The sequence below is a fragment of the Thermoflexus sp. genome (assembly GCF_040289485.1).
In the GTDB taxonomy this organism is placed as follows: Bacteria; Chloroflexota; Anaerolineae; order Thermoflexales; family Thermoflexaceae; genus Thermoflexus.
The window spans coordinates 1-51,067 of record NZ_PSLG01000011.1 but is presented as its reverse complement, the minus strand read 5'-3'; the positions used below and the strand labels follow the sequence as shown (position 1 = coordinate 51,067).

The 51,067-nt window shown below is 69.7% G+C and carries 50 protein-coding genes, 2 tRNA genes and 2 riboswitches; of the genes, 39 read left to right on the top strand and 13 right to left on the bottom strand.

Annotated elements, in window-relative coordinates:
- The coding region (locus C4313_RS03485; RefSeq protein WP_352428485.1) for a DUF5666 domain-containing protein at positions 1 to 321 on the top strand (321 nt) is incomplete at its 5' end.
- Between the two features lie 61 nt (positions 322 to 382).
- Here the strand turns inward: C4313_RS03485 and C4313_RS03480 are convergent.
- Complete coding sequence (locus C4313_RS03480; RefSeq protein ID WP_352428484.1) at positions 383 to 2,065, bottom strand: glycoside hydrolase family 57 protein; 1,683 nt, start codon at positions 2,063 to 2,065, stop codon at positions 383 to 385.
- 131 nt (positions 2,066 to 2,196) lie between these two features.
- On the opposite strand from C4313_RS03480, the gene C4313_RS03475 reads away from it, so the two are divergent.
- Together C4313_RS03475 and C4313_RS03470 are read left to right on the top strand one after the other, a co-directional pair.
- On the top strand, positions 2,197 to 2,901 hold the full coding sequence (locus tag C4313_RS03475; RefSeq protein WP_352428483.1) for a c-type cytochrome: 705 nt from the start codon (positions 2,197 to 2,199) through the stop codon (positions 2,899 to 2,901).
- Between the two features lie 57 nt (positions 2,902 to 2,958).
- Positions 2,959 to 3,477 (top strand): hypothetical protein, encoded by a 519-nt coding sequence (locus tag C4313_RS03470; protein ID WP_352428482.1) that lies wholly within the window; start codon positions 2,959 to 2,961, stop codon positions 3,475 to 3,477.
- A 256-nt stretch (positions 3,478 to 3,733) separates the two neighbouring features.
- Here the strand turns inward: C4313_RS03470 and C4313_RS03465 are convergent.
- A tRNA-Asp gene (locus C4313_RS03465) sits at positions 3,734 to 3,809 on the bottom strand.
- A gap of 351 nt (positions 3,810 to 4,160) precedes the next feature.
- Between C4313_RS03465 and C4313_RS03460 the strand changes: the two genes are divergently transcribed.
- Positions 4,161 to 5,552 (top strand): aspartate kinase, encoded by a 1,392-nt coding sequence (locus tag C4313_RS03460; RefSeq protein WP_352428481.1) that lies wholly within the window; start codon positions 4,161 to 4,163, stop codon positions 5,550 to 5,552.
- Between the two features lie 28 nt (positions 5,553 to 5,580).
- Here C4313_RS03460 and C4313_RS03455 read toward each other — a convergent pair whose 3' ends face one another.
- The 7 genes from C4313_RS03455 to C4313_RS03425 form a co-directional block, all read right to left on the bottom strand.
- Positions 5,581 to 6,039, bottom strand: a complete 459-nt coding sequence (locus C4313_RS03455) for a KTSC domain-containing protein (protein WP_352428480.1) — start codon at positions 6,037 to 6,039, stop codon at positions 5,581 to 5,583.
- Positions 6,040 to 6,061: 22 nt separating this feature from the next.
- Entirely contained in the window at positions 6,062 to 7,216 is a 1,155-nt protein-coding gene (locus C4313_RS03450) for a glycosyltransferase family 4 protein (protein ID WP_352428479.1), read from the bottom strand.
- A gap of 10 nt (positions 7,217 to 7,226) precedes the next feature.
- A complete protein-coding gene (locus C4313_RS03445; protein WP_352428478.1) occupies positions 7,227 to 8,111 on the bottom strand; it encodes a lysophospholipid acyltransferase family protein in 885 nt (294 codons plus the stop codon).
- Positions 8,092 to 9,174 (bottom strand): inositol-3-phosphate synthase, encoded by a 1,083-nt coding sequence (locus tag C4313_RS03440; RefSeq protein WP_352428477.1) that lies wholly within the window; start codon positions 9,172 to 9,174, stop codon positions 8,092 to 8,094. The genes C4313_RS03445 and C4313_RS03440 overlap by 20 nt, the downstream gene beginning before the upstream one ends.
- An 87-nt stretch (positions 9,175 to 9,261) precedes the next feature.
- Complete coding sequence (gene murJ, locus C4313_RS03435) at positions 9,262 to 10,800, bottom strand: murein biosynthesis integral membrane protein MurJ (protein ID WP_352428476.1); 1,539 nt, start codon at positions 10,798 to 10,800, stop codon at positions 9,262 to 9,264.
- Positions 10,797 to 11,234, bottom strand: coding sequence for a D-aminoacyl-tRNA deacylase (gene dtd / locus C4313_RS03430; RefSeq protein ID WP_352428475.1), 438 nt, complete (start codon positions 11,232 to 11,234; stop codon positions 10,797 to 10,799). Before dtd ends, murJ begins: the two co-directional genes overlap by 4 nt.
- A gap of 27 nt (positions 11,235 to 11,261) precedes the next feature.
- Entirely contained in the window at positions 11,262 to 11,675 is a 414-nt protein-coding gene (locus C4313_RS03425; protein WP_352428474.1) for a hypothetical protein, read from the bottom strand.
- 102 nt (positions 11,676 to 11,777) lie between these two features.
- Here C4313_RS03425 and C4313_RS03420 point away from each other — a divergent pair, with 102 nt between their 5' ends.
- The gene (locus C4313_RS03420) at positions 11,778 to 12,158 is read left to right on the top strand and encodes a hypothetical protein (protein ID WP_352428473.1); all 381 of its coding nucleotides are present in this window, start codon (positions 11,778 to 11,780) and stop codon (positions 12,156 to 12,158) included.
- 48 nt (positions 12,159 to 12,206) lie between these two features.
- Here C4313_RS03420 and C4313_RS03415 read toward each other — a convergent pair whose 3' ends face one another.
- A complete protein-coding gene (locus C4313_RS03415) occupies positions 12,207 to 12,554 on the bottom strand; it encodes a hypothetical protein (RefSeq protein ID WP_352428472.1) in 348 nt (115 codons plus the stop codon).
- A gap of 132 nt (positions 12,555 to 12,686) precedes the next feature.
- On the opposite strand from C4313_RS03415, the gene C4313_RS03410 reads away from it, so the two are divergent.
- The 20 genes from C4313_RS03410 to pyrG all read left to right on the top strand — a co-directional run bounded on the left by C4313_RS03410 (position 12,687) and on the right by pyrG (position 35,905).
- Positions 12,687 to 12,759 (top strand) — tRNA-Thr (locus C4313_RS03410).
- A 170-nt stretch (positions 12,760 to 12,929) separates the two neighbouring features.
- A complete protein-coding gene (locus C4313_RS03405) occupies positions 12,930 to 13,835 on the top strand; it encodes a hypothetical protein (RefSeq protein ID WP_352428471.1) in 906 nt (301 codons plus the stop codon).
- Positions 13,836 to 13,927: 92 nt separating this feature from the next.
- Positions 13,928 to 15,184 (top strand): beta-ketoacyl-ACP synthase II, encoded by a 1,257-nt coding sequence (gene fabF, locus C4313_RS03400; protein ID WP_352428470.1) that lies wholly within the window; start codon positions 13,928 to 13,930, stop codon positions 15,182 to 15,184.
- A gap of 12 nt (positions 15,185 to 15,196) precedes the next feature.
- Positions 15,197 to 16,330 (top strand): beta-ketoacyl-ACP synthase III, encoded by a 1,134-nt coding sequence (locus tag C4313_RS03395; RefSeq protein ID WP_352428469.1) that lies wholly within the window; start codon positions 15,197 to 15,199, stop codon positions 16,328 to 16,330.
- A gap of 37 nt (positions 16,331 to 16,367) precedes the next feature.
- Positions 16,368 to 17,813: a pyruvate kinase gene (gene pyk, locus C4313_RS03390; protein WP_352428468.1), complete on the top strand. Its 1,446-nt coding sequence runs from the start codon at positions 16,368 to 16,370 to the stop codon at positions 17,811 to 17,813.
- Between the two features lie 184 nt (positions 17,814 to 17,997).
- On the top strand, positions 17,998 to 18,441 hold the full coding sequence (locus C4313_RS03385; protein WP_352428467.1) for an SRPBCC family protein: 444 nt from the start codon (positions 17,998 to 18,000) through the stop codon (positions 18,439 to 18,441).
- A 66-nt stretch (positions 18,442 to 18,507) separates the two neighbouring features.
- Positions 18,508 to 18,984 carry a (2Fe-2S)-binding protein gene (locus C4313_RS03380; RefSeq protein ID WP_352428466.1) on the top strand — a complete coding sequence of 159 codons (477 nt, stop codon included), beginning with the start codon at positions 18,508 to 18,510 and terminating at the stop codon, positions 18,982 to 18,984.
- Positions 18,985 to 19,021: 37 nt separating this feature from the next.
- Positions 19,022 to 21,376, top strand: a complete 2,355-nt coding sequence (locus tag C4313_RS03375) for a xanthine dehydrogenase family protein molybdopterin-binding subunit (protein ID WP_352428465.1) — start codon at positions 19,022 to 19,024, stop codon at positions 21,374 to 21,376.
- A 48-nt stretch (positions 21,377 to 21,424) separates the two neighbouring features.
- Positions 21,425 to 22,285: an FAD binding domain-containing protein gene (locus tag C4313_RS03370; RefSeq protein ID WP_352428464.1), complete on the top strand. Its 861-nt coding sequence runs from the start codon at positions 21,425 to 21,427 to the stop codon at positions 22,283 to 22,285.
- A gap of 228 nt (positions 22,286 to 22,513) precedes the next feature.
- Positions 22,514 to 23,431, top strand: coding sequence for an AAA family ATPase (locus C4313_RS03365; protein WP_352428463.1), 918 nt, complete (start codon positions 22,514 to 22,516; stop codon positions 23,429 to 23,431).
- Positions 23,432 to 23,465: 34 nt separating this feature from the next.
- Positions 23,466 to 24,668: a vWA domain-containing protein gene (locus tag C4313_RS03360; RefSeq protein ID WP_352428462.1), complete on the top strand. Its 1,203-nt coding sequence runs from the start codon at positions 23,466 to 23,468 to the stop codon at positions 24,666 to 24,668.
- Between the two features lie 49 nt (positions 24,669 to 24,717).
- Positions 24,718 to 25,029, top strand: coding sequence for an XdhC family protein (locus C4313_RS03355; RefSeq protein WP_352428461.1), 312 nt, complete (start codon positions 24,718 to 24,720; stop codon positions 25,027 to 25,029).
- Positions 25,030 to 25,042: 13 nt separating this feature from the next.
- Positions 25,043 to 25,807, top strand: coding sequence for an XdhC family protein (locus tag C4313_RS03350; RefSeq protein WP_352428460.1), 765 nt, complete (start codon positions 25,043 to 25,045; stop codon positions 25,805 to 25,807).
- Entirely contained in the window at positions 25,804 to 26,823 is a 1,020-nt protein-coding gene (locus C4313_RS03345; RefSeq protein ID WP_352428459.1) for a molybdopterin-binding protein, read from the top strand. The genes C4313_RS03350 and C4313_RS03345 overlap by 4 nt, the downstream gene beginning before the upstream one ends.
- 44 nt (positions 26,824 to 26,867) lie before the next feature.
- On the top strand, positions 26,868 to 28,067 hold the full coding sequence (locus tag C4313_RS03340) for a cyclase family protein (protein ID WP_352428458.1): 1,200 nt from the start codon (positions 26,868 to 26,870) through the stop codon (positions 28,065 to 28,067).
- 38 nt (positions 28,068 to 28,105) lie between these two features.
- A complete protein-coding gene (acs, locus tag C4313_RS03335; protein WP_352428457.1) occupies positions 28,106 to 30,019 on the top strand; it encodes an acetate--CoA ligase in 1,914 nt (637 codons plus the stop codon).
- A 111-nt stretch (positions 30,020 to 30,130) separates the two neighbouring features.
- Positions 30,131 to 30,667: a thiol peroxidase gene (tpx, locus tag C4313_RS03330; protein WP_352428456.1), complete on the top strand. Its 537-nt coding sequence runs from the start codon at positions 30,131 to 30,133 to the stop codon at positions 30,665 to 30,667.
- Positions 30,668 to 30,859: 192 nt separating this feature from the next.
- Positions 30,860 to 33,757, top strand: coding sequence for an excinuclease ABC subunit UvrA (gene uvrA, locus C4313_RS03325; RefSeq protein ID WP_352428455.1), 2,898 nt, complete (start codon positions 30,860 to 30,862; stop codon positions 33,755 to 33,757).
- A 75-nt stretch (positions 33,758 to 33,832) separates the two neighbouring features.
- Positions 33,833 to 34,207, top strand: a complete 375-nt coding sequence (locus C4313_RS03320) for a roadblock/LC7 domain-containing protein (protein ID WP_352428454.1) — start codon at positions 33,833 to 33,835, stop codon at positions 34,205 to 34,207.
- Positions 34,208 to 34,300: 93 nt separating this feature from the next.
- The gene (gene pyrG, locus C4313_RS03315) at positions 34,301 to 35,905 is read left to right on the top strand and encodes a CTP synthase (protein WP_352428453.1); all 1,605 of its coding nucleotides are present in this window, start codon (positions 34,301 to 34,303) and stop codon (positions 35,903 to 35,905) included.
- 41 nt (positions 35,906 to 35,946) lie between these two features.
- Here pyrG and C4313_RS03310 read toward each other — a convergent pair whose 3' ends face one another.
- The 3 genes from C4313_RS03310 to C4313_RS03300 are packed head-to-tail and all read right to left on the bottom strand — an operon-like array spanning position 35,947 to position 37,598.
- A complete protein-coding gene (locus tag C4313_RS03310; RefSeq protein ID WP_352428452.1) occupies positions 35,947 to 36,432 on the bottom strand; it encodes a HEAT repeat domain-containing protein in 486 nt (161 codons plus the stop codon).
- A gap of 13 nt (positions 36,433 to 36,445) precedes the next feature.
- Positions 36,446 to 36,859 carry a hypothetical protein gene (locus C4313_RS03305; RefSeq protein WP_352428451.1) on the bottom strand — a complete coding sequence of 138 codons (414 nt, stop codon included), beginning with the start codon at positions 36,857 to 36,859 and terminating at the stop codon, positions 36,446 to 36,448.
- A complete protein-coding gene (locus tag C4313_RS03300) occupies positions 36,831 to 37,598 on the bottom strand; it encodes a DUF6062 family protein (RefSeq protein WP_352428450.1) in 768 nt (255 codons plus the stop codon). Before C4313_RS03300 ends, C4313_RS03305 begins: the two co-directional genes overlap by 29 nt.
- A gap of 38 nt (positions 37,599 to 37,636) precedes the next feature.
- Positions 37,637 to 37,721, bottom strand: a riboswitch (Fluoride riboswitch).
- 464 nt (positions 37,722 to 38,185) lie between these two features.
- On the opposite strand from C4313_RS03300, the gene C4313_RS03295 reads away from it, so the two are divergent.
- From C4313_RS03295 to C4313_RS03230, 14 genes are all read left to right on the top strand, one after another.
- Positions 38,186 to 39,676 carry an anthranilate synthase component I family protein gene (locus C4313_RS03295; protein WP_352428449.1) on the top strand — a complete coding sequence of 497 codons (1,491 nt, stop codon included), beginning with the start codon at positions 38,186 to 38,188 and terminating at the stop codon, positions 39,674 to 39,676.
- Positions 39,657 to 40,274 carry an anthranilate synthase component II gene (locus tag C4313_RS03290; protein ID WP_352428448.1) on the top strand — a complete coding sequence of 206 codons (618 nt, stop codon included), beginning with the start codon at positions 39,657 to 39,659 and terminating at the stop codon, positions 40,272 to 40,274. The genes C4313_RS03295 and C4313_RS03290 overlap by 20 nt, the downstream gene beginning before the upstream one ends.
- Positions 40,271 to 41,299, top strand: coding sequence for an anthranilate phosphoribosyltransferase (gene trpD, locus C4313_RS03285; protein ID WP_352428447.1), 1,029 nt, complete (start codon positions 40,271 to 40,273; stop codon positions 41,297 to 41,299). Before C4313_RS03290 ends, trpD begins: the two co-directional genes overlap by 4 nt.
- A gap of 26 nt (positions 41,300 to 41,325) precedes the next feature.
- Entirely contained in the window at positions 41,326 to 42,183 is an 858-nt protein-coding gene (trpC, locus tag C4313_RS03280; protein ID WP_352428446.1) for an indole-3-glycerol phosphate synthase TrpC, read from the top strand.
- The gene (locus C4313_RS03275) at positions 42,156 to 42,854 is read left to right on the top strand and encodes a phosphoribosylanthranilate isomerase (protein ID WP_503012444.1); all 699 of its coding nucleotides are present in this window, start codon (positions 42,156 to 42,158) and stop codon (positions 42,852 to 42,854) included. Before trpC ends, C4313_RS03275 begins: the two co-directional genes overlap by 28 nt.
- A complete protein-coding gene (trpB, locus tag C4313_RS03270; protein WP_352428445.1) occupies positions 42,842 to 44,053 on the top strand; it encodes a tryptophan synthase subunit beta in 1,212 nt (403 codons plus the stop codon). Before C4313_RS03275 ends, trpB begins: the two co-directional genes overlap by 13 nt.
- Positions 44,050 to 44,907 (top strand): tryptophan synthase subunit alpha, encoded by an 858-nt coding sequence (gene trpA / locus C4313_RS03265; RefSeq protein ID WP_352428444.1) that lies wholly within the window; start codon positions 44,050 to 44,052, stop codon positions 44,905 to 44,907. The genes trpB and trpA overlap by 4 nt, the downstream gene beginning before the upstream one ends.
- A gap of 38 nt (positions 44,908 to 44,945) precedes the next feature.
- Positions 44,946 to 45,059: riboswitch (TPP riboswitch) on the top strand.
- Positions 45,060 to 45,170: 111 nt separating this feature from the next.
- Positions 45,171 to 46,337 (top strand): glycine oxidase ThiO, encoded by a 1,167-nt coding sequence (thiO, locus tag C4313_RS03260; protein WP_352428443.1) that lies wholly within the window; start codon positions 45,171 to 45,173, stop codon positions 46,335 to 46,337.
- A gap of 12 nt (positions 46,338 to 46,349) precedes the next feature.
- Positions 46,350 to 46,577: a sulfur carrier protein ThiS gene (gene thiS, locus C4313_RS03255; RefSeq protein WP_352428442.1), complete on the top strand. Its 228-nt coding sequence runs from the start codon at positions 46,350 to 46,352 to the stop codon at positions 46,575 to 46,577.
- 32 nt (positions 46,578 to 46,609) lie between these two features.
- Entirely contained in the window at positions 46,610 to 47,380 is a 771-nt protein-coding gene (locus C4313_RS03250; protein WP_503012443.1) for a thiazole synthase, read from the top strand.
- Positions 47,381 to 47,404: 24 nt separating this feature from the next.
- Complete coding sequence (locus C4313_RS03245; RefSeq protein ID WP_352428440.1) at positions 47,405 to 48,037, top strand: thiamine phosphate synthase; 633 nt, start codon at positions 47,405 to 47,407, stop codon at positions 48,035 to 48,037.
- 76 nt (positions 48,038 to 48,113) lie between these two features.
- Complete coding sequence (locus C4313_RS03240; protein WP_352428439.1) at positions 48,114 to 48,587, top strand: zinc ribbon domain-containing protein; 474 nt, start codon at positions 48,114 to 48,116, stop codon at positions 48,585 to 48,587.
- A 67-nt stretch (positions 48,588 to 48,654) separates the two neighbouring features.
- Positions 48,655 to 49,644 carry an agmatinase gene (gene speB, locus C4313_RS03235; RefSeq protein ID WP_352428438.1) on the top strand — a complete coding sequence of 330 codons (990 nt, stop codon included), beginning with the start codon at positions 48,655 to 48,657 and terminating at the stop codon, positions 49,642 to 49,644.
- A gap of 107 nt (positions 49,645 to 49,751) precedes the next feature.
- Entirely contained in the window at positions 49,752 to 50,978 is a 1,227-nt protein-coding gene (locus tag C4313_RS03230; protein WP_352428437.1) for an ATP-binding cassette domain-containing protein, read from the top strand.
- Positions 50,979 to 51,067 lie beyond the last annotated feature (89 nt).

Here is a 51,067-nt window from a genome sequence, read left to right as displayed (position 1 = left end):
CCACGGCCGAGCCCGACCCCGGCGCCCACGGAGACCCCGGCCCCGACGGCCTCGCCCCCGCCAGTGCCAACGCGGGAGCCCACGCCGACGCTGCGGCCCACCCGCACGCCCACGTCGACTCCTGGGGAGGAGGAAGGGGAGTGGAAGGGGACCCTTCAGGCCATCGCCGGCACCACCTGGGTCATCGACGGCCGTGCGGTGGAAGTCACGGCTGAGACAGAGATCCGGGGGAACCCGCAGGTCGGGGATCGGGTGGAGGTGAAGGCCAGGCGGCGCGCAGACGGGGTGTGGATCGCCTTGCAGATCAAACGGGAGGATTGAGGGGGGAGGGCCGCTCCTCGAATCTGGCGCTGCGCCTTCTCCCCCCTCCCGGCTGGGGCCCTCAGGGTTCCTCCACCGCCCACCACCGGTGGTCCAGATCGGGGAACACCCGGTCCAGTTCCCAGTATTCCTCGGCCAGGTCGACGTCCGGACGTCCTTCCTCAACGGAGCGGCAGAGGGCTTCGAAGCGCTCCAGATGGCCCATGAAGCGCTCGATGGCATAGGCCCGAGCCTGCCCTGTGGTGACCAGGAAGGGCCAGTCGCTGGACTGCAGGAGGAGCAGTTCGCGGGCCGCCTGGTTGAGGACGCGGCGGGTGGCCTCGTCGGCCTCCCGATGGCGCGCGGCCAGCCGCTCCATGCGGGCCTCCGCCTCGTGGATCGGCCCCCACATCCAGTGGGCCTCCGGGTTGTCCCACGTCCAGTGGCCGCCCCCCAGCCCCCAACTGGACTCCGGGAGCACCAGGACCTCGTCGGGCGGCTCGGCCTCCACATAGGCACGGGCGGTGGTGAGCCAGACCTCGTCGCTGGCCGCCAGCCGCCGCAACACTGCCCGGATCCAGTCCACCCCCTCAAACCACCAGTGGCCGAACAGTTCCGCGTCGTAGTTGGCGGCAATCAGGCCGAGACGCCCGCTGGCCCGGTGGAACTCCCGCAAGAGGTCGTGGACCAGGTCGACGAAATGCTGGGCGTGTTGCTCCACCTTGGCGGCCGCCCACTCCGGATGGTAGACGTCTTTCTCCCCGAGATCGACCTTGCCGGTCACCCGCCAGTATTGCAGCCCTGACCGCCCGTCCTTCTTGTGGAACTCCCGGTAATCAAAGTCGCCCGGGTATCCCCAATCGGCGGACCACACCTGCATCCCCGTGCGGTTGTTGCGGGCCACCACGGCCACGCCCGAGTGCTCCCCGGCGGAGAGGTCGGTGCGCGCCACGTAATAGGGCCGATAGGTGGTCCCCCGGGCCTGAGCCACGGTCTCGAAGGGGATCACGTAGTGGCGGGCGATCTGCCCGTAAGGGCCGATGGCGTCCCCTGCTGCCTTCCCCACCGGCCGCCCGCCCTCCACCGCGTGGGTCTCGGCGAAGAACAGGCGCAGCCCCTCCTGGGCGAGGAACCACTCCAGGCCCGGGCGGATGGTCCCATCGGACAGACGATAGGCGGGCCGGTAGGCGCATTCCGGGAGCCAGATGGAGAAGGGATGCCGTCCGAAGAACCGCCGGTAGGTCTGCACCCCGACCCGCAACTGCCCCCGGATCGAGGAATCCCGGGAGAGAAGGGGGAGGTAGCCGTGGGTGGCGGCGCTGGTCACCAGTTCCAGGACCCCTGCCTCCTGCAGGCGCCGGAAGGCTCCCAGGAGATCCCGGCCGTAGCGCTCGACGAAGTGTCGATGCCGACGCTCGTAGAGGGCGACATAGAAGAGGGCCAGGCCCTTGAGGTGGGGATTCCCTTCCGCCTCGAAGCGGGCCACGTCCTGCTCCGCCCGCTGGCGCCGGTCCATCACGTATTCAACGAAATGGTCGTGGATCAGGGGGTCGGCCAGTTGCTCAGCCAGCACTGGGGTGAGGCTGAGGGTCAGGCGGGCGGGGATTCCTTCCTCGTGAAGGTCGTAAAGGGCGTCGAGGAGGGGAAGGTAGGTCTCGGCGATGGCCTCGTGCAGCCACTCCTCGCCGTGGGGCCAGCGCCCGGCCCGCCGGCAGTAGGGGATGTGGGCGTGCAGCACGAAGGTGAAGGCCCCGATCCGCGGCATCGTCCGGCTCCTGGGTGAAGATCGCCTTCTATGATAGCGAAAAAGCCCCGCGGGCGGTGCCGCCGGCTCCGGTGAACCGCTGGCCAACCTGCCGCGTATCAACGTGTGGATCTCGACCGCTGGCCGAACGAATGGGCCGCCGACGCTTTCGCCGGGGAGAAGGCCGATGGGCCCGCTGGGCCCTGCTGGGGATCCTCGGGGCGCTGGGATGCCGGGGCGCTTCGCTTTCCCCGGCGCCCTCCCCTTCGCCATCGATCCCCACGCCGGCGCCCGCCCCGACGCCGACGGCGACCTCCCGGCCGGAGACCGGGCCGGCCCTCTTTGCGGCCTTCTGCGAAGCCTGTCATCCGCAGGGGGGAACTGCCCCGGGGGTCGGTCCCTCGTTGCGGGGCGTGGCCGAGCGGCATTCGCTGGATTTCCTCCGGCGGCAGATCGAGGAGGGCCGCGGGGATATGCCCGGCTTCCAGGACCGTCTGACGGGGGATGAGGTGGCGCGCCTGCTGGACTACCTCCGGACGCTGAAAGGACCGCCGGCCTTCCAGCGAACCCCCGCGCCGCCGGAGCCCGTGGCGGTGGCCCGGGGGGCGGCCCTCTTTCGGGAGCGATGCGCCTCGTGCCATCTGGAGGGCGGGCGCCAGCCGGGGGTGGGCCTGGGGTTCGACCCACCGCCCCCCTCGCTGGTGGACGTGCTCCGCCGGCACACGCCGGCCTTCATCGCCCGACAGATCCGGGAAGGAGGCGGGCAGATGCCGGCCGTCGGGGCCGATCTCTCGGAGGCGCAGATCGCTGACCTGCTGGCCTACCTGGCTGCTCTGGCCCAGGAGGCGGCCCCGTGATCCGACGGATCCGCCGGCGCCGGCCGGCGATCCCGAATCTTCACTCAGGAGGGAGCCATGGGACGGTGGTTCTATGGGGGGCTTGTGTTGCTTGGGGTGGTGGCGGTGGCCGCGGCGCCGGCCCCGCAAACCGTGACCATCCCCCTCAAGGAGCAAGGGGGGTCCGGCCAATCCGGGACCGCCACCCTGCGGGCGATGGGGGATCAGACCGAGGTGACCATCACCATCACCCCCGGCCCGGCGGGGGTCGACCAACCCGCCCACATCCATGAGGGCACCTGCGCCAACCTGAACCCCAAGCCCGCCTTTCCGTTGACGCCGGTCCGGGACGGCCGGTCGACCACCACGGTCAACGTGCGGCTCACGGATCTGCTGGCCAAGCCCTTCGCCATCAACGTCCACAAATCGGCGCAGGAGATCGCAGTCTACGTGGCCTGCGGCGAGATCGTGGCGGCCCTCCCGCGGACGGGCGGGGAAGGCGGCGGGGTTCCGGCCGGGGCGTGGGGGCTCCTGGCGGGGCTGGGGGGTGCCCTGTTGATCGGGGCCGGCTACGCCCTGCGCCGGCGTTTGGCGTGAGCGGATTTTCGGGGTGCAGAGAGGGGGAAGGGGTGGGCGCCGCGGCCGCGGCGCCCACCTTCTGATTCCAACGGCACCTGCGGAAACAGGGGAGGCCGTTCAGCAGGGGGATACGGTTTTGATGACCGGAGGGCTGGAGGATGGGTGCTCTGCTGAAACCCGCATCGGATGCCGTGGGGCCGCGGAAGCGACAGGCGGAGGGGGATAGCAAAAGGGCCATCCCTTGTTCGGGATGGCCCTTGAGGGAAGGCCCGTACGGGCCCGACGGGATTCGAACCCGCGATCTCCGCCTTGACAGGGCGGCGTGTTGGACCGGGCTACACCACGGGCCCTGCTCTCTTTCAGAATATACCATCCCCACGGCCCGGCGTCAAGACAAGGGCGCGGAGGTTCGAGGGAGGCGCCGCACGGTGCGCCCGACAAAACCCTGCCGGCGGTTGACAGATCCGGTCGGATGGATACAATAAAAAACAGCCTGAAAAGGAGCGATCGCGTCGGATGGGCCTCCTTCCCGCGCGGATGACCACCACTGGGACGATGACCACCGGGCCGTCCGTCGGCCGGGAGGGTGGCCCTTTGTTGGTCGTGTGAGATCCCACACCATCCGCGAAAACGGCGACCCCCCGGCCGAAGGAACGGCCGGGGGGTCGCTCTTTGGGAAGAACCCGCCCGGGGAGGGTGCCATGCTGGTGATGAAGTTCGGGGGGACTTCGGTGGGCGACGCCACCCGTTTTCAGCACGTGGCGGATCTCATCGAGCGGGTCCGGGCGCGCCATCCGCGGCTGGCGGTGGTGGTCTCCGCCATAGCCGGCGTGACCGACGCCCTGATCCGCCTGGGGCACCAGGCCGCCCGGGGGGATCCGGGCTGGGCCGCCACCCTGGAGGCGCTGGCGGCGCAGCATCGGCGCACCGTCGACGCCCTGGCCCTGCCCCCGGCCGAGGCGGCCGCCCTGGAGGAGGCCCTTCGGGCTGGGTTTGGGCAGGCGGAGGCAGTGGCCCGGGCGGTGGCCGCCCTGGGGGAGCTTTCCCCATCCGCCCTGGATCGGCTGGCCGGGTTCGGGGAGCGCTGGAGCGCCCGCATCCTGGCGGCCGTCCTGCGCGCGCGGGGGGTGTCCGCCGAGGCCGTGGACGCCGACGCCTTCGTGGTCACCGATGACCGCTTCGGGGAGGCCTCACCAGACCTGGAGCGGACGCGGGAGCGGGCCCGGGCCCATCTCCTTCCCCTGCTCGAACGCGGCGTCCTCCCCGTGGTCACCGGCTTCATCGGGGCTACCCCCGAGGGCCGGCCCACCACCTTGGGCCGGGGCGGCTCCGACTTCTCCGCCACGCTGCTGGGATACGCTCTGGACGCGGAGGCGGTGTGGATCTGGACCGATGTGGATGGGGTGATGAGCGCGGATCCCCGCATCGTCCCCGAGGCCCGCACCATCCCCGAACTCTCTTACATCGAGGCCGCCGAGATGGCCTACTTTGGGGCCAAGGTGCTGCATCCCCGCACCCTGCTGCCCTGCATCGACCGTCGCATCCCGGTGCGCATCCGAAACACCTTCAACCCCCAGCACCCCGGCACGTGGATCGTCCCGGAACCCCGTGGGAACGGGCAGGTCAAGGCGGTCACCCTGATCAAGGGCATGAGCCTGATCACCGTTGAAGGGCGCGGAATGCTGGGGGTGCCCGGGGTCGCCGCGCGGACCTTCGCCACGGTCGCCGGGTTGGGGGTCAACATCCTGATGATCTCCCAATCCTCCTCGGAACAGAACATCTGCTTCGTGATCCCCGCCGCCGCCGCCCCCCGCGTGGTGCAGGCCCTGCGAGCAGCCTTCGAGCGGGAGATCGCCCGGCGGGACATCGAGGACATCTGGGCGATGGATCGGGTGGCCATCATCGCGGTGGTGGGGGCTGGCCTGCGGGCCACCCCGGGGATCGCCGCCCGCGTCTTCAATGCCCTGGGGGCCTGCCGGATCAACGTGCTCTCCATCGCCCAGGGCTCCTCGGAATACAACCTCTCCCTGGTGGTGGCCGAGAGCGAGGCCGAGGAGGCGGTTCGCCGTATCCACGCGGCCTTCTACGGTTGAGGCCCCGCCGTTGGGTTCCCCCGGGCCCTCAGAGCCCGGGAGCCATGGCCGGGCCGCCGCGCCGCCGCTCGTCTTTGCGGATCCAGGGGTAGCTGTCGATGATCCGGTCCCGCATGTAGCGCCCTTTGGAGTCCGCCTGAAGGAGGCCCTCGAAGACCTCGGGGGGGACCTCGTAGTAAACATAGACGCCCTTGTTGAAGGCCACCTCCAGGACGCGACGCTCGGGGTCATAGCGGACGGCGCGGATCATGCTCGAGGAGACGTCCACCCATCCGCCGGCCTCCGTCGCCAGCGCCCGCAGCGTCGGGACCGCCGCCAGCAGCCGCCGCCATCCCTCCCGGAACGGCCGGACGAATAGGTAGCGTTCCCCATCGATCTCCTCGAGGCGGAAAGAGACGCCGCCGGCCCGCCACCCGCTTCCCGGTTCTTCCGCGGGCTCCAGCCGCAGCCGCAGCGTGTCCGTCTTTGGATCGTAGGCCACATCCATCGTTCAGTCCTCCTTCCGCACACTACACGCCTCTGGCGCCCCGGCGCACCCGCTCCCGCACCTCCTCGTAGAAGGCCTCGACCCGGCGGGCGATCTCGCTCCAGTCGTAGGCGCGGGCCCGCCGACGGCCGGCCTCCCCCATCCGCGCCCGCAGGTCCGGGTCCTCCAGCACCCGCAGGAGGGCCTCCGCCAGCGCCTCGGGGTCCTCGGGAGGGACCAGGAAGCCCTGGACGCCGTGCTCCACCACCTCGTTGTAACCCGGGATGTCGGTGGCCACCACAGGGACGCCGGCGGCCATCGCCTCTAGGAGCACGATGCCGAAACTCTCCATCCCGATGGCCGGCGCGCAGAACACTGTGGCCGCCCGATAGTAACGGGGCAGTTCCTCGTCCGGCACGTAGCCGATGAAGCGGACGTTGCGCAGGCGCAGGGCCCAGGCCTGGGCCACGTAGGGCGCCTTCTCCGCCTTGCCGAAGGCCCCCACCACCAGCAGCCGTGCCTCCGGGCATCGATCCTGGATGCGGGCGAAGGCCTCCAGCAGGAACCGCAGGCCCTTGCGGCGCTCCAGGCGGCCGACGAACAGGACGGTAGGCCGCCCATCGGCGAAGGGCTCCGGCGGTCGCAGGCGGGGGTCGGCGAAGCGCATGGAATCGATGCCGTTGGGGATCACGACGTAATCGGCGGGGAAGTAGCGCATGTGATACTGGCGGGCGGCCTCGGAGACCACGATGCAACCGTCCAATCGCTTGAAGAAGCGACGCAGCAGCGGCTTGCCATAGTAATAGGTCCGGCTCACCTCCCGGTAGGCGTGGAAGGTCCCCACGGCGATGGCGCAGGGGACCAGGTCGCGGTGTCGCAGGACGGCCAGGGGGAGGGCGGGGGTCAGGGGCTCGTGCAGATGCAGCACGTCGTAGGCCCCCGACTGCAGGATCCCCTTGATGCGGCGGTGGAGGCGAGGGGAAAGGGTGATGCGGGCGATGGAACCCGCGAAGGGGAAGGCGATCACCGAGGCCGAGGCGTTGATGAACCCCTCGGCGCTGGCCCGCCCGTCGGAGGCAGGGGCGATGATATGCACGCAATGCCCCCGGCTCTCCAGGCTGCGGGCCAGGTGGACGATGTGATTGTTGACCCCGCCGGGCACGGCAAAGTCATAAGGCGAGACCAGGGCGATGCGCATGGCCCTCCCCTCACCGCCGGACCCGCCAGATCGGCGTGGTGAGCACCCACTGGTCGGGCGCCTCCCGCAACACCTGGGCGAAGATCTCCAGGACCTGGGCGACCAGCGCCTCCCGGGCGGCCGCCCGGCGCCCGGCGGGCCAGCATGGGGGCCAGACCCGCAGGGTGATCCCGGCGCCCTCCCGCCAGGCGAAGGCGGGGACGACGGGGACTCCCCGTCGGGCCGCCAGTTCGGCGTAGCCGTCCGGGAGCCACGCCGGTTCCCCGAAAAAAGAATACACCCGGCCGCTGCCGGTGGCGTCCCGGTCGATGGCCAGGGCGACGATCCCCCCTTGGTCCAGGGTGCGGAAGATCTCCCGCAGGGCGCCGTCGGCGGGGATCAGCCGGAGGCCGTGAGCGCCCCGCAGCCGACAGAGATAGTCAAACATCGGCGGGGGGCGCACCGGCTCGGCCACCGCCAGGGCCGGCAGGCCGCTGGCACCTAGAAACTGCAGGCCCCACTCCACGGGGCCGTAGTGGGCGCTCACGACGATGACCCCCCGGCCGGCCTGGTGGGCCTCCAGGAGGTGCTCCCACCCGAGGATGCGGATGGCGGGGAACCAGGCGCTGGGCGGCCGTCGGGGTGCCTGGAAGAGATCGACGTAGTTCTGCCACAGGAACCGGAGGGCCCGGCGGGCAGCCGCGTGGGCGGCCGGGTCCTCTGGAGAGGTGCCAAGCACATGGGCCAAGTTGTCCCGCAGGCCCGCCGCTGCGGGCAGCCAGGGGTAGAAGGCCTCCGCCAGGCGGGCGGCCAGCCCCCGGGCCCATCGGGGCGGCAGCCAGCTGACCGCCGCCCCGAGGCCCCGGAGGAGGCCATAAACCAGCCAGGAGACCGCCTCAGAGGCCCCGCCCGGCAATGAAATCCTCCACCATCTGGCGGGCGATGGGGTCCGGGAACTGCCGAGGGGGGGACTTCATAAAGTAAGCGGAGGGTCCAATCAGGGCGCCCTTCAGCCCCCGGTCCAGGGCGATCTTGGCGCAGCGGACGGCGTCGATAACCACCCCGGCCGAGTTCGGGCTGTCCCAGACCTCCAGTTTGGCCTCCAGGTGGATCGGCGCCCCGCCGAAGGTTGTCCCCTCGATCCGGATGTAACACCATTTGCGGTCCTGCAGCCAGGGCACGTAGTCGCTGGGGCCGATGTGGATGTTCTCCGGCGGCAGTTCATAGGGGATCAGGCTGGTCACCGCGCTGGTCTTGGAGATCTTCTTGGACTCCAGTCGCTCCCGCTCCAGCATATTGAGGAAGTCGGTGTTCCCCCCGAAGTTCAACTGGTAGGTCCGCTCCACGCGCACGCCCCGCTCGATGAACAGTTGGGTGAGCACGCGGTGCAGGATGGTGGCCCCCACCTGGGACTTCACGTCGTCTCCGATCACCGGGAGGCCCGCCTCCTCGAAGCGCTGCTGCCAGTAAGGCTCGCGGGCGATGAAGACGGGGATCCCGTTGACGAAGGCACAGCCGGCGTCCAGCACCTGCTCCACATACCACTTGGTGGCCTCCTCGCTTCCCACCGGCAGGAAGTTCACCACCACGTCGGTGCCAGTGTCCCGCAGGATGCGGACGATGTTGTCGGTGGGGCCGGGGGCCTTGCGGATGATGCCCGAGAGATAGCGTCCGATGCCGTCGTGGGTCATGCCGCGATAGACCTTCACCCCCAGTTTGGGCACCTCGGCGAACTTCAGCGTGTTGTTGGGAGAGGTGAAGATGGCCTCCGCCAGGTCCTTGCCTACCTTGTTTACATCGATGTCGAAGGCCGCGGTGAACTCGATGTCCCGCACGTGGTAGGGGCCGAGGCGGACGTGCATCAGGCCCGGCACGAAGGCGTCGTCGGGGGCATCCCGGTAATACCACACGCCCTGGACCAGGGCTGAGGCGCAGTTGCCGACCCCAATGATCGCTACCCGCACTTTGCGATCGGCCACGGTTGAACCTCCTCGGCAGGAAAGGTGTCTGGCCTTTCGAGTTTAGCCGAAGCCCAGGGGCGGGCAAGGGTGGGGGACAACGCCGGCCTAACCAAGGCGGGGCCAGCGCCCGAGGCCCGCGCGCCACCGGCGGATCCAGGGGGCGCCGAGGACATACAGGGCGAGGCCGTAGAGGATGGCGCCGGCCAGGGCGGTCAGCAGCAACCCCGGCCAGCCCCGGCCGGCGGCCCAGGAGGCCAGCGGCCCCAGGGCCAGCGCCATCAACAGGGTGGCCGCCCCGGCCTGGCCGAGGGCCCGTCCCCACCGGCCCAGTTCCAGCCCGCCCAGACGCCGGGCCAGCCAGGCGACCAGGAGGAGCATCTCCAAGGTGGTGGCCACCGTGTTGGCCAGGGCCACCCCGCCGTGGCCCAAAGGCCTGACCCACGCCAGGCTCAGGGCCACGTTCAGCCCCATCGCTCCCACCCCCACCCCCACGGGGGTTCGGGTGTCGTGGAGGGCGTAGAAGGTGCGGGCCAGCAGTTCCACCCCAGCGTGGGCCGGCAGGCCCAGAGCGTAGAACTGCAGGGCCTGGGCGGTCAGTTCTGTGGAGGCGGCTCCGAAGGCCCCCCGCTGGAACAGGACGGCGATCAGAGGGCGCCGCAGCAGGATCATCCCCGCCGCGATGGGCAGGGTCAGCCCCAGAAGGATCCCCATGGTCTCAGCGACCGTCCGCCGCAGCGTCTCCCGTTCCCCTCGCGCCGCCAGGGCAGAAAAGGTCGGGAAGGCCGCCGTGGCCATGGCCTGGGCCAGGATGATCTGCGGCTGCAGCATCAACTGCCAGGCCAGGTGGAGGGCCGCCAGGTAGCCAGCCCCCAGCCCCGAGACCAGGCGGGTGTTCACCAGGAAGTTGACCTGGACGGCCGCTAGGCCCAGCAGGCGCGGCCCCATCAGCGCCACCACCTCCCGCACATCCGGGTCCCCCCATCCCAGCCGGGGCCGATAGCGCCCGCCCACCTGCCGCCATCCGGGGCACTGGACCAGCAGGTGGAGGAAGGCGCCCAGCACCACCCCCCAAGCCAGGCCATAGATCCCCCCGACGGGGGCGAAGGCCAGGATCCCCACGATGATCCCCAGGTTGTAGGCGATGGGGGCCAGGGCCGTCCACAGGAAGCGCTGATGGGCCTGGAGGATCCCCATCACCACCCCGCTGATCCCGAACACCACCGGGGTGATCAGCATCACCCGCATCAGGGAGGCCGTCAGTTGCTGCTGAGCCGGCGGCACATCGGGGGTGAGCAGGGCCGACACCAGCGGCCGCGCCAGCAGGCCGGCCAGCAGGGCCAGCCCCCCCACCGCCAGGGCCACGGTGGTCAGCACCGCCCCCGCCAGCCGCCAGGCGGCCTCGCCCTCCTCCCGGGCCAGATGGGCCGTGAAGACGGGCAGGAAGGCCGAGATCAAGGCCCCGCCGGCCAGCAGCGTGAACAGGAGGTCCGGGATGCGGAAGGCCGCCCAGTAGGCGTCCAGTTCCCGGGAGGTGCCGAAGGCGCTGTAGATCAGGATCTGGCGGATCAGGCCCAGGAGACCGTTCAGCAGATAAGCGGCCGTGAGGAGAGTGGCCGCGCGGGCGATGCGACGCAGCGGGCTCATCGCTCCAGCCAGATGGTCACGGGGCCGTCGTTGTGGATCTCCACCCGCATGTGGGCGCCGAAGACCCCCGTCTGCACCCGGATGCCCTCGGCCCGCAGCGCCTCGGCGAACCGCTCGATAAGGGGGCGGGCGTGCTCCGGGGGCGCCGCATGGATGAAGCTCGGCCGCCGCCCCTCATAGGGATCCGCGTAGAGGGTGAACTGGGAGACCACCAGGGCCTCCCCGCCTATCTCTTTCAGAGAACGGTTCATCTTGCCGGCCTCGTCCTCGAAGATCCGCATGTGGGCCACCTTCCGGGCCAGCCAGTCCGCCTTGTCCGGCGTGTCCGTGTGGGTGACGCCGACCAGCAACACCACGCCGGGGCCGATGGCGGCCACCGGCGTATCGTCCACGGAAACCGCCCCCTTGCAAACCCGCTGCACCAGCACCCGCATCGAAAGCCCCTCGCTTCCGGCATGGGATCATCGCCGACCGAAGGGGAAGGCCCCCACGGTGGCCAGGGCGATCAGGATCAGCAGCAGGGAGAGGCTGTAGGCGGCCAGGATGCCCCGGGAGCGGGCTGGGTTCCCCTGCGACCGGAAGGCCGCGGCCCCGTGGGCGGCGAAGGCGGCCAGCAGGCCCCACACCGGGTGGAAAATCTGGACCGACGTCAACGGGACCGCCGCCAGCCGTTGGCCCAGCCACAGCAGGATCCCCAAGGTCACCTGGATATCGAGGAGAAGGGGGTAGAGGCGGACGAGGCGCTCCCCGCGCGGAGAGGGGGGATGGCCCCCGGCCGCCCGGCCCAGGATGGAAAGGGCCCCCAGGGCAGCCAGGAGCACCAGCCAGCGCCCCAGGCTGTGGAGGACCCGCAGCCCCAGCAGCAACCCTTCCATCGTCGTCCTCCCGCGGCGAAGGATCCGGACCGGGGAAGGACCTTGACGGCCCCAACCGGCTTCTTTTACACTGAACCCAAAGCGCCCATGGAAGGAGGGGACATGCGCGCGCTGCGTTGGCTGCTTTTGCCCTTATTGGTCCTTTCGTGCGGCCGTCCGGCGGCCACCCCGACGCCGCCGTCCCCAGGAGCCACCCCCAAGCCCACGCCCACCCTCCGCCCGGACCTCCCGCTGCCCCCGGATGCCTTCAATCTGGAGATCACCACTGCTCGCATCGCCTTCGACACGCGCCTGGGTGTCAAAGACCTGGTGGAATTTTACAACGCGCGGATGCAGGAGCATGGCTGGCAGGTGTTGGGCGCGCCGACCCAATACGGGCAGGTGGGGAACCTCCTGTTCCAGAAGGACGGGCGGACGGTCAACATCCAGTATCAACACAACGACCTGACCGGCGTCACCTCGGTCCAGATCACCCTCCCGTAGGGATGCGGCCCCGACGGCCTTCGCGCTCCAGAGCGTTCCCCGGGGGCGTCACATCACCTCGACCATCATCTCCTCGTGGACGATCTGGGCGAACCGCTCCGGGTCCACGATGGCCAGGCGCATCTGTTCGGTGTTCTCGTGGAAGTTGTCGGCCGGCTCCAGGACGATGTCCGCCACGTCCTCCAGCAGGGCCCGCTTGGTGGCGATCCCCAGCCGTCCCCGCAGTTGCTCGGGGGTCAGTTCGGGATAGTCAGCGGCCAGGGCTTCGAAATCCACGGCGGCCACCGCCAGATCCTCTAGGAACAATTGCTTGGCCAGGATGTCCGCAGCGTAGCGCTCCAGCGGGTTGCTGCGCCGGCGCCCCCGACGTCCTTTCCGCGCGCCCTCTTCCGCCATGGCGGCCTTCCCCAGTGAGAGAGTCGTCTTGAGTATACGCAGGCGGCCACCGCCTGGCAACGGGATGCGGCCGGAGGCCCCGGACCGGGCGTTGTCATCCATGGCCGTTTTCGCTATAATGGAGCGCAGAGCGCCACCTTAGCTCAGCCGGTAGAGCACCCGCCTCGTAAGCGGGGGGTCGCGGGTTCGAATCCCGCAGGTGGCTTTCCGGGCCCGTCGCAGGCGTGGCCATCCCGCATCTTGTTCGCAAGCGAGGCGATCCCATTGGAACAGCCCTCGGGGTTCCCCGGTTCTCTCCGCCTTTGGCCTCGATGGCGCGATCGGCTGGGGAAGGGATGGCAGGTCCTTCGGAGCCCCTGGGGGATCGCCCTTCCCTTGGGACTGTGGGCCCTCGGCGGGCTCTGGATGGCCCTGATCCCCCAGGCCCCTCCGCCCGATGACCCGGCCTACTGGATGTGGTGGGCCCAGGCCCGCTGGCGGTTCGGTCCCCTCTTCGATCCCCTGAGCCGCTGGGGCCTCTGGACGTTGTCCCAGACGCCGGGGTGGCGGCTGCTGGGGGCCTGGCTGGGGCTGGGGCTGGTGGTGCGGGCGGCGGAGGCTGGGGCAGCCCGGCGCTGGCGGGCGGCGCTGGGATGGGGGATCCTGCTGGGCGCTCTGGTGCTCGCTGGCCTCGAGCGGTACCTGCCGCCGCCCCAGGGGGTGCGCCTGGCCTGGGGAGAAGGACGATCCGTCGGGGATCTCTGGCTGGTCCTGGACGAATCGGGTCTCTCCCTCTGGCGGCAGGGGGATCCCCTCGCCCGCAGCGGTTTTCGGCCCGGCTGGCCGCTCCGGCTGGGGCCCTATATCGCCGTGGCTGGGCGCAGCGGGCAGGTCCTTGAGCTTCAAGGAGAGGGCCCTTCCGGTCCGCTCCACTGGCGCTCTGCGCTGGATGCCGCCCCGGTCCCTGCCCTCTTGCTACACCCTTCTCCGGAGGGGGAGGCCTTTGCGGCTGTGGCCGAGGCCGGCTGGATCGTCCGGCTGATCTACCCGGATCGTCTGACGATCTTTGCGGAAGGCACCGGGGCGGTGGTGGCGGCGCAGACGCTGCCTTCCATGGCCGATGGCCAGGAGGTGACCCTCTCTCTTCCCGAAGGCTATGCCCTGCGCCTCATCGCCCGGCCGGTCTATCGGGTGCTTCTGATGTCCCCGCCTACCTTTGCGGCCCGCGTGCTGGCCTGGGCTGGCGTCCCCCTCGGCCTCGCGGGGCTCCTCTTCGAGGCGGCACGGCGTGCGCGTCGGTGAACCGCCAGCCGCGGGGCAGGCTGTAACGAGATGGGGGGCCGCGTGTTCTTTATTAGGAGGCGGACGGCGGATGCATGCGGAAGGAGGGCGCGATGGCGCGGGTGGTGGTGACCGGCATGGGGGCGATCACGCCTCTGGGCAACGATGTGGAGACCTTCTGGCAGAACGTCGTCGCGGGCCGATCCGGCGTCGGCCCCATCACGCTTTTCGATGCCTCCGCCCTCAAGACCCGCATCGCGGCCGAGGTCAAGGGGTTCGACCCGGAGGCTTGGTTCGGACGGAAAGAGGCGCGGCGCATGGACCGCTACGCCCAGTTCGCCCTGGCCGCCACCCAACAGGCCCTGCAGGATGCGCGGCTGGATCCAGGCCATGTGGACCGGGAGCGGGTTGGGGTGATCCTGGGGACCGGGATCGGGGGCATCGGGGCCCTGGTGCAAGGGGTGGAGACGCTGATGACCCGGGGGCCGGATCGCATCAGCCCCTTCATGGTCCCGATGATGTTGGCGGACACCGCCCCGGGCCTGATCGCCATCGCCTATGGGTTCCGAGGGCCCAACATGGCGGTGATCACCGCCTGCGCCAGCGGGACGAACGCCATTGGCGAAGCGATGCATCTGATCCGCCGCGGGGACGCCGACGTGGTGATCGCCGGGGGGGCCGAGGCGGCCATCCTGCCCATCTCCGTGGCCGCCTTCAATGTGATGGGAGCCATCTCCACGCGCAACGAGGAACCGGAACGGGCCTCCCGCCCCTTCGACCGGACCCGCGACGGCTTCGTGATGGGCGAGGGGGCTGGGATCCTCGTCTTGGAACGCCTGGAGCACGCCCAGGCCCGGGGCGCCCGGATCTACGCTGAGGTGGTGGGCTACGGGGCCTCCGCCGACGCCTACCACATCACCGCCCCGCTGGAGAACGGGGAAGGGGCCGCCTTGGCCATGCGCCGGGCCCTGGCCGACGCCGGCCTCTCCCCACGGGAGGTGGATTACATCAACGCCCACGGGACGGGAACGCCCCTCAACGACAAGAGCGAGACGCAGGCCATCAAGGCCGTCTTCGGGGAAGCCGCCTACGATGTCCCCATTTCCTCCACCAAGTCCATGATCGGCCATCTGTTGGGCGCGGCCGGCGCGGTGGAGGCCATCGTCTGCATTCGGGCCATCACCGATGGGGTGATCCCGCCGACCATCAACTACGAGCACCCGGACCCCGAGTGCGACCTGGATTACGTGCCCAACACCGCGCGGCGACGGCCGGTGCGCGTGGCCATGTCCAACTCCTTCGGCTTTGGTGGCCACAACGCTTGCGTGATCTTCCGGCGCTATGCGGACGGGACGCCCGCGGCGCGCTAAGGGGGTTCGACGATGGCGCGTTACGCCCATATCGTGGGCTGGGGGATGGCGGTGCCCCAGCGGGTCGTCACCAACCCCGAACTGGCCCAGTTCGTGGACACCTCGGACGAGTGGATCGTCACCCGGACCGGGATCCGGGAGCGCCGGGTGGCCGGCCCGCAGGAGAGCACGGCCACCCTCTCCATCGCTGCGGCGGAGGAGGCCTTGGCGGTGGCGGGGATCGCCCCGCGGGAGGTGGATCTGATCCTGGTGGCTACGGTGACCCCAGAGCATCTTTTCCCTTCCACCGCCTGCCTGGTCCAGGACACCCTGGGGGCCTCGAAGGCTGGGGCCTTCGACCTGTTGGCGGGGTGCTCGGGGTTCATCTACGGCCTGCATCTGGCCGCCGCCGCCATCCGCTCAGGGGACCATCAAGTGGCCCTGGTGATCGGGGCGGAGACCCTCTCCCGCATCGTGAACTGGCGGGACCGGAACACCTGCGTGCTGTTCGGCGACGGGGCGGGGGCGGTGGTGCTGAAGGGGAGCGAGACCCCCGGTGGCGTGCTGGCCTCGATGATCCGGGCCGACGGCTCCGGCGGGGAACTGCTGATCCTGCCGGCGGGCGGGAGCCGGATCCCGTTCTCAGAGGCCGCCCTGCGGGACGGCTGCCACTTCGTCCGGATGAACGGGCGGGAGGTGTTCCGGTTCGCTACACGGGTGATGGAGAAGGCGACGCGGGAGGTGGTGGAACAGGCAGGCCTGCGCTTGTCGGACGTGGATCTGATCATCCCTCATCAGGCCAACATCCGGATCATCGAGGCGGCAGCCAGGGGGCTCGGGCTGCCGATGGAGCGGTTCTTTGTGAACATCGACCGCTATGGGAACACCTCCTCCGCCAGCATCCCCATCGCCCTGTGCGAGGCGGTGCAGCAAGGGCGCTTGAAGCCCGGCGACACGGTGGCCATGGTGGCGTTCGGCGCCGGCCTCACCTGGGCGGCCGCGGTGGTCCGGTGGGGCGCGCCGGCCCCACGGCCCCGGCCGGCGTGGCTGGAGCGCCTGGCCCGCCTCGTCCGATATCTCCCGGCCCAAGGACATTCCCGCTGGATGCGCCTCTGGCGCCACCTCGACGCCTGGGCGAGCCGCCTCCTCGGTCGGGATGAGGATTGAACCCCGCAAGGGAGTTCGATGCGGAAGGGAGCGAAGCATGCTGCGGCCGCGCACCAAGATCGTCTGCACCCTGGGTCCCTCCACCGATCACCCCGAGGTCCTGCGGGCGATGATCCGGGCGGGGATGAGCGTCGCCCGCATCAACTTCTCCCACGGGGACCACGCCGCCCACGCCCGCCGGATCGCCCTGGTGCGCCAGATCGCCCAGGAGGAGGGTGCCATCATCGCCCTCTTAGGCGATCTCCAGGGCCCCCGCTGGCGGGTTGGCCTCATTGAAGGAGGATACATCGTGGTCTCCCCGGGCCAGCGGATCGTCCTCACCACCCGCCCAGCCCCCGGTGGCCCCCAAGAGGTCCACCTCCCCCATCCGGACCTGGTGGCGCTGGCCCGGCCCGGACAGACCCTGTTGCTAGACGATGGGCTGTTGGAATTCCGGGTGGAGGCGGTCGATGGGACCGATCTGATCTGCCGGGTGGTCCGAGGAGGCACCTTGAGTTCCCACAAGGGAATCAACGCCCCCGGCCTCCCCCTCACCCTCCCGGCCCTGACGGAGAAGGACCGACTGGACGTCCGTTTCGCTGTGGAACAGGGGATGGATTACCTGGCCCTCTCCTTCGTGCGCACCGCCGAAGATGTCCGGCAGCTGCGTTCCCTCCTTCAGGAACTGGGGGCCTCGATCCCCATCGTCGCCAAGATCGAGAAGCGGGAGGCCCTGGCTCACTTCGAGGACATCCTGGAGGCCGCCGATGCGGTGATGGTGGCCCGCGGGGACCTGGGGGTGGAGATCCCTCCGGAGGAGGTGCCCATCCACCAGAAGCGGATCATCCGGCTGTGCAACCGGGCCGGCAAGCCGGTGATCACTGCCACCCAGATGCTTAACTCCATGGTCAACCATCCCCGCCCCACCCGGGCCGAGGCCAGCGACGTGGCCAACGCCATCCTGGACGGCACCGACGCCGTGATGCTCTCGGCGGAGACGGCCACGGGGACCTACCCGGTGGAGGCGGTGGAGATGATGGCGCGCATCGCGCGGATGGCCGAGGAGGCGCTGCCCCATCGCCAGTGGCTGGACTTGATCGGGGAGACGGCTGCGGTGGCCGAGGCCATCAGTCGGGCCACCGTGGAGATCGCCGAGCGGATCGGCGCCCGGGCCATCGTCACCTCGACCATGTCCGGCTACACGGCCCGCATGATCGCCCGCCACCGCCCTCCCATGCCCATCCTGGCCGTCACCCCGGTCCCGGCGACCCTGCGGCGGCTGGCCCTGGTGTGGGGTGTCCAGCCGGCCCTGATGCCGGCCGTGCGCACCACCGATGAGATGTTGGGCGCCGCCTGCCAGGCGGCCCTCCAGAGCGGCCTGGCTCAGCCCGGGGATCTCTTGGTGCTCACCGCCGGCGTCCCCTTCGGCCGCCCCGGCCACACCAACCTCTTGAAGGTCCACCGCCTGGAAGCGATCCCCGAGGAGCCTCCCACCCTTTCGTGATTTTGCTTTCAATATCGCGTCAGTTTTCTCTATATAGTGAATATCATCACGCACAGACCCGTCCGCGGTAAAGGAAGAACGTTCTTCTTCTCAATGCTTGACACATGCGGCGGGCCCTTGCTATAATGGGAGCGCCTCTTGGGAACCGGATTGTGGACACCGCTCTCGGTCGAGGGAGGGCCTGATGCGGCTGAGGGGATCCCATCGGTTTGCTGCGCCCATCGCCCGTGTGTGGGGCGCGTTGATGAACCCCCAGGTGATCGCCCGTCTCCTGCCCGGCGTGGAGCGCCTGGAGCCGGTGGGCGATAACGTCTACGAAGCGGAGATGCGCTTGGGCATCGGCCCCATCAGTGGCCACTACCAGGCTCGCATCACCCTCTCCGAGATCGATCCCCCGAACCATTACCGCCTCCGCATCCAGGCCCAGGGCCCCCAGGGCGCCGTCGACGCCAACGGGACCGTCGACCTGACGGCCCAGGAGGATGGGACGGTGATGCATTATGAGGGCGAGGCGGTGGTGACGGGGTTGTTGATGAGCATGGGCGCCCGGCTGCTGGAGCCCGTCGCCCAGATGCTGATCCAGCAGGGCTTGAAGGCCCTGGAGGGACTGCTGGACACCCCTTCATAGGAAAGGGATCCGCCGCCGAGCGGTGGAGCGAGCGTCTCTATCTCCAAACCTCAGGGGGAGGGGCCCATGAAGATCCCGGTGACCGTTACGGTGAACGGCCAGGTGGTCCAGCGGGAGGTGGAGCCCCGCATGCTCCTGGTGCACTTCCTCCGGGAGGTGCTGGGGCTGACCGGGACCCACGTGGGGTGCGACACCAGCCAGTGCGGCGCCTGTGTGGTCCTGATGGACGGCCGGGCGGTCAAATCCTGCACCCTCTTCGCCGTCCAGGCCGACGGGGCCCAGATCACCACCATCGAGGGGCTGGCCCGGGACGGCCGGCTCCATCCCCTCCAGGAGGGCTTCTGGGAGATGCACGGCCTTCAGTGCGGCTTCTGCACCCCCGGCATGATCCTCGCCGCCTACGATCTGCTGCAGCGCAACCCCAACCCCACCGAGGAGGAGATCCGCCACGCCCTGGAGGGGAACTACTGCCGCTGCACCGGTTACCACAACATCGTCCGGGCGGTGCGCTACGCGGCGGACCGGCTCCGCGTTCAGGCGTGACCCCTCGGGAGCATCTCTCTCACGAAGGAGGGCGGCGATGGCGACCCGTTATTTCGGTGTGGCGATGAAACGGCGGGAGGACCCGCGCTTCATCGCCGGGCGCGGCACCTATGTGGATGACCTCACGCTCCCCGGCCTGACCTACGCGGCGATGGTGCGCAGCCCCTACGCCCATGCCCGCATCAAGGCCATCCATACCGACAAAGCCCGCCAACATCCCGGGGTGATCGCCGTCTTCACCGGCCGGGACATGGTCGAGAGCGGCGTGAAATCCCTCCCCTGCGGCTGGCTGCTGCCCGGGATGAAGTTGCCTCCCCACTACCCCATGGCGGTGGACAAGGTCCGCCACGTGGGGGAGATCGTGGCCGTGGTCATTGCGGAAGATCGATACGTCGCCGAGGACGCGGCGGCGCTGGTGGAGGTGGAATACGAGCCGCTGCCGGCGGTGGCGGACGCGGAGAAGGCCCTCCAGCCCGGCGCCCCGGCCGTCCACGACGAGGCCCCGGACAACGTCTGCTTCCGCTGGTCCATCGGGGACGCCGAGAAGACGGAGGAGGCTTTCCGGCGGGCCCATCGGACCGTCCGGTTGCACCTGGTCAACCAGCGCCTGATCCCCAACGCCATTGAGCCCCGAGCGGCCATGGCCCAATACAACCCCGCCACCGACGAATACACCCTCTGGGTCACCAGCCAGAACCCCCACGTCCACCGCCTGCTCATGGCCGCCTTCGTCCTGGGCATCCCCGAGCACAAGTTGCGGGTGATCTCGCCCGACGTCGGCGGCGGCTTCGGCAGCAAGATCTTCGTCTACCCGGAGGAGACCATCGTCACCTGGGCCGCGAAGCGGGTCGGCCGGCCGGTGAAGTGGACGGCGCGGCGGCGCGAGAGCTTCGTCAGCGACGCCCACGGCCGGGACCACATCACCGAGGCGGAACTGGCGGTGGACGAGCGGGGGAAGATCCTGGGCCTGCGGGTGCGGACCATTGCCAACCTCGGGGCCTATCTTTCCACCTTCGCCCCGGCTATCCCCACTTATCTTTACGGCACGCTGCTCTCCGGCCAGTATGAGATCCCGGCCATCTCTTGCGAGGTCACGGGGGTCTTCACCCACACCACCCCGGTCGATGCCTACCGCGGGGCCGGGCGGCCGGAGGCCACCTACGTGGTCGAACGCCTGATGGACCGCATGGCCCGCGAGCTCGGCGAGGATCCGGCGGAGTTCCGGCGCAAGAACTTCATCCCGCCGGACAAGTTCCCCTATCAGACACCGGTGGCCCTGCAGTATGACAGCGGCAACTACGAGGGGGCGCTGAACAAAGCCCTGGAGATGATCAACTACAAAGAACTGCGCCGCCAGCAGGAGGAGCTGCGCCGGCAAGGGCGCTACATCGGCATCGGCCTCTCCTGTTACATCGAAGCCTGTGGCATCGCCCCCTCCCAGGTGGTTGGCTCCCTGGGCGCCCAGGCCGGCCTGTGGGAGAGCGCCCTGGTCCGGGTGCACCCCACCGGAAAGGTGACAGTCTACACCGGCACCCATGCCCACGGCCAAGGCCACGAGACCGCCTTCGCTCAGATCGTGGCCGACGAACTGGGCATCCCCATCGAGGACGTGGAGATCGTCCACGGGGACACGGGCAGCGTCCCCTTCGGCATGGGGACCTATGGCAGCCGCAGCGCGCCGGTGGGCGGCAGCGCCATCGTCCTGAGCCTGCAGAAGATCAAAGAGAAGGCCCGTAAGATCGCCGCCCATCTGCTGGAGGCCGCCGAGGAGGATGTGGTCTTCGAGGACGGCAAGTTCTACGTCCGCGGCGTCCCCGATCGCTTCAAAACCTGGGGCGAGGTCGCCCTCCAGGCGTATCTGGCCCATAACTACCCGCCCGGGCTGGAGCCGGGCCTGGAGGCCTCCTCGTTCTACGACCCGAAGAACTTCACCTTCCCCTTCGGCACCCACATCGCTGTGGTGGAGGTGGACCCCGAGACCGGGAAGGTGAAGATCCTGCGCTACGTGGCTGTGGACGACGCGGGCCGGATCATCAACCCGCTCATCGCCGAGGGCCAGGTCCACGGCGGCATCGCCCAGGGGGTGGGCCAGGCCCTGCTGGAGGGCGCCGTCTACGATGAGAACGCCCAGTTGCTCTCCGCCTCGCTCCTGGACTACGCCCTGCCGCGGGCGGACGACCTCCCGGCCTTCGAGATCGACCACACCGTCACCCCCTGTCCGCACAACCCGTTGGGGGTGAAGGGGATCGGGGAGACCGGGACCATCGCAGCGACCGCGGCGGTGGTCAACGCGGTGATGGACGCCCTGGCGCCCTTCGGGATCCATCACCTGGATATGCCGCTGACTCCACAGAAGATCTGGAAAGCCATCCAGGCGGCTCGGGCTGCCTGACCGGAGCGGGCGCGCCTGCCCACGGATCCCGACCCACAGGAGGGCACGATGTATCCGGCGGCGTTCGATTACTATCGGGCGACCACGCTTCAGGAGGCCCTCAGCCTCCTGAAGCAGCATCCGGAGGCCAAGGTGTTGGCCGGGGGCCATTCCTTGATCCCCCTGATGAAACTGCGCCTGGCCAGCCCCTCGGCCCTGGTGGATATCGGGCGCATCGCGGAACTGAAGGGGATCCGGCGGACCGACGGCACGGTGGTGATCGGGGCGCTGACCACCCACCGCGAGGTGGAGTTCTCCGAGGCGCTGAAGCAATGGTGCCCGCTGTTGCCGGAGGTCGCCGCCCAGATCGGCGACCCGGCGGTCCGCAACATGGGGACCCTCGGAGGCAGCCTGGCCCACGCCGACCCGGCCGCGGATTACCCGGCGGCCATGCTGGTCCTGGGGGCGTCGATGAAAGCGGTCGGGCCGGGCGGTGAACGGATGATCCCCGCGGAGGCCTTCTTCGTCGGGATGCTCACCACCGCCCTCCAGCCCGGCGAGATCTTGACGGAAGTCCACGTGCCGGTGCTGGGCCCGGGGACCGGCTGGGCCTATGAGAAGTTCCCGCATCCTGCCTCCCGCTACGCCGTGGTCGGGGTGGCGGCGGTGGTGCGGGTGGAGGGCGGGGTGTGCCGGGAGGCCCGTGTCGGCATCACCGGGGCCGCCCCCAAGGCCTTCCGGGCGACGGCTATCGAGCAGGCGCTGGCCGGCCGGCCGCTGGAGGAGGCGACGATCCGAGCGGCGGTAGAGAAGGCGGTGGGCCCCGAGGGGCTGCTGAGTGATCCCTTCGCCTCGGCGGAATACCGCGCCCACCTGTGCGCCGTCCTGGCCCGACGTGCCCTGCTCCGGGCCGCCCGCCGGGCGGCCTGATGCCCCCTGGGCCCCATCGCGTCATCCCGCGCGCTGAGGCCGCTATCCCCGCGGCCTCAGCGCGCTTCAAGCGGTCGACCCTCGGGAGGCCGCCCCCTCGCGATGGAGGGGGCGCGCCTTGGGCGCTACAATGGTAATAGTCAGGCGTTCCTCCGAAATCTTCGTTCGAGCCAGCCGGATGCGGAAGGAGCGCCCTGTGGGCAGAACGTGATCCGGAGGACGGTTCCCGTGGTCCCGACATCCGTGGAGGAGGTGATCCGGGCTCTCCAGGCCCACCGTTACATCGCCGACCGGGGGCTGGCCACCGCCATCTTCCTGGCCCTGCGCCTGGGCCGCCCCCTGTTCCTGGAAGGGGAGCCAGGGGTCGGTAAGACGGAGGTGGCCAAGGTCCTAGCGGACCTGCTGGGGACAGAACTCATCCGCCTCCAGTGCTATGAGGGGCTGGATGTGCACAGCGCGGTCTACGAGTGGGATTATGCCCGCCAGATCCTGCAGATCCGTATGCTGGAGGCGGCCGGGGAACGAGAACTGTCGCGGGTCCGGCAGCAGATCTTCAGCCCCGACTTCTTGATCCGGCGGCCGCTCCTCCAGGCCCTGGAGGCCCGGAACGGACGTCCCCCCGTGTTGCTCATCGACGAACTGGACCGCGCCGACGAGGAGTTCGAGGCCTTCCTGTTGGAGCTCCTCTCCGACTGGCAGATCACCATCCCGGAGATCGGGACGGTCCGGGCGGAGCAGCCGCCCGTGGTGGTCATCACCTCGAATCGGACGCGGGAGATCCACGATGCCCTCAAGCGGCGTTGTCTTTACTTCTGGATCGACTACCCCACCTTCGAAAAGGAATACCAGATCGTGCGGGCGCGCCTGCCGGAGGCCCCGGAGCGGCTCACCCGCCAGGTGGTGGCTTTCGTCCAGGAACTGCGCCGGCTGGACCTCTATAAGGTCCCCGGCGTGGCGGAGACCCTGGACTGGACGGCGGCCTTGCTGGCGCTGGACCAGACCGAGCTGGATCCGGTGGTGATCGACGAGACGTTGGGGGCGCTGCTGAAATATCAAGATGACGTCCTGAAGGTGCGAGGGGAGGTGGCCCGGGATCTGCTGGCGAAGGCCCTGTTGCAAGCGGAGCGGGCCCCCGGGATCCCGTAGACTCCGGCGGCGGCCGGCGAGGCTGCGAGGGGGGATGGGCGGTTATCTGTTGCGCCATATCGTGCGGTTCGGACGGACGCTGCGGGCGGCTGGGGTGCCGGTGACCCCGGGCCAGATGATGACCTTCGTCCGCGCCCTGGCCTGGATTCCCATCGGCGATCGGGAGGCTTTCTACCATGCCGCCCGCTGCACCCTGGTTTGCCGGCATGAGGACCTGGCGGTTTTCGATCGGGTCTTCGAGTGGTTCTGGCGCAACCCGCTGATGGGCGGGGCGATCCCGCCGGGCCTGTTGCAGACCGCCCCCGGGCCGATGCGTCGGCAGGAGAACCGCCCGCGCCCCGCCGAGGTGGGCCACCCCCCAGCCGACGACGCCCGCCCGCCCCGTCCCGAGGCCCCGCCGGTGATCCTGGCGGACCGCGCCATGACCTACAGTCCAGTGGAGCAGTTGCGCCACAAGCAGTTCGAGCGCTTCTCCGAGGAGGAAATCGCGGCTGCCCGGCGCCTGATGGCCTGCTTGCGCTGGCGGATCCACGAGCGGGAGACCCGGCGCCTGCGGCCGGCCCCCAAGGGAGGGCAACTGGATGTGCGGCGCACCCTGCGGCGGAGCCTCCGGCATCATGGGGAGTGGGTCCGCCTGTTCTGGCGGGACCACAAGCGCAAGCCCCGGCCGCTGGTGGTGCTGTGTGACATCAGCGGCTCCATGGAGCGCTACGCCCGTATGCTGTTGCATTTCCTCCACGCCTTGAGTCACACCCGTCGCCACGTGGAGACCTTCGTCTTCGGCACGCGCCTCACCCGCATCACCCGCTGTCTGCGTCACCGCGATGTGGACGAGGCGTTGCGGGAGGTCGGCCGGAGGGTGGTCGACTGGTCGGGAGGGACGCGGATTGGAGAGTGCCTGCACGTGTTCAACCGGGACTGGGCCCGGCGGGTGCTGGGGCGGGGGGCGGTGGTGATGATCATCAGCGACGGCTGGGACCGTGGGGACGTGGCGCTGCTCCGTCGGGAGATGGAGCGTTTGCAAAAATCGTGCTACCGTCTGATCTGGCTGAACCCCCTGCTGGGGCTCCCGGGCTATCAGCCGTTGACCCGGGGGATGCAAGCCGCGCTGCCCTTCATCGACGATTTCCTGCCGGTGCACAACCTGGCCAGCCTGGAGCAACTGGCGGCCCATCTGGAGCGGCTGCCGCCCCGCCGCTCCGCCCGTCGCTCCGGCCTGGTCCAGGCGGCCGTGTAGAGGCACAGCGGGCGGCGCCCGCACCTCCGAGGAGACAGGGAGGGAAGCCATGCGGGAGGTGCTGGAGGCGGTGGAGCGCTGGAAGGGACGCGGGGAGCGGGTGGCCCTGGCGACGGTGGTGAAGGTGATCGGCTCGGCCCCCCGGGAGGTCGGGGCGAAGATGGCCGTCTCCTCGAGCGGGGAGATGGCCGGCTCCGTCAGCGGCGGCTGCGTGGAGGGGGCGGTCTTCGAGATCGCCCAGGAAGTGCTCCGGACCGGCCGCCCGCGCCTGGTCCGCTTTGGGATCAGCGACGAAATGGCGTGGGACGTGGGGTTGGCCTGCGGCGGCACCATCGAGGTCTTCGTCGAGCCGCTGCCCTGAGGAGGGAGCCCGGATGAACTGGTTCCAGCGGGTTGGGGAGGCCCTTCGGAAAGAAGAGCCCCTGGCCGTCGCCACCCTCATCCGGGGGCCGGAGCCTTGGCTGGGGGCCAAGTGGATTGTCGATGCGGACGGGAACGCGAGCGGGAGGACGCACCCAGACCTGGACGATCGGGTCCGGGAGGTGGCCCGGCGTTATCTGGCCCTCGGCCAATCCGGGACGGTGACCCTGGCCACGCCGGAAGGGGAAGTGGAGGTCTTCATTGAGGCGGTTGTTCCCCCGCCGCTCCTGATCATCGTCGGAGGCACCCACATCGGCATCGCCTTGGCGGCCATCGCCAAGATCCTGGGCTGGCAGGTTTACCTGGTGGATCCCCGGCGCACCTTCGCCACGCCCGAACGCTTCCCCCATGTGGACCGTTTGATCGCCGCCTGGCCGGATGAGGTCCTGCCAGAGTTGATCCACGCCCGCACCGCCGTGGCCGTCCTCACCCACGATCCCAAACTGGACGACCCTGCGGTGATGGCGGCGCTGCGCAGCCCGGCCTTCTATGTGGGGGCCCTGGGGAGCCGCAAGACCAACGCCCGCCGGTTGGAGCGGCTGCGGCGCAAGGGCGTCGAGGAGGCCGCCCTAGCGCGGCTGCACGCGCCCATCGGCTTGGACATCGGGGCACGGACCCCTGAGGAGATCGCTCTGAGCATTATGGCGGAGATCGTGGCGGAACAGAACCGCCTGCGCCGGAAGGAACACGTCCCGGCGGTGGAGGAGGCCCCTTTGTGAAATTCGGACCGGTTCCGGTGGAGGAAGCGGTCGGCCGGCGGCTGGCCCACAACATAGCCGATGGGCAGGGGAACCGCCTGTTCCGGAAAGGGCGGCCCCTGACCCCGGAGGACGTGGACCGGCTGCGGGCGGCGGGCTACCGCGAGGTGGTGGTCGCCACCCTGGAGCCTGGGGATGTGGAAGAGGACGAGGCCGCCTGGCGGATCGCCCAGGGGTGCGCGGGCCCCGGGCTGCGCCTGGTCAAAGCGGCCGGGGGCCGCGTCAATTTCATCGCCGAGGTGGCCGGGGTCTTCTGGGTGGAAGTCCCCCGGCTGGAGGCCCTGAATCGCATCCGTGGGGTCACCCTGGCCACGCTCCTGCGGGGGAGCGTCGTCCGGCCGCGGCAGATGGTGGCCAGCCTGAAGATCATTCCCTTCGCGCTCCCGGAAGAGCGGGTGGCCCAGGCGGAGGCGGTGGCGCGGGGCGATGGCCCCCTGATGGGGGTTGCCCCCTTCCAGCCCCGCCGGGTCGCCCTGATCCTCTCCGGCCATCCGGCCGTCTGGCCCCGACTGGTGGCGGATTTCGAGGAGCCCTTGCGGGAGCGGGTGGAGGCGTGCGGCGGCCGATGGCTGGGAACCCGGACGGTGCTCCATCGGGAAGGGGACCTGGCCGAGGCGATGGCAGGGGCGCTGGATCAGGGGGTGGATTTCCTGATCCTGGCCGGCGAGACGGCGATCATGGACGAGGAGGATATGGCCCCGCGGGCCATCCGGCGCATCGGGGGCGTGGTGGCGGTGTTCGGAGCCCCGGTGGATCCGGGGAACCTGCTTTTGGTCGCCTATCGCGGTGAGGTCCCCATCCTGGGCGCGCCGGGCTGCGCCCGCAGCCGACACCGCAACGTGGTGGATGAGGTGATCCCGCGCCTGATGGCCGGCATGCGGCTGACCCAGGCGGAGGTGGCCGCCATGGGCCACGGTGGGCTGTTGGAGGAAGTTCCGGAGCGCCCGATGCCGCGGGATCGCGGCGAGGAACCCTAGCGGGGCAAGGTCCCTGTCCCTATGGACAAGAGAAGGAGGGAGCCATGTGCGGGCCGCAGGTTTATGAGGCGATGGCGCGGGCCTACAGCCGTCGGGATTTCCTCAAGATGCTGGGCGGCGCCCTGGCCGCCACGGCCCTCCCCGCTTCGAGGGCAGCCTCCCAGTGGCCGTGGCTCGCCGTGGAGATCCGGGGCGCTCGCGAAGGGGAACGCGTCGTCTTCACCCTGACCGTCCGCAACCTCATCGACGAGCCCGTCGCCGATCTTTATGTCGCCGGCCACGTCCCCCGCAACGCCGACTTCGTCGCCGCCACCGCCACGCCGCCCGGCGCCTGGTTCCGGGGTTTCGAGGCCGAGGGCAGCGATCTGCAGTCGGCGGTCTGGCTGGCGGAGGGCATCCCGGCGAAGGGAACCCTAGGGCCCTTCCGCTACGAGGTCCTCCCGCATCCGGCGGCCACGCTGGTGAGCGCCCACGGCTTCGTGTCGTGGCGCCGGCCCGCCTATGGGGAGGCCGCCTCTGTCCCGGCGGGGGTGATGGTCCGGACGTCGGCGCGGGTTTTTGCCCGCAAGGTGGATCTGACCTACGTCCAGAACCCGAACTTCCCCATCTGGCCTGGGGCGCCGCGGTTGCAGATCGAGAACGTCTTCAACCACGCCCAGCATGGCTTCTACGCCAACCGCTGGCATATCTACGAGCACCACGGGACCCATATGGATGCCCCGGTCCACTTCGGCAAGAACGCCCTCACCATCGAACGGCTCCCGGCAGAGGTTTTGGTGGCGCCGGCGGCAGTGATCGACATCCGCGACCGGGCGCGGCGGAACCCGGATGCCCAGGTGGTCCCGGAGGACATCCGGGCCTGGGAGCGGCGCTACGGACGCCTGCCGGACGGCGCGGTGGTCTTCATGTGGAGCGGGTGGGGGGCCCGGGTGGGGGATGAGGCGGCCTATCGGAACATGGACGCCCGGGGCGTGATGCACTTCCCAGGCTTCCATCCGGACACCGCCGCGTTTCTGCTCCAGGAGCGCAACATCGTCGGGATCGGTGTGGACACCCTGAGCCTGGATTACGGGGCCTCCGCGGATTTCAAGACCCATTACACGATCCTGCCGGCCAACAAGTGGGGTCTGGAGAACGTAGCCAACCTGGGCCGCATCCCGCCGGCGGGGGCGACCGTCTTCGTGGGGGCCCTGCGGATCGAAGGCGCCTCCGGCGGCCCGGTCCGTCTCATCGCGGTGTGGTAGAATCGGGGAAAAGCGTCCCGAGCGGGAAGGAGGGCCCTATGGCGGTCAAGGAGCTGCTGGCGGACATCCGTCATCTCAGCGGCGAGGTGTATTATCCCTCCCCCGAAGTCCTCGAGAGGGCCTACATCAAAGACTACCGGGAGGTTTACCAGCGGGCCATGCAGGATCTGGAGGGCTTCTGGGCGGAACGGGCCGAGGAACTGGAGTGGTTCCAGCGATGGGACCGTGTCCTCGATGATTCCCAAAAGCCCTTCTATAAATGGTTCGTCGGCGGGAAGTTCAACATCTGCTACAACGCGGTGGACCGCCATATGAAGACGTGGCGTAAGAACAAGGTGGCCCTCTACTGGGAGGGGGAGAACGGCGAGCGCCGCGTCCTTAGTTATTATGATCTTTACAAGGAGGTTAACCGCTTCGCCAACGTCCTCAGGGCCCTGGGGGTGCGCAAGGGCGACCGGGTGACGATCTACATGCCGCGCGTCCCCGAATTGCCCATCGCCATGTTGGCCTGCGCGCGCCTCGGGGCGATCCACAGCGTGGTCTTCGCCGGCTTCTCGGTGGAAGCCCTCCACACCCGCATCGAGGACTCCAAGTCGCGGCTGTTGATCACCGCCGACGGCGGCTACATGAACGGGCGGGTCGTGGAGACAAAGCGGACGGTGGACGAGGCCGTCAAGCGCGCTCCCACTGTGGAGCACGTCCTGGTGGTTCGCCGCACCGGCCGCGAGGTCCCCATGGAGCCGGGGCGGGATTATTTCTACGATGAACTGGCCCGGCTGCCTTTCGCCCAGTCCGAGTGCCCGGTGGAGATCACCGACGCTGAGGATCCCCTCTATATCCTCTACACCTCCGGCACCACCGGCGCCCCTAAGGGCCAGGTCCACACCCACGGGGGCTACGCGGTCTTCACCTACACCACGATGAAGTGGGTCTTCGACATCAAGGACGACGACATCTGGTGGTGCACGGCGGATCCGGGGTGGGTGACCGGCCACTCCTACATCGTTTACGCACCGTTGATGTTGGGGGCCACCAGCGTGATGTATGAGGGCGCGCCCACGTATCCCTATCCTGACCGCTGGTGGAGCGTTGTAGAGAAATACGGGGTGACGGTGCTTTACACCACGCCCACGGCCATCCGGGGCCTGATGCGGTTCGGGGACGAGTGGCCCAACCGGCGCAACCTCTCGTCGTTGCGCCTGTTGGGCACGGTGGGGGAGCCGATCAACCCCGAGGCCTGGCGTTGGTATTACCGGGTGATCGGCAAAGGGCGCTGCCCGATCATGGACACCTGGTGGATGACCGAGACCGGGGGCTTTATGATCACCCCCATGCCCTGCGTCCCCCTGAAGCCCGGCTCCGCCACCGTGCCCTTCCCGGGCATCCGGGCAGAGGTGGTGGATGAGAGCGGCAACCCCTGCCCGCCGGGGGTGGAGGGCTACCTGGTGATCCAGACGCCGTGGCCCGGCATGTCCCGAACCCTCTACGGGGATCCCGAGCGCTACGTGAAGACCTACTGGTCCAAGTATCCCGGCTGGTTCTTCACCGGGGACTCGGCGCGGCGCGATGAGGACGGCTACTTCTACATCATCGGCCGGGTGGACGACGTGCTCAAGGTGAGCGGCTACCGGCTGGGGACGGCCGAGATCGAGTCGGCTCTGGTGGCCCATCCCGCGGTGGCCGAGGCGGCCGCCATCGGCCTCCCCCACGAGGTGAAGGGGGAAGGGATCCACTGCTATGTGATCCTCAAGGCCGGATACAGCCCCAGCGAGGCCTTGGCCGAGGAGCTCCGTCAGCACGTGGCCCAACTGATCGGGCCCATCGCCCGCCCGGAGGCCATCCATTTCGTCGACCGGCTCCCCAAGACCCGTTCGGGCAAGATCATGCGCCGGGTCCTGCGGGCCCGTGCCCTGGGCCTGCCGGAGGGGGATCTCTCCACCCTCGAGGAGTAAGGCCCTGGCGCCCCCGAACGTTTGGGAGACCCAGGCGCCAGGGCCTTCGGGCGGCCCGGGCGAGCCTTCTTTATAATCACGCATGCAACCCTGATCCTGCGGAGGTAGGCGATGACGGTCGAGCGCTTCGGAGCGGTAACGTTCCGGGGGAAGCCCCTCACGGTGATCGGGGAGCCGTTGAAGGTCGGCGACATCGCCCCGGACGTGGAGCTGGTCGCCACGGACCTCAGCCCCTTCCACATCCGCAACACCGACGGCAAGATCCGGATCCTCAACGTGGTCCCCTCCCTGGACACGGGGGTGTGCGACGCCCAGACCCGCCGCTTCGACCAGGAGGTCGCCCGGCTGGGCGATGAGGTGGTCTGCATCACCATCAGCGCCGATCTCCCTTTCGCCCAGCGGCGCTGGGCAGCGGAGGCCAACGCCCAGCACGTGATCCTGGCCTCCGATCACCGGGAGATGGCCTTCGGCCGAGCCTATGGGACCTGGGTGAAGGAACTGCGCTTGGAGCAGCGGTCGGTCTTCGTCCTGGACCGCGACGGCACCGTCCGTTACGTGGAGTATGTGCCGGAGATCACCCAGCACCCCAACTATGAAGCCGTCTTGGAGGCCGTCCGTTCCCTCCTGGGCCAGCCGGAGCCCCGTTGAGGCGTGCGTTTGGATCCCTCAGGCGGCAGCCGCGGGGGGCATCGGGAAGCGCTCCCCGCGGCTTTCGTTGGAAGGGAGCGGCCGCTCGTGCTATGCTGTTAGGATAGAGAATGCCCACCATCGGTCTGCGTCGCACCTTGGCCCATGGGGCTTCGCCCCTCTCCGCCTGAAAGCGAGGGATGCGGGGTCGCTATGGCAAAGGACAAGATCATCGTTCGAGGCGCTCGGGAGCACAACCTCAAGAACATCACCGTGGAGATCCCCCGGGGCAAACTGGTGGTCATCACCGGGCTTTCCGGCTCCGGGAAGTCCAGCCTGGCCTTCGACACCATCTACGCCGAGGGCCAGCGGCGCTACGTCGAGTCCCTCTCGGCTTACGCGCGGCAGTTCCTGGGGCTGATGGAGAAGCCCGACGTGGATCAGATCGAGGGCCTATCCCCGGCCATCTCCATCGACCAGCGGGGCGCCTCCCACAACCCCCGCTCCACGGTGGGGACGGTGACGGAGATCTACGATTACCTCCGGCTGCTGTTCGCCCGGGCCGGCGTCCCCCACTGCCCCCGCTGCCGCCGGGAGGTCCAGAAGCAGAGCCCCGAGCAGATCGTCGAGGCCATCCTGGCCCTCCCCGAGGGCAGCCGCATCCTCATCCTGGGCCCCATCGTCCGTGGCCGCAAGGGGCATCACGGCCCCGTCTTCGAGGAACTGCGCCGCATGGGCTTCGTCCGCGTTCGGGTGGACGGGACGATCCGGGATCTTGACGAGCCCATCGAACTCGACCGCTACAAGATCCACCACATCGAGGCGGTGGTGGACCGTCTGGTGGTGCGGCGGGACGGGGCTGACCGCTCCCGGCTCCAGGACTCGGTGGAGACGGCCCTGCGCCTGGGGGACGGGCTGGTCATCGTGCACAACGCCTCGGCCGATCCACCGGAGGATCTCCTCTTCAGCGAGCACTTCGCCTGTCCCTACTGCAACATCAGCCTGCCGGAGCTGGAGCCTCGGCTTTTCTCCTTCAACAGCCCGAAGGGGGCCTGCCCGACCTGCGAGGGCCTGGGGGTCCAGTTGGAGCTGGACCCCGACCTGCTCATCCCCAACAAGGACCTCTCGCTGGCCGAGGGGGCCATCGTCGCCTGGGGCGGTGCGGAGGAGGGCGGCTACTACTGGCAACTGCTGGAGGCCGCCTGCCGCGCCTTCGGCATCCCCACCGACGTCCCGGTGCGCCAGTTGACCCCTGAGCAACTGCATCTCCTTCTCTACGGGGCCGGGGAGGTCCGCATCCCGGTCCGGTATCTGGCCCGGGACGGGACCTGGAGGACCTACGAGGCGCCCTTCGAGGGTGTGATCCCCAACCTGCGCCGGCGGTATGAGGAGAGCACCTCTGATCTGTTCCGGGCCCGGGTGGAGGGATGGATGAGCGAGCGGCCCTGCCCGGCCTGCGGCGGCGCCCGGCTGCGCCCGGAGGCCCTGGCGGTCACCGTGGCCGGCAAGAACATCTACGAGGTCACCCGCATGTCCGTGGTGGAGGCCATGGCGTGGATCGAGTCCCTGCGCGGAGGGAACGGCCGGCCGCCGGCCTTGGACGAGCGGCGGCTGGCCATCGTCGGCCAGGTCCTTCGGGAACTGCACAACCGCCTGCGCTTCATGGTCGACGTGGGGTTGGACTACCTGACCCTGGACCGGCCCACGTCCACCCTCTCGGGGGGCGAGGCCCAGCGGATCCGCCTGGCCACCCAGATCGGCAGCCAGTTGACTGGGGTGCTCTACGTCCTGGACGAGCCGAGCATCGGCCTGCATCCGCGGGACAACGAGCGGCTGATCCGCACCTTGAAGAGCCTGCGCGACCTGGGGAACACGGTGCTGGTGGTGGAGCACGATGAGGCGATGATCCGGGCCGCCGACTGGGTGATTGATCTGGGCCCCGGGGCCGGGGAGCACGGCGGCTACGTGGTGGCCCAGGGGACGGTGGAGGCGATCATGCGCAACCGCCGCTCCCTGACCGGGGCCTATCTGGCCGGGCGCCTGACCATCCCGATCCCGCCCCGGCGGCGTCCGGGGAACGGCCGCGCCCTGATCGTGCGGGGGGCACGGGCCCACAACCTCAAGAACATCGACGTCCGCTTCCCCCTGGGTTGCTTCATCTGCGTCACGGGGGTCTCCGGCTCCGGCAAGAGCACCCTGGTGGTGGAGATCCTCTACAAGCGCCTGGCCCAGATCCTCTACGGGTCCCGGGAGCCGGCGGGGGCCCACGAGGCCATCGAGGGGGTCGAGTTCATCGACAAGGTGATCAACATCGACCAGTCCCCCATCGGCCGCACGCCCCGTTCCAACCCCGCCACCTACACAGGGGTCTTCACCGACATCCGGGATCTCTTTGCCAGCCTGCCGGAGAGCCGGCTGCGGGGCTACGGACCCGGGCGTTTCTCCTTCAACGTGAAGGGAGGACGCTGCGAGGCCTGCGAGGGCCAGGGGCAGATCCAGATCGAGATGCAGTTCCTCCCGGACGTCTTTGTGACCTGCGAGGTCTGTCGGGGGGCCCGCTTCAACAAAGAGACCCTGCAGATCCGCTACCGGGGGAAGAGCATCGCCGACGTCCTCAACATGACTGTTGACGAGGCCTACGCCTTCTTCGAGGCTTTCCCTGCCATCCGGCGCAAGCTGCAGACCCTGCGGGACGTGGGCCTGGGCTACATCCGGCTGGGCCAGCCGGCCCCCACCCTCTCCGGCGGGGAGGCCCAGCGGGTGAAACTGGCCAAGGAGCTCTCCCGCCGGCCGACCGGCCACACCCTTTACATCCTGGACGAGCCCACGGTGGGCCTGCACGCCGCCGACGTCCAGCGGCTGATTGAGGTGTTACAGCGCTTCGTGGACCAGGGACACACCGTGATCGTCATCGAGCACAACCTGGACGTCATCAAGGTGGCCGACTGGATCATTGACCTGGGGCCGGAGGGCGGCGAGCGGGGCGGCGCGATCGTGGCCGAGGGGACCCCCGAGGATGTGGCCCGCGTGGAGGCCTCTTACACCGGCCAGTTCCTGCGCCGGGTCCTCCGGGAGGGCTCGGCCCCCCGCAACGGCCGGCGGCGGCCCTGAGCCAGCCGTCTTGCCTCTCTCTCGGCTTTGGGATACCATAGGGGATGGTGAACCCTCTGCGGTGGAGCGCCGCCGATGGCCAAATCCCGCACCGATCTGATCGTCCAGCGGTTGAAGGATCTCCAGTCCGGCACCCCCGATATCGAAGCCTCGGCCCTGGTCTCGGTGGACGGGCTGATCATCGCCTCGGCCCTGCCCCGGGACGTGGAGGAGGACCGGGTGTCGGCGATGTCAGCGGCGATGCTCTCCCTCGGGGAGCGCATCGCTGGGGAGCTCGGCCGCGGGAACCTCGACCAGGTCTACGTGCACGGTTCCAACGGCTACGTGATCCTGATGGCCGTGGGCCAGGAGGCCGTCCTCACTGTCCTGGCCCGGGAGAACGCCAAGCTCGGCCTGGTCTTCTTGGAGATGCGCCGGGCGGCCCAGGACCTGGCCAAACTGATGGGGTAAGGGGGCGATGGATCCGTTGCGCCTTCGATGGGGAGCGGCCCGCCAGCCCTCCCCATCGATTTTTGTGGCTAAGGGACGGCGGGGGAGGTCTGGATGACCAAATACATCTTCTGCACCGGCGGGGTGGTCAGCAGCGTGGGCAAGGGGGTGGCCGCTGCCGCCTTGGGTCGTGTGTTGAAGGCCCGCGGCTTGCGGGTGGCCATCCAGAAACTGGATCCCTACATCAATGTGGACCCCGGGACCATGAACCCGTTCCAGCACGGGGAGGTCTTCGTCACCGAGGACGGGGCCGAGACCGACTTGGACCTGGGACACTACGAGCGGTTCATCGACGAGAACCTCACCCGTGCCAGCAACGTCACCACCGGCCAGATCTACGCCGAGGTGATCGCCAAGGAGCGCCGGGGTGATTATCTCGGCGGCACCGTCCAGGTCATCCCCCACATCACCAACGAGATCAAGGGGCGCATCGGCCTGGTGGCCAAAGCCCACCAGGACCCCGACGTGGTCATCGTGGAGGTGGGCGGGACGGTGGGGGACATCGAGGGGCTCCCCTTCCTGGAGGCCATCCGCCAGATGCGGCGGGATGTGGGGCGGGACAACGTCCTCTACATCCACGTGACCTGGCTCCCTTACATCGGGGCCACCGGCGAACTGAAAACCAAGCCCACCCAGCACAGCGTCAACACGCTGCGCAGCGTGGGCATCCAGCCCGACGCCATCATCGCCCGGGCCGACCACCCTATCCCCGACGGCCTGCGGGAGAAGATCGCCCTCTTTTGCGATGTGGACCTGCGGGCGGTGGTCCCGCTCCCCACGGCCAAGATCCTCTACGAGGTCCCCCTGATGCTGGAGGAGGCCAGCCTGGGGGATTTCGTGGTGCAGCGGCTCGGCCTCCCCGCCCGGGCGCCGGACTGGACGGAGTGGGCGCGCATGGTGAGCGAGATGAAGCGCCCGAAGGAGAAACTGCCCATCGCCTTGGTCGGGAAATACGTGGACCTCCACGACGCGTATTTGAGCGTGCGGGAGGCCCTCATCCATGCGGGGGTGGCCGTCGGCGTGGACGTCCAGATCGAATGGATCGCGGCCGAGGACCTGGAGCACGGCCGGGCGTGGGACCGCCTGGAGCGGGCCCATGGCATCGTGGTGCCGGGGGGCTTCGGCTACCGAGGGATCGAGGGCAAGATCCTGGCCGCCCGCTACGCCCGCGAGCGCAAGGTCCCTTACCTAGGGCTGTGCCTGGGGATGCAGGTGATGGTCATCGAACTGGCCCGCCACGTCCTGGGCTCCGACGAGCCCAACAGCACGGAGTTCAATCCCCACACTCGCTACCCAGTGATCGACCTGTTGCCGGAGCAGCGGGACATCACCGACCTGGGGGGCACGATGCGGCTGGGGGCGTATCCGTGCGTGCTGGTGCCGGGGACCAAGGCGGCCCAGGCCTACGGGGTCGAGCGGGTCTACGAGCGCCACCGCCATCGCTTCGAGTTCAACAACGCCTTCCGCGACCTCCTGACGCGGGCCGGGCTGGTGCTCAGCGGGCTATCCCCCGACGGGCGACTGGTGGAGATCGTGGAACTGGCCGATCACCCCTTTATGGTCGGCACCCAGTTCCATCCGGAGTTCAAAAGCCGGCCCAACCGCCCGCATCCCCTGTTCAAGGCCTTCATCGCCGCCGCGGCGGCGCGCCTGGATTGATCCTCCCCGCGTCCCATGCCCGTGGTGGTTTGCTTGAACCGTTATGCCTCGGCGGGGGCCCCATGGTAGAGGGCGCGGGCGCGCTCCCGCACCACGGCGGAAGGATCGTGGAGAGCAGCACGCAGCACGGCCCGGGCCCGTTCGTCTGTCCAACCCGCCACCGCTTCCACCACCGCCAGACGGACGGGCAAAGGGCTCTCCTCTCGGAGCAGGATCATGAAGGCCGGGAGCGCTCGGGGATCCCGAAGGAGGCCCAGGCTGTGGACGGCCGCTGCCCGAACCCCGAAGTCGGGATGATGGAGGGCCGCCTCCACCAGGGCCGGCACCGCCTCCGGCTGGCCCAGGCGGCCGAGGAGGGTGGCGGCCAAAGCGGCCCGGGTTCGTTCCCGATGCCAGAGGGCGCGAAGGAGTTTCTCCAGGAACCCATCCGCCTCGTCCAGAGGGCGCCCACAGGCCGGACAGATCCCCTGGGCCTCCGGGGGGAGTTCCTCCCAGCAGTTCGGGCAGAACCGGGTGAGGTGTTCCATGGCTGAGCCTCCTTCATTCCGAAGAGGAAGGCGAACCTCTCTCCTGCAGTTGGCGAAGGGCCTCGCGGAGTCGGGCGTTCTCTTCCTGGAGGCGCCGGACCACCTCCTGGAGCCCAGTGCTCATGGCCTCGATGGCCCCATGGCTCAGCTCCCATCGCTGCAGGGCCTGCTCGGCCTGGAACAGGCGGAACTTCATCACCGCATAGCGGCCTTCCATCTCGATCAGGCGCCGGATCAGCCGCTCGACCTCTTCCGGGGAGCGGGTGCCGGCCGCCACCCCCCTCAGGGTGAGCTGGCCCTCGATATAGGCGGCCCCCAGGCTCAGGAGATAGCGTAGCCCCTCCTGGACATCCAGCCCCCGGGCCTCCCAAAGCGCCTGCCACCGTCGGGCGGTCTCCTCATCCACCTCGATCGTCCAGCGGATCATCGGCTCCCTCCTCACCGGCGAAGAAGGCCGCCGCCCGGATCCAGGCGCGCCGTTCCTCCGGGCGCATGGGTTCGTGGCGATGGTTCCAATCGTGTTTGCGGATGTATTCCCGCAAGCACGCCAGCAGGGCCCGCAGGCGGCGGACTGTCTCCTCGGCCAGCCACTGGATGGCTTCAGGAGAGCGGCTTCGCCCCCGGGCCAGGACCAGCCGCAGGTGGGGCAGGCACAAGCCGTCCGAGTTCCGATAGATCTCTCGGATCTCGGCCTCGGCCAGGCCCTCGATCAGCCAGTCGGCATAGGCACAGGCGGTGTCTTCGGCCAACCGGCACACCCGGCAACGCTGGCGCCCCTGCAGGCCCGGCGCGGCCTCCTTGTGGCCCTCTGCAGGGGCCACCCGGCCGAGGGCGCGGGCCAGCCGTCGCCAGATCGGCTCCGGCGCGGCCCCAGGCCCCGGGACCATCGCCTCCAACGCTGGGATCACCCGTTGGAGGAGGTCCTCATACAGGATGGCGTTCCCCAGGCCATCCCCATATCGGTGGGCCTCGATGCGCTGCAGTTGCCACGCGTGGCGAGGGCAGAACCCCAAGCCGGCCGTCCACTGGGCTCGGGTGGCCGGATCGTTCACGTTCTCCCACAACAGGTTCTCCAGATAACGCCGCTCGGCCTCCCGGCAAAGGCGGCAAAGGGGGCAGCCCGGCTGCCTCATGGCGTGCTTCACGTTGGCGATCCCCCAGCCCATCGGGTCGAACCTCCCGAACAAAAAAGCCTCTATCCCCTTCGGGGATAGAGGCTATCAGCCGCGCCTCGGCGCAGCGGTTCGCGGGGACTCCCCCCGCCGGCGAGCCTCATCGCCGTTTGAGAGCCATGATACCCAGGGGGCGTGAACTTGACAAGATCGGGGGGTTCGGCTATAGTTATGCCCAAACTCCATACCGAAAGACGACGAACGGGAGGAGTAGGCCTCGGGCCGGCGCCCAGAGAGGCGGGGTTGGGGTGGAAGCCCGCTGCGCACGCCGAGGCCGAATGGGCCCGGGAGTCGCCGGGCGAACGGGGCGCCGGGAGTGCCCCCAGTAGTCTGGGCCGGAGCCGCCACCGTTATCTGGGCGGAGGGGATCGGATGGGGAACCATCCCGTCCCCGTGAAGGAGTGGGGCTGGCCGACCTGAACACCCTCGTCTCACCGACGGGGGTGTTTTGTTTCCAGGAGGCGCCAAGAGGCCGGCCTCAGGAGGGTGGCACCACGGGGCCATCGCGGCGCCCGTCCCTCAAGGGGGGCGGGCGCCTTTTTTCCAGGATCGCGCACCCGGCAGATCGGAGGAGGTGGAGGATGCGGATCCGGACATCGGAGCGGCTGCGTCGATTGGTCCACATCACGCGGCCGGCCGACATGTGGACGCCCATCCGCCTGTATCGGGCCCTCCGGCCCCGAGGGCCCGCTTTCCTCTTTGAAAGCGTGGAGGGCGGGGCCTATCTCGCCCGTTACTCGTTCATCGGGCTGGAGCCGGTGCGGATTTACTGCGTGCACGAGCGGCAGATGATCGAGCGCTCGTCTCAGGGGACGCGGATCCACGATCTGGCCCGCGTCCACCCCTTCGCCGTCTGGCGGGAGGCCCTAGCGGAACTGGAGGCGGCGTCGGGGGACGAGCCGCTCCCCCGCTTCATCGGTGGCCTGGCCGGCTACCTGGGCTATGAGATGGCCGGTTTCTTCGACCGCGTGCCCCGCGCCCCATCCCAGGATCTGGCTTTCCCGGACGCCGTGTTGATGCAGATGGGCACCCTGTTGGCCTTCGATCATGTCACCCAGACCCTCTCGCTGTTCGCCTGGGTTGCTCCGGGGGAAGAGGCCGAGGCGGAGGCCCGCCTGGAGGCGTTGCTGGAACGGCTGCCGGAGGGGCCGCCGCCGGAGGAGCCGGCCCTGCAGCCCTCGGCCCCGGCTTCTTCTTGGAAGGCCCACACGCCGGTGGCGGCCTTCTGCCGGATGGTGGAGCGGGCCCAGGCGGAGATCGCCGCAGGGGAGGCCTTCCAGATCGTGCTCTCCCGACGCTGGAGCCGCCCCATCGCGGTCTCCCCTTTCGCCATTTACCGGACGCTGCGGCGGCTGAACCCCTCTCCCTATCTGTTCTTCCTTCACCTGCCGGGGATGGGGCGGGGTGGGGAGGACCTGGCCCTGATCGGGGCCTCGCCGGAGATGCTGGTGCGGGTAGAGGGCGGAGAAGCGACCGTCCGCCCGATCGCGGGGACACGGCCCCGGGGGCGGACCCCGGCGGAGGACCAGGCGCTGGAGGCGGAACTGCGGGCTGATCCCAAGGAGCAGGCGGAGCACGTGATGCTGGTGGATCTGGGACGGAACGATCTGGGCCGTGTGTGCGCCTACGGCACGGTGCGGGTGGACGAGTGGATGGTGGTGGAGCGCTACTCCCAGGTGATGCACCTGGTCTCCACGGTGCGCGGCCGGCTGCGCCCGGGGTGCGATGCCTTCGACGCCTTGGCCGCCACCTTTCCCGCGGGGACGGTCTCAGGGGCCCCCAAGGTGCGGGCCATGGAGATCATCGCCGAACTGGAGGGGGAGGCGCGGGGCCCCTACGCCGGCGGGGTGGGCTATTTCGACCCCAGGGGCAACGCCGACTGGTGCATCACCATCCGCACCGTGATGGTGCAGGGGAACACGGCCATCGTCCAGGCGGGGGCCGGCATCGTCGCCGATTCCATCCCCGAGCGGGAGGCCGAGGAGACGTGGAACAAAGCGCGGGCGATGTGCCTGGCCGTCGACCTCAGCCACGGCGATCCGGAGGTGGGCCGTGATCTTGGTGATCGATAACTACGATTCGTTCACCTATAACCTGGTCCAATTGTTGGGCCAGCTGCTGGCGGAAGCCGCCGCGTCGATGCCCCTGCATGTGGTCCGCAACGACGCCCTCCCGGCCGAGGCGGTGGCGGCGCTGCGACCGAAGGCCGTGGTGATCTCGCCGGGGCCCGGTCGGCCCGAGACGGCCGGCATCACCGTGCCGGTCATCGCCCGCCTGAGCGGCCGCGTGCCCATCCTGGGGGTCTGCCTGGGGCACCAGGCCATCGCCGCGGCCTTCGGCGGCCGGGTGGTCCGTGCCAGCCGGCTCATGCATGGCAAAGCCTCGCCGATCCTTCACGACGGCCGGGGCCTCTTCGAGGGCCTGCCCAACCCCTTTATGGCCGGCCGATATCACTCCCTGCTGGTGGCTGAGCCCCTCCCCGAGGTCCTGGAGGTCACCGCCCGCACGCCTGAAGGGGAGGTGATGGCCCTGCGCCACCGCAGCCATCCGACCTTCGGCATCCAGTTCCACCCGGAGTCGGTCCTCACGTCGGAGGGGGCACGGCTCCTTTGGAATTTCCTTCGGCTGGCGCTCGAGAGCCCTTCAGATCCGGAAGGGGGGAAGCCATGATCCGGGAGGCGATCGCGAAACTGACACGGCGGGAGGATCTGTCCGCGGAGGAGGCCGAGGCGGCGATGGACGCCCTCATGCGGGGCGAGGCCACCCCGGCCCAGATCGGCGCCTTCCTCATCGCCCTGCGCATGAAAGGCGAAACCGTCCCGGAGATCGTAGGGTGCGCGCGGGCGATGCGGCGGGCGATGCAGCGCGTGCCCTACACCGGGGAGGCAGTGGACACCTGCGGCACTGGCGGCGACGGCGCCCGCACCTTCAACCTCTCGACCGCCGCCGCCTTCGTGGCGGCCGGGGCAGGGGTGCCGGTGGCCAAGCATGGCAACCGCGCCGTCTCCAGCCCCAGCGGCAGCGCCGACGTGATGGCGGCGCTGGGGGCGGAACTCCACCTCACCCCGGAGCAGGCCGCCCGAGCCCTGGAGGAGATCGGCTTCGCTTTCCTCTTCGCCCCAGCCTTCCACCCCGCCATGAAGCACGCCATCGGGCCCCGCCGCGAGATCGGGGTGCGCACGATCTTCAACCTCCTCGGCCCCCTGTGTAACCCCGCGGAGGTGCCTTACCAGGTGATGGGCGTGTTTGACCCCGCATGGGTGGAACCCTTGGCCGAGGTGCTGGGCGCGCTGGGCCGCCGCCATGCCTTCGTGGTGTGCGGGGCCGGCCCCGTGGATGAGATCGTCCCCTACGGGCCGGTCCGGGTGGCGGAGTTCGTGGGGGGCCGTGTCCGGTCCTGGATCTTTGATCCCGCGGACTACGGTATCCCCCGGGTTCCTCTGGAGGCCCTGCGCGGCGGCACCCCCGAGGAGAACGCGCAGCGGCTGCGGGCCCTCTTGCAGGGGCGGGCGGACGGGCCCCTCCGGACGGCCGTGGTGCTGAACGCGGCCTTCGCCCTGCTGGCGGCGGAACGGGCGGAGGATCTCCGGGAGGCGCTGCTCCAGGCCGAGCGCGCCCTCCAGGAGGGGGCCGCCCTGGCGGTCCTGGAGCGCTATGTGGCTTACACCCAGGCCCTCGCCGCGGCGCGGGGGTAAAGATGGATCGAGCAGGGAGGAGCCGGATGGATCGATTGCAGGCCATCCTGGCCTGGAAGCGGGAGGAGCTCGACCAGCGGATGCGGGAACGGCCGCTGCCGGCCGTCCGCGCGGCGGCGGAGGCGGTACCGCCGCCCCTGGATTTCACGGCGGCCCTGGTGCGCCGAGGAGACCGGCCGGCGCTGATCGCCGAGGTGAAGCGGGCCTCCCCCTCACGGGGGGATCTGGCCCCGGACGCTGACCCGGCGGCCCTGGCCCGGGTGTATGTGCAGGCGGGAGCCGCCGCCCTCTCGGTCCTGACAGACGCCCGGTTTTTCCGGGGGGACCTGGCCCATCTGGAGATGGTGCGCCGGGCGTGTCCGGGGACGCCGGTCCTGCGGAAGGATTTCCTTGTGCATCCTTACCAGGTTTACGAGGCCCGGGCAGCGGGGGCCGATGCGGTTTTGCTCATCGCGGCCGTCCTGGAGCCGCCGCGGCTGGCGGACCTGCTGGCTCTGGCGGTGGAACTGGGCATGGCCGCCCTGGTGGAGGTGCATCGGGAGGAGGAACTGGAAGCGGCCCTGGCCGCAGGGGCCCGGTGGATCGGCGTCAACCATCGGGACCTGCGGACTTTCCGCATCGACCGCACGGTCTCGGCGCGGCTGCGGCCTTGCATCCCGCCGGGGGTGCGGGCGGTGGCCGAGAGCGGGCTGCGGACCCCCGCTGATGTCCGGGCCATGGGTCGGCTGGGCTACGATGCGGTGCTCATCGGGGAGGCCCTGGTGGAGGCCGGCATCCGGCCGGGGGGCTTCGACCTGGAGGCTGTCGCCCGCCGGGTGCGGGCGCTGGTCGACGGCCCAGAGGATGGAGAGGCGGGATGGACGGCGAGCGGATCGGGTTCGTGAAGATCTGTGGGATCACCACCCTCGCGGACGCCCGCGTGGCCATCGAGGCCGGGGCCGACGCGGTGGGGTTCGTGCTGTATCCTCGGAGCCCCCGCTTTGTGCCCCCGGAGCGGGTGGCGGCCCTCTGTGAGATCCTGCGCCAGGAGGCTCCCCACGTGCGCCGGGTGGGGGTTTTCGTCAACGAGCCGGTGGAGCGGGTGCGCGCCTTGCTGGAGGCCCTGGGCCTGGACTGGGCGCAGTTGCATGGCGACGAGCCGCCGGAGGCCCTGAAGGCCTTGGAGGGCCGGGCGTATAAGGTGCTCCGGCTGCGGCCGGGGGCGCCGATCGATCCCGAGCCCTATCGGGGGCGGCTGCTCGACGGCCCGACGCTGGGGGTGGACGCTTGGGCCCCGGACGCCTATGGGGGCACCGGATGCCCGGCGGACTGGACGTTGGCGGCGGCTTGGGCCCGAATCCACCGGTTGCTGCTCGGCGGCGGCCTCACGCCGGAGACCGTCGCCGAGGCCATCGGCCGGGTCCGGCCGTGGGGGGTGGACGTCTCCTCCGGGGTGGAGGAGGCGCCCGGGCGCAAGGATCCGGATCGGGTGCGCCGGTTTATCGCCACCGCCCGGGCGGCGTGGGCAGCGGTCGGGGCCCCTTCGGCGGAAGGAGGCATGGCATGCTCCGGCTGATCCCGCCGCCGGCCCTGGCGCGCGCCGGCTACTTTGGGCCTTACGGAGGACGTTTCGTCCCGGAGACCGTGATCCCCGCCCTGGAGGAACTGGAGGCGGCCTTCTGGGAGGCCCTTGCGGATCCCTCCTTTCTGGCGGAGTTCGAGCGCCTGTTGCGCACCTATGTCGGGCGGCCCACGCCCCTCACCGAGGCCCGCCGCTTGGGCGAGGCCGTCGGCGCGCGGATCCTGCTCAAACGGGAGGACCTGGCGCACACCGGTGCCCACAAGATCAACAACGCCCTGGGCCAGGCGTTGCTGGCCCAGCGTCTGGGCAAGCGCCGCGTGGTGGCCGAGACCGGGGCGGGGCAGCACGGGGTGGCAACCGCCACGGCGTGCGCGCTGCTGGGCCTGGAGTGCGTGATCTACATGGGCGCCGCCGACATGGTCCGGCAGCGCCCCAACGTGTTCCGCATGCGTCTGCTCGGCGCCGAGGTCCGCCCGGTGGAGGCCGGCTCGTGCACCCTGAAGGACGCCATCAACGAGGCCATCCGGGACTGGGTGACGAACGTTCGGACCACCCATTATCTGTTGGGGTCCGCCCTGGGCCCCCATCCATATCCGCTGATGGTGCGCACCTTCCAGTCGGTCATCGGGGCCGAGGCGCGGGCGCAGGCGTTGGAGGCCATCGGCCGGCTGCCCGAGGTGGCGGTGGCCTGTGTGGGCGGCGGCAGCAACGCCATCGGCCTGTTCGCGGCCTTCCTGGATGATCCGGTGGAGCTGGTCGGGGTGGAGGCGGGCGGGGAGGGGATCTCGGGGGGACGCCACGCCGCCCGCTTCGCGGATCCCGTGCGGGGCCGTCCGGGGGTCCTGCACGGGAGCCACACAATGGTGCTGCAGGATCCATGGGGTCAGATCCTGGAGACGCATTCGATCTCCGCCGGGCTCGATTACCCGGCGGTGGGGCCGGAGCATGCGTGGCTGCGGGACCGGGGCCGGGTGCGCTACACGGCGGTCACCGACGCGGAGGCGCTGGCCGCCTTCCAGGCTCTGGCGCGGCTGGAGGGGATCCTCCCCGCCCTGGAGTCTGCCCACGCCGTCGCCGAGGCCATGCGGATCGCCCAGGAGCGGCCCGGGGGGACCATCCTGATCAACCTCTCCGGCCGCGGGGACAAGGATATGGAGACCGTGGCCAAGGCCCTGGGGGAGGCCCTGGGATGAGGGGGAAGGAGGCGGTTCGGGGGGCGTTTCAACAGGCCCGGGCCGAGGGCCGGGCGGCTTTGGTCCTCTACTGGCCACTGGGCTATCCGGATCTGGAGACCTCCATCGCCGTGGTGGTCGCCTTGGCTCAGGCCGGGGCCGATGCCCTCGAACTGGGGGTGCCTTTTTCGGACCCCCTGGCCGATGGGCCGACCATCCAGCGGGCGACCCATCGGGCGCTGCAGCATGGGGTGCGAACCCCGGCCGTGCTGGAGGCGGTGGCTCGCATCCGTGGGGCTGGGGTGCGGCAAGCCCTCTGCCTGATGACGTATGTGAACCCGGTGCTGGCGTGGGGCCTTTCGGCCTTTATGGAGGCTGCCCGACGGGCCGGGGGGGATGGGGTCATCCTCCCGGACGTCCCGCTGGAGGAGAGCGCGCCCTTCCGGGCGGCGGCGGAGGCCGCCGGCCTGGCGTGGGTGCCTCTGGCCGCGCCGACCACGCCGGATCCCCGGCTGCGGGCCCTGGCCGCGACGGCCACCGGCTTTCTGTATCTGGTCTCGGTCACCGGCATCACCGGCGTTCGAGAGCGGCTGCCCGAGGAGGTCGTTGACCATCTGCGACGGGCCCGGGGGGCCGCCGAGGGGGTCCCGGTGGCGGTGGGTTTCGGGATCTCGCGGCCGGAACAGGTGGCGGCCCTGGCCCGGGAAGCGGATGGGGTCGTGATCGGCAGCGCCCTGATCCAGCATGGGGAAGCCTGTGGGTTCGACCGCGAGGCCCTGCAGGCCTTTGTGGCCGACCTGCGTCGGGCGGCCGTGCGGACCGGCGCGCCCCCCCGTTGCGCCGTGCCGTCCTGGGAGGGCGATCCGGAAACTTGACGGGGGGCGCCCGTTGGATCTAAAACCCAAAGAGGGCGCAGGTCCGTTGGGGGAGTCCGGGTGAGCCGGGCTGAGAGGACGGCCGGATCCGCCGTCGACCCCTGGAACCTGATCCGGATCATGCCGGCGGAGGGGCACCCCACCAAGTCCTTTGGACTTTGTGGGGACCCCGGAGGGAACACGGGCGCGCCTGCGGCATCCCCTCCCACACCAGCCTCCCGGATCCCTCCCGACGGCTCCCTAGCCTTCGCCAGGAGGCCGCGATGCCCGAGGAGATCGTGATCGTGGGTGGGGGGATCTGCGGGCTCTCCATCGGCTGGTTCCTGGCCCGTTCCGGCTACCCGGTGACCATCCTGGAACGCGGCGGGGCGGGGCTCGCGGCCACCTGGGCGGCTGCGGGGATGTTGGCCCCGCACGCCGAGGCGGAGCCCGGCGAGGAAGGGCTCCTCCCGTTGCTGCGCGCCAGCCGCGGCATGTGGGCCGATTTCGCCGGCGAGCTGGAGGCCGCCGCCGGGATGTCGGTGGATTATCGGGAGGAGGGCACGCTGGTGGTGGCCCTGGATCGGGACGACGCCGCCCGGCTGCGGTTCCTCTACGATTTCCAGAAACGCCAGAACCTGCCCACCGAGTGGCTCTCCGGGGAGGAGGCCCGGCGGCTAGAGCCGCACCTCTCCCGGCGCGTGGTGGCCGCCATCTACAGCCCGCTGGATCACCAGGTGGATAACCGGAAGGTCGCCCGGGCGCTGATCGAGGCCTTCCGCCGGGCCGGCGGGCGCCTGCGGGAGCACACCGAGGTCACCGGCATCGTCATCGAAGCCGATCGGGTCCTGGGGGTGCGCCTGCAGCGGGGCTTCTTGGAGGCCCGGGTGGTGGTCCTGGCCGCCGGCGCCTGGTCCGCCCAGATCCCGGGCCTCCCCGAGACGGTCCGCCCTCCGGTTCGCCCGGTGAAGGGCCAGATGCTCGCCGTTCAGATGCCCCCGGAGGCGCCCCTGCTCCGGCATGTGGTCTGGGGGCGAGAGGCCTACCTGGTGCCCCGGCGGGATGGCCGGCTGCTCATCGGGGCGACAGTGGAAGAGAAGGGGTTCGACGCCAGCCTCACCGCTGGAGGGATCTTCCGGCTGTTGCGGGGCGCTTGGGAGATCCTCCCAGGGATCGACGAGTGCCCCATCGTGGAGATGTGGGTCGGCTTCCGGCCGGGGAGCCGCGACGACGCCCCCATCCTGGGCCCGACGGCCGTGGAGGGGTTGATCATGGCCACCGGCCACTACCGCAACGGCATCCTCCTGGCCCCGATCACCGCTTACGCCATCCATCAGCTCATCGTCCACGGGGCGCTCCCGGAGATCGCCCGGCCCTTCACGTTGGACCGCTTTCAGCGGACGAGGGTGGTGCAGGCGATGTCGGCGGAAAACGAATCCGCCCGTCCCTGAGGAGGACGACCGATGATCCGTGAGGGACCGACCGAGGCGACGCTGGTGGTGAACGGACAGACGTATCCTTATCGGCCCCAGACCGTCCGAGAACTGCTCGCGGACCTGGGGCTGGATCCGGACCGCCCGGGGATCGCCGTGGCCGTTAACGCCACGGTGATCCCCCGTTCCGAGTGGGACGTGGTCCACCTGCAGCCCGGCGACCGGGTGGAGGTGGTCCACGCGGTGGCCGGCGGCTGAGCGGATTCCTGATTGGTGAAGGAGGCATGCCCATGAGCGAGCCGTTGACGATCGCCGGGCGGTCTTTTCGCTCGCGGCTGATCCTGGGGACCGCCCGCTATCCGAACCTCCAAGTGATGTTGGACGCCCTGGAGGCCAGCGGGACCGAGGTCGTGACCGTGGCCATCCGCCGGGTCCGCCCGGGGGCGGATGGAGAGAACCTCTACGATCTGTTGCGGGACCGTTATTTCATCCTGCCCAACACCGCTGGCTGTTACACGGCGCGGGATGCGATCCTCACCGCTCATCTGGCCCGGGAGGCCCTGGGGACGAACTGGATCAAACTGGAGGTGATCGGGGACGAGGAGACCCTGTATCCGGACGTCGAGCAGTTGCTGGAGGCGGCCCGTCAGTTGGTGAAGGACGGCTTCGTGGTGCTGCCCTACTGCAACGACGATCCCATCCTCTGCAAGAAACTGGAAGACATCGGTTGCGCGGCGGTGATGCCGCTGGGGGCGCCCATCGGCTCCGGGATGGGGATCCTCAACCCCTATAACATCCGTCTGATCCGCCAGATGTGCACGGTGCCGGTCATCGTGGACGCCGGGGTGGGCACGGCCTCCGATGTGGCCATCGCCATGGAACTGGGATGCGATGGGGTGCTGTTGAACACGGCGGTGGCCCAGGCCCGGGACCCGGTGAAGATGGCGCGGGCGATGCGCCTGGCGGTGGAGGCCGGCCGCCTGGCCTACGAGGCCGGCCGCATCCCCCGCCGCCTTTACGCTGTCCCCTCCAGCCCGATGGAGGACCGCATTGAGGTGTAGCCGGCCCTGGCCAGGGAGCCCGGGATGGGGCGGATCGCGCTGCCCGACCCGCCGTTGCTGGTGATCACCGACCGCCATCAGGCCCGCCGGTCCCTGTTGGATCTCATCGAGGAGATCCTGGCGGCCGGGGCCCGCTGGCTGATGGTGCGGGAGAAGGACCTCCCCGACCCGGCGTTGGCCGAGGTGGTGCGGGGGGTCCTGGAGCGGGCCCGGCGGTATGGCGCGGTGGTGATGGTCAACGCCGCTGTGGAAGTGGCGGCGGCCTGCGGGGCCGATGGGGTCCATCTGCCGCAGGGGGTCCCTGTGGCCGAAGCCCGGCGGCGCCTGGGCCCCGGGCGCTGGATCGGGGTCTCCGTCCATTCCCTGGCAGAGGCCCAGCGGGCGGCGGAGGCCGGGGCCGATTACATCACCCTGAGCCCCATCTTCCCTTCCATCAGCAAGCCAGATTACGGCCCGCCCCTGGGGCTGGAGGTCCTCCGTCAGGTGGCCACAGCGGTCCCGCTGCCAGTGATCGCCCTCGGCGGCGTCACCCCGGAGAACGCGCGCCGTTGCCTGGAAGCCGGCGCCGCCGGGGTGGCGGCGTTGGGGAGCGTCATGGCCGCGGCGGATCCGAGGGCGGTGATACAGGCCTATCGGGAGGCCCTGGGTTCGCGGTGAGCGTTGCCTTCCTCTGGCATCCCCTCTATAATTCCCCTATCCGAGGACGGCGATCCTGCGAAAGGACGCGAGCTCGATGGATCTTACGGATCTGATCCTGCTGCCCATTGCCTTCCTGGGGGCCACCGTCGCCGCCTTCTGGCTGAGCATGGTGATCTGGACCTTCCGCGACATCCGCGCGCGGACCCGGGACCTGCCGACCCAGTTGTTGGCCACCTTGCTGGTGGCTGTGCTCAACCTCCCCGGGCTGCTCATCTACCTGATCCTGCGGCCCCGGGAGACATTGGCGGAGGCCTACGAACGGGCCCTGGAGGAGGAACTGATCCTGCAGAGCCTGGAGGAGATCGAGCAATGTCCGGGGTGCGGCCGCCGGGTGAAGGCGGAGTTCATCGTCTGCCCCTATTGCCACACCCGGCTCAAGCAACTGTGCCCCCGCTGTCAGCGCCCGTTGTCTCTGGAGTGGACGGTGTGTCCTTATTGTGGAATCGGCCTGGGCGCCCCGGCGCCCTCCCCGACGGTGACCCGCGCCGTCCGGGGATCCCCGCCATAGGGGGGCGGGGCTCGGGACGGGGGAAGGCGGGAGGGCGCCCGGGCATTCTGTCGGGTGGAGGATCCGGATGAGAGGGTATCAGCCCCCTGACGCGCTGGAGTTCCCCCGTTTCGCCGGCATCCGGACGTTCATGCGCCTGCCCCATGTGTCGACGGCTGAGGGCATGGACGTGGCCATCGTGGGGCTGCCCTTCGACACCGGGGCGACCTTCCGTGTGGGGGCCCGCTTCGGGCCCGAGGCCATCCGCAGCGCCTCCGTCCTCCTCCGCCCCTATCACCCGTTCCTCGGGGTCCATCTCTTCGAGCATCTCTCCATCGTCGACTACGGGGATGCGCCAGTGGCTCCCGGCTTCATCGAGGATTCCCTCCGCCGGATCGCTGATTTCCTCACCCCGCTGACGACGGCCGGGGTGATCCCCATCGGCTTGGGCGGCGACCACTCGGTGCTCCTCGGCGAGTTGCGGGCGGTCGCTGCGGCCTACGGCCCCGTTGCCCTCGTCCAGTTCGACAGCCATCCGGACACCTGGGACGCCTATTTCGGCCATCGATACACTCATGGCACCGTCGTCCGGCGCGCGGCGGAGGAAGGCCTCATCCGCCCGGAACACTCGATCCAGGTCGGCCTGCGGGGGCCCCTCTACGGCCCGGCAGACTGGCAAGCCGCCCGCGATCTGGGCCTGGAGATCCTCTCCGCCGCGGAGGTCCGGGCCTTGGGCCTGGACGCCGTGGTTCGCCGTATCCTGCGGCGGGTGGGGGACCGCCCGACGTTCCTCTCCGTGGACATCGATTTCTTCGACCCGGCGTATGCGCCGGGCACGGGCACGCCGGAGGTCGGGGGCTTCGCCTCTTGGGAGGGGCTCGCGTTGCTGCGGGGGCTGGCGGGGCTGCCGATGGTGGGGGCGGATGTCGTGGAGGTGCTCCCGGCCTACGATCCCGGAGGGATCACCGCCCTGCTGGCCGCCAACGTGGTCTACGAGGTCCTGGCCTTGCTGGCGGTCCGCCGCCGTGAGGGGATGCCTGGGATCGCCCTCCTCGGGGGCCGCCCGGAGGGCCTTTGAGTCATGGCGCGGTAAGCGACCCCCCGTCGCTTTCCCTGAGGTCCGCCGCAAGGCAGGCGCCCCGGACGGGGCGACGGCGCGCATGCCATGTTCAGGAGGGGCAGGGGATGGTGTTCGCGGTCGAGTTGCGGGACGTCACCAAGCGCTTTGGGGAGGTCGAAGCGGTCCACGGGGTCAGCTTGCAGATCCGGGACGGGGAGTTCTTCTCCCTCCTCGGGCCTTCGGGGTGCGGGAAGACCACCACCCTTCGCATGATCGCCGGGTTCGAACGGCCCACCGCCGGCGAGATCTACATCAAGGGCCAGCGGATGAACGAGGTTCCGCCCTTCCACCGCCCGGTGAACACAGTCTTCCAGCATTACACCCTCTTCCCCCACATGACCGTCTTCGAGAACGTGGCCTTCGGCCTGGAGATGAAACGCCTGCCGCGGGATGAGATCCGGCGGCGGGTGGCCGAGGCCCTGCAGCTGGTCCGGCTCGCCGGCCTAGAGGACCGCTATCCTCGCCAGCTCTCGGGGGGGCAGCAGCAGCGGGTCGCCCTGGCCCAGGCGCTGGACCTGAAGTTGCGCAAGGAGATGCAGCTGGAACTGAAGACCCTGCAGCATCAGGTCGGCATCACCTTCATCTATGTGACCCACGATCAGGAAGAGGCGATGACCATGTCCGACCGCATCGCGGTGATGAACCAGGGGCGGGTGCTGCAGGTGGGGACGCCGGTGGAGATCTACGAGCATCCCGCCACCCACTTTGTGGCCGACTTCATCGGCGAGACCAACTTCCTGGAAGGGAAGGTCGTGGACCATGCGGAGGGCTGGGTCCGGGTCAAGGTGGAGGGTCTGTCGATCCTGGCCGCCCCGCCGCCCGGAGGGGTGGTCCGCGGTCAGGCGGTGACGGTGGCCCTGCGGCCGGAGCGGATCCGCCTCAGCCGGGAGGCTCCGGAGGGGACACCGAACCGCTACAGCGGGGTGATCATCGCCTTTTGTGTGCCGTTCGTGTATGTGATCGTGCGGGCGCGGCTGGCCACCTACGACTGCACCCTGGAGGAGGCGGCCCAGGACCTAGGGGCCGGCGAGTGGCAGACCTTCCGGCGGGTCACCTTGCCGCTGCTGGCGCCGGGGATCCTGGGCGGGGCGTTGATGGCCTTCACCCTCTCCATCGACGATTTCGTGATCACCTTCTTCGTGACCGGACCGGGGTCCACCCCGCTGCCGGTCCTGCTGTATTCCAAGGTGCACCTGGGCATCACCCCCGAGCTCAACGCGATCTCCTCGCTGCTTTTCGGTGTCTCGTTGACCTTTGTACTGCTCTCCCTGATCGTCCAGCGCCGTCGGTGAGGACGGGCTGTGGCTCGGGATGCAGGGGCTGTGAGGCGGCGGACGACGCGGCGGCCCCGTCGGCCGATGGCGGAGCCGGCCGCGGGGCA

What these genes read in the sequence shown, in the direction of transcription:
- C4313_RS03480 (WP_352428484.1), bottom strand. Translation starts at nt 2,065, where the DNA reads ATGCCGCGGATCGGGGCCTTCACCTTCGTGCTGCACGCCCACATCCCC.
- C4313_RS03475 (WP_352428483.1), top strand. Translation starts at nt 2,197, where the DNA reads ATGGGCCGCCGACGCTTTCGCCGGGGAGAAGGCCGATGGGCCCGCTGG.
- C4313_RS03470 (WP_352428482.1), top strand. Translation starts at nt 2,959, where the DNA reads ATGGGACGGTGGTTCTATGGGGGGCTTGTGTTGCTTGGGGTGGTGGCG.
- C4313_RS03460 (WP_352428481.1), top strand. Translation starts at nt 4,161, where the DNA reads ATGCTGGTGATGAAGTTCGGGGGGACTTCGGTGGGCGACGCCACCCGT.
- C4313_RS03455 (WP_352428480.1), bottom strand. Translation starts at nt 6,039, where the DNA reads ATGGATGTGGCCTACGATCCAAAGACGGACACGCTGCGGCTGCGGCTG.
- C4313_RS03450 (WP_352428479.1), bottom strand. Translation starts at nt 7,216, where the DNA reads ATGCGCATCGCCCTGGTCTCGCCTTATGACTTTGCCGTGCCCGGCGGG.
- murJ (WP_352428476.1), bottom strand. Translation starts at nt 10,800, where the DNA reads ATGAGCCCGCTGCGTCGCATCGCCCGCGCGGCCACTCTCCTCACGGCC.
- dtd (WP_352428475.1), bottom strand. Translation starts at nt 11,234, where the DNA reads ATGCGGGTGCTGGTGCAGCGGGTTTGCAAGGGGGCGGTTTCCGTGGAC.
- C4313_RS03425 (WP_352428474.1), bottom strand. Translation starts at nt 11,675, where the DNA reads ATGGAAGGGTTGCTGCTGGGGCTGCGGGTCCTCCACAGCCTGGGGCGC.
- C4313_RS03420 (WP_352428473.1), top strand. Translation starts at nt 11,778, where the DNA reads ATGCGCGCGCTGCGTTGGCTGCTTTTGCCCTTATTGGTCCTTTCGTGC.
- C4313_RS03415 (WP_352428472.1), bottom strand. Translation starts at nt 12,554, where the DNA reads ATGGCGGAAGAGGGCGCGCGGAAAGGACGTCGGGGGCGCCGGCGCAGC.
- fabF (WP_352428470.1), top strand. Translation starts at nt 13,928, where the DNA reads ATGGCGCGGGTGGTGGTGACCGGCATGGGGGCGATCACGCCTCTGGGC.
- C4313_RS03395 (WP_352428469.1), top strand. Translation starts at nt 15,197, where the DNA reads ATGGCGCGTTACGCCCATATCGTGGGCTGGGGGATGGCGGTGCCCCAG.
- pyk (WP_352428468.1), top strand. Translation starts at nt 16,368, where the DNA reads ATGCTGCGGCCGCGCACCAAGATCGTCTGCACCCTGGGTCCCTCCACC.
- C4313_RS03385 (WP_352428467.1), top strand. Translation starts at nt 17,998, where the DNA reads ATGCGGCTGAGGGGATCCCATCGGTTTGCTGCGCCCATCGCCCGTGTG.
- C4313_RS03380 (WP_352428466.1), top strand. Translation starts at nt 18,508, where the DNA reads ATGAAGATCCCGGTGACCGTTACGGTGAACGGCCAGGTGGTCCAGCGG.
- C4313_RS03375 (WP_352428465.1), top strand. Translation starts at nt 19,022, where the DNA reads ATGGCGACCCGTTATTTCGGTGTGGCGATGAAACGGCGGGAGGACCCG.
- C4313_RS03370 (WP_352428464.1), top strand. Translation starts at nt 21,425, where the DNA reads ATGTATCCGGCGGCGTTCGATTACTATCGGGCGACCACGCTTCAGGAG.
- C4313_RS03360 (WP_352428462.1), top strand. Translation starts at nt 23,466, where the DNA reads ATGGGCGGTTATCTGTTGCGCCATATCGTGCGGTTCGGACGGACGCTG.
- C4313_RS03355 (WP_352428461.1), top strand. Translation starts at nt 24,718, where the DNA reads ATGCGGGAGGTGCTGGAGGCGGTGGAGCGCTGGAAGGGACGCGGGGAG.
- C4313_RS03350 (WP_352428460.1), top strand. Translation starts at nt 25,043, where the DNA reads ATGAACTGGTTCCAGCGGGTTGGGGAGGCCCTTCGGAAAGAAGAGCCC.
- C4313_RS03340 (WP_352428458.1), top strand. Translation starts at nt 26,868, where the DNA reads ATGTGCGGGCCGCAGGTTTATGAGGCGATGGCGCGGGCCTACAGCCGT.
- acs (WP_352428457.1), top strand. Translation starts at nt 28,106, where the DNA reads ATGGCGGTCAAGGAGCTGCTGGCGGACATCCGTCATCTCAGCGGCGAG.
- tpx (WP_352428456.1), top strand. Translation starts at nt 30,131, where the DNA reads ATGACGGTCGAGCGCTTCGGAGCGGTAACGTTCCGGGGGAAGCCCCTC.
- uvrA (WP_352428455.1), top strand. Translation starts at nt 30,860, where the DNA reads ATGGCAAAGGACAAGATCATCGTTCGAGGCGCTCGGGAGCACAACCTC.
- C4313_RS03320 (WP_352428454.1), top strand. Translation starts at nt 33,833, where the DNA reads ATGGCCAAATCCCGCACCGATCTGATCGTCCAGCGGTTGAAGGATCTC.
- pyrG (WP_352428453.1), top strand. Translation starts at nt 34,301, where the DNA reads ATGACCAAATACATCTTCTGCACCGGCGGGGTGGTCAGCAGCGTGGGC.
- C4313_RS03310 (WP_352428452.1), bottom strand. Translation starts at nt 36,432, where the DNA reads ATGGAACACCTCACCCGGTTCTGCCCGAACTGCTGGGAGGAACTCCCC.
- C4313_RS03305 (WP_352428451.1), bottom strand. Translation starts at nt 36,859, where the DNA reads ATGATCCGCTGGACGATCGAGGTGGATGAGGAGACCGCCCGACGGTGG.
- C4313_RS03300 (WP_352428450.1), bottom strand. Translation starts at nt 37,598, where the DNA reads ATGGGCTGGGGGATCGCCAACGTGAAGCACGCCATGAGGCAGCCGGGC.
- C4313_RS03295 (WP_352428449.1), top strand. Translation starts at nt 38,186, where the DNA reads ATGCGGATCCGGACATCGGAGCGGCTGCGTCGATTGGTCCACATCACG.
- trpD (WP_352428447.1), top strand. Translation starts at nt 40,271, where the DNA reads ATGATCCGGGAGGCGATCGCGAAACTGACACGGCGGGAGGATCTGTCC.
- trpC (WP_352428446.1), top strand. Translation starts at nt 41,326, where the DNA reads ATGGATCGATTGCAGGCCATCCTGGCCTGGAAGCGGGAGGAGCTCGAC.
- C4313_RS03275 (WP_503012444.1), top strand. Translation starts at nt 42,156, where the DNA reads ATGGACGGCGAGCGGATCGGGTTCGTGAAGATCTGTGGGATCACCACC.
- trpB (WP_352428445.1), top strand. Translation starts at nt 42,842, where the DNA reads ATGCTCCGGCTGATCCCGCCGCCGGCCCTGGCGCGCGCCGGCTACTTT.
- trpA (WP_352428444.1), top strand. Translation starts at nt 44,050, where the DNA reads ATGAGGGGGAAGGAGGCGGTTCGGGGGGCGTTTCAACAGGCCCGGGCC.
- thiO (WP_352428443.1), top strand. Translation starts at nt 45,171, where the DNA reads ATGCCCGAGGAGATCGTGATCGTGGGTGGGGGGATCTGCGGGCTCTCC.
- thiS (WP_352428442.1), top strand. Translation starts at nt 46,350, where the DNA reads ATGATCCGTGAGGGACCGACCGAGGCGACGCTGGTGGTGAACGGACAG.
- C4313_RS03250 (WP_503012443.1), top strand. Translation starts at nt 46,610, where the DNA reads ATGAGCGAGCCGTTGACGATCGCCGGGCGGTCTTTTCGCTCGCGGCTG.
- C4313_RS03245 (WP_352428440.1), top strand. Translation starts at nt 47,405, where the DNA reads ATGGGGCGGATCGCGCTGCCCGACCCGCCGTTGCTGGTGATCACCGAC.
- C4313_RS03240 (WP_352428439.1), top strand. Translation starts at nt 48,114, where the DNA reads ATGGATCTTACGGATCTGATCCTGCTGCCCATTGCCTTCCTGGGGGCC.
- speB (WP_352428438.1), top strand. Translation starts at nt 48,655, where the DNA reads ATGAGAGGGTATCAGCCCCCTGACGCGCTGGAGTTCCCCCGTTTCGCC.
- C4313_RS03230 (WP_352428437.1), top strand. Translation starts at nt 49,752, where the DNA reads ATGGTGTTCGCGGTCGAGTTGCGGGACGTCACCAAGCGCTTTGGGGAG.